A 57,160-nucleotide genomic window follows, 5' to 3' on the forward strand; every position below is an offset into this window, starting at 1 on the left:
GCCCGGCACCGCGTGCGCGGTGCCGGGCCGCCTTGTGCCCTGGTCCGTGCGGGCCGCCTTCCGGGGCGGCCGCCGGGGGAATGAAACGTCCCGCACCGCTGTCCTACCGAAGGGTTCGGGTTCTACTGGGAGGTACCCGGTACGCCCGACGATGTCCGCGATGGAAGGAATTCCGGCCATGCCCGAGCAGGACGCAGGGGACGAGCGCGAGTACCGCGTCGAGCACGACTCGATGGGCGAGGTGGGCGTCCCGGCCCACGCCAAGTGGCGCGCGCAGACCCAGCGCGCGGTGGAGAACTTCCCCGTCAGCGGACGCGGGCTGGAGCGGTCCCACATCGAGGCGCTCGCCCGGATCAAGGCGGCCGCGGCCAAGGTCAACGCGGAGCTGGGCGTCCTGGACAAGGACGTGTCGGAGGCGATCCAGGAGGCCGCCGCCGAGGTGGCCGGGGGGCGCTGGGACGGGCACTTCCCGATCGACGTCTTCCAGACCGGTTCGGGCACCTCGTCCAACATGAACGCCAACGAGGTCATCGCGACCCTGGCGAGCGAGCGGCTCGGCCGCGACGTGCACCCCAACGACCACGTCAACGCCAGCCAGTCCTCCAACGACGTCTTCCCCTCCTCCCTGCACATCGCCGCGACCGCCGCGGTGACCGGCGACCTGATCCCGGCGCTGGAGCACCTGGCGGCGTCGCTGGAGCGCAAGGCCGCGGAGTTCGCGGACGTCGTGAAGTCCGGCCGTACGCATCTGATGGACGCCACGCCGGTGACCCTGGGCCAGGAGTTCGGCGGCTACGCGGCCCAGGTCCGCTACGGGGTGGAGCGGCTGCGGGCCTCGCTGCCCCGGCTGGCGGAGCTGCCGCTGGGCGGCACCGCGGTCGGCACGGGGATCAACACCCCGCCCGGCTTCTCGGCGGCGGTGATCGCCGAGGTGGCGCGGACGACCGGGCTGCCGCTGACGGAGGCGCGGGACCACTTCGAGGCGCAGGGCGCCCGCGACGGGGTCGTGGAGACCTCCGGGCAGCTGCGCACGATCGCCGTGGGCCTGACCAAGATCGCGAACGACCTGCGCTGGATGGGCTCCGGCCCGCGCACCGGTCTCGCCGAGATCGCCCTGCCGGACCTGCAGCCCGGTTCGTCGATCATGCCGGGCAAGGTGAACCCGGTGATCCCCGAGGCGGTGCTGATGGTGGCCGCGCAGGTCATCGGCAACGACGTGACGATCACCACGGCCGGCGCCGCGGGCAACTTCGAGCTGAACGTGATGCTCCCGGTGATCGCCAGGAACGTCCTGGAGTCGGTGCGGCTGCTCGCCAACGTCTCCCGGCTGCTGGCCGACCGCACGGTCGACGGGATCACGGCGAACGTGGAGCGCGCCCGTGAGTACGCGGAGTCCTCGCCGTCGGTCGTGACCCCGCTCAACAAGTACATCGGCTACGAGGAGGCGGCCAAGGTCGCCAAGCGGTCGCTGGCCGAGCGGAAGACCATCCGCGAGGTGGTCCTGGAGTCCGGCTACGTCGAGCGCGGGCTGCTCACCCTGGAGCAGCTGGACGAGGCGCTGGACGTGCTGCGGATGACCCGGCCCTGACGGCGCGCCGCGCCGTCGTCCCGGCCGTCCCCGGTGCCCGGCGTGACGAACGCTCGGCTCAAGGGTGACGCCCCCGTAACACGGGGTCCGTAAGATCCGTTCATGACAGCGGACATCCTTCTTCCCCGTGGAGCGGGCCAGGACGGCGGCGCGGGCCACTGGGCCCCCGGCGAGCAGGTGCTGTGGCGCTACCGCGGCAACGGCAGCGACGCGGTGCACATCTGCCGTCCGGTGACCGTGGTGCGCGACGACCCGGAGCTGCTGGCGGTGTGGATGGCGCCGGGCACCGAGTGCGTCAAGCCGGTCCTGGCGGACGGCTCGCCGATCCACCACGAGCCGCTGGAGACCCGCTACCTCAAGCCGCGCACGACGTGCGTGGACCGCTGGTGGGGCGCGGGCGTGCTGAAGCTGGCGCGCCCGGACGAGCCCTGGTCGGTGTGGCTGTTCTGGGAACAGGGCTGGCGCTTCAAGAACTGGTACGTGAACCTCGAGGAGCCGCGGCACCGCTGGCCGGGCGGGGTCGACTCCGAGGACCACTTCCTGGACATCCACGTCACCCCGGACCGGGGCTGGCAGTGGCGGGACGAGGACGAGTTCGCGCAGGCCCAGGCCGCCGGCCTGATGACGGCGGTCACGGCGGAGCGGGTACGGGAGGCCGGCCACCGGGCGGTCGAGGTGATCGGCGCCTGGGGGCACCCCTTCCGGGACGGCTGGGAGCACTGGCGTCCGAATCCGGCGTGGCCGGTACCGGCCCTTCCGGTTGACTGGGATCGTCCGGCAAGGTGACCGCGTGAGCGGCTTGCCGGGGACCCCTGCCCCAATCGTAAGATCGTGGCCCATAGTGCTGCACAAAACACAGGCTCACACTAGAGTTTGACGCTATGTCACCAAGGTCATACGGGAGGCCCGGGCTGTGGGAGTCGGCGGCTACGAGGACATACAGCTGGACCGCACCGGCCAGGCCGAGGGGTTCGACGCCATAGGTGACCGCTACGACGAGGCCTTCCCGCACAAGGAGGGCCAGGTCGCCGCGGGCGAGTGGCTCCTGGCGCAGCTCCCGGCGGGCTCCCGCGTCCTGGACCTCGGCTCCGGCACGGGGCTGCCGACCTGCCGTCAGCTGGTCGAGGCCGGACACGAGGTGACGGGTGTGGACCTCTCCGCGGGGATGCTCTCGCTCGCCCGCCGGCACGTGCCCCGGGCGACCTTCCTCCAGGCCGACATCGCCGACCTGCGGGCCGGTGGCCGCCACGGACCCGACGGCCCGGGGGACCCGGGCCGCTTCGACGCCGCCGTGGCCTTCTTCTCGCTGCTGATGCTGCCTCGGGCGGAGATCCCGCTGGCCCTGCGCAGCGTCCACGACCTCCTCCTCCCGGGCGGGATGTTCACCCTTTCGATGGTGGAAGCCGACGTGGATGACTTCGCGATTCCGTTCCTTGGTAACACCATCCGGGTATCGGGTTATCTACGGGATGAATTGCGCCAGGTGGTGGCCGACGCGGGATTCACGGTCCTTAAGGAGGATTCGTACGCGTACGCGCCGCACACGACCGAAGTGCCGCCGGAGGAGCAGCTCTTCCTGCACTGCCGACGACCCGCCTGACGCGGCCGCCCCGCCACGTGCCCGGCACGTGACGCACCCGACCGGATGGAACGACCAGCGTGAGCACGGAGCGCATTTCTGAGCAGGCCGCCGTCCAGGGGACGACGGCCGGCCCGGCACGTCCGGGTGACACCGAACCGGTACCGGATCCACGGGCCGGCTTCCGGCTGCCCGCGGACCCCGCGCCGGGCGGCGAGTCGGGCGCGTCCACGGCCGGGGCACCGGCCCCCGGGCGGTCCCCGGACCCGTCCGCGGCGGGCGACCGCCCGCGCCGGGGCCGCCGGAGCGGCGGCGCCAAGCGCGGCGCGGCCGCCGGCGGGGCCGGCGATCCCGGCGGCACGGCCATGCCGCCGGCGGAACGTCAGACCCCCTCCGATCCCCCCGCGTCGGCCCCCGCCAAGCCCGGCCGTGGCGGCCGGCGTGCGCGCGGCGGACGCACCGCGCGGCAGTCCTCCGAGGTGCGGGACCGTCAGGCCGCCCGGGTGGTCGCGGGCGAGGGGCTGGCCACCGTCCAGCACATGGCCGCCGCCCCCGCGGACGGCGCCCGCGGACGGCAGACCGTACGGCTGCGCTCCGCCGACGCCCCCGGCGGCGCCCCGGCCACCGGTCCGTCCTTCGACGGCTCCGCGGGCCGGGACCGGCGGGCCGCCACCGCCATGGCCGCTCCCGTGGAGCCCGGCCGCCGGGCCACGGCGGGCGGCGGGACCCCGGGCGTCCCGGGTGTCCCCGGTCCGACGCAGCCGGAGGGCGGCGAGCCGCGCACCCGGCAGCGAACCCCCGACACGACGCTGCCCACGTCCCGTACGACGGGCCGGCAGGGCGGCCGCGGGGGCCACGCGGGCGGGCACCCCGTCGACGAGGACTCCACCGGCGGCCAGCCGCTGAAGAAGATCGGCCCGCAGAACCGCGGCCGGGCGGGGCAGGCGGAGACCGAGCGGCTGCGCTACGTCGGCGCGGCCACCCGCCGCATCGCCCGCGGCCTGGACCTGGACGAGATCGTGCTGGGCCTGTGCCGCTCCGCGGTGCCCGCCTTCGCCGACGCGATCCTGGTCTACCTGCGCGACCCGCTGCCGGTGGGCGACGAGCGCCCCTCCGGCCCGCTGGTCCTGCGGCTGCGGCGCACCGACCGCGTGCCGGACGAGAACGCCCCGGAGCCCGTGGAGGGCCTGCTCATGCCGGTCGTCCCCTCCACGGAGGGCGCGTACGGCGCTGCCGCCGAGGTCGTGACCGTCCCCATGGACGGCGCCCTGGCCGAGGTGCTGCGCGGGGTGCGCCCGGTGTTCTCCGACAGCGCGCAGGCCACGGCGGCCCTCCACGAGCTGGTCGGGGGCTGCCGGCAGGCGGAGTTCGGCGAGACGTTAGACCTGCCGACCGGACGCCGGGCCGTCCTGGCACCGCTGCGCGGCCGCCGCCGGGTGATCGGCGCGACCGTGCTGCTGCGCCGTCCCGAGCGGGCCCCGTTCGATCCGGACGACCTGCTGATCGCGGCCCAGCTGGCCACCCACACGGCGCTCGGCGTGGACAAGGCGGTGCTCTACGACCGCGAGGCGTCCATCGCCGACTCCCTGCAGCGCGAGATGCTGCCGGACTCCCTGCCGGAGCCCACCGGGGTCCGGCTGGCCAGCCGCTACCTGCCCGCCGCCGAGTCGGCGCGGGTCGGCGGCGACTGGTACGACGCGATCCCGCTGCCCGGCAGCCGGGTGGCGCTGGTGGTCGGCGACGTCATGGGCCACTCCATGACCTCGGCGGCGATCATGGGCCAGCTGCGGACGACCGTGCAGACCCTGGCGGGCCTGGACCTGTCGCCGCAGGAGGTGCTCTACCACCTGGACGAGCAGGCCCAGCGGCTCGGCCAGGACCGCATGGCCACCTGCATCTACGCGGTCTACGACCCGATAGCGCACCGGGTGACGATCGCCAACGCCGGCCACCCGCCGCCGGTGCTGCTGCACGCCAGCGGCCTGGCCGAGGTGCTGCGCGTGCCGCCGGGCGCGCCGATCGGCGTGGGCGGCGTGCCCTTCGAGGCGGTCGAGCTGCCCGCCCCGGCCGGGGCGACGCTGCTGCTGTACACCGACGGCCTGGTGGAGTCCCGCACCCGTGACGTGTGGGGCGGCATCGAGATGCTGCGCGAGCGGCTGCACACGGCGTCCGCGGTGCTGTGCCCGCCGCCGCTGGAGCCGCTGTGCGACGAGGTGCTGGAGATCGTCGGCCCGGGCGACCGGGACGACGACATCGCGCTGCTGGCCGCCCGCTTCGACGGCATCGCGCCGCGCGACGTCGCCTACTGGTTCCTGGAGCCGCGGCCGCAGACGGCCGGCCGGGCCCGGCGGCTGGTGCGGCAGGCGCTCAGCCGCTGGAACCTGGAGCCGCTGGCCGAGGCGACCGAGCTGCTGGTCAGCGAGGTGGTCACCAATGCGGTGCGGTACGCGGAGCGGCCGATCACGCTGCGGCTGCTCCGTACCGACGTGCTGCGCTGCGAGGTGGGCGACGACGCCCCGACGCTGCCGCGGATGCGCCACGCGCAGCCGCAGGACGAGGGCGGGCGCGGGCTGTACCTCGTCAACCGGATGGCGCAGCGCTGGGGAGCGACCCGGCTGAGCGCCGGGAAGGTGGTCTGGTTCGAAATGGGCATTCCGGGCGGTGCCGACCGGTAGACACTCCGTATCGGTACACGTTTTATTTTTGGACATTGTCCAGATCCATGACGTGAAGTCATTGCCCGGCGTGCCGAGCCGGTGATTCAGTGTTTGTGTGGTCGTTAGCGACCAGGAGCCCCCGACGGACTCTTCCGAAGATCGACGGGAGGACACACTCACATGAGCACCCCCTACACCACCAACAACGCCGGGATCCCGGTGGAGAGCGACGCGCACTCGCTCACGGTGGGCTCGGACGGCCCCATCCTCCTCCAGGACCACTACCTGATCGAGAAGATGGCGCAGTTCAACCGCGAACGGGTACCGGAGCGTGTGGTGCACGCCAAGGGCTCGGGCGCGTACGGCGTCTTCGAGGTGACGAACGACGTCAGCCAGTTCACCAAGGCCGACCTCTTCCAGCCGGGACGCCGCACGGAGATGCTGGCCCGCTTCTCGACGGTCGCCGGCGAGCTGGGCAGCCCCGACACCTGGCGCGACCCACGCGGTTTCGCCCTGAAGTTCTACACCGAGTACGGCAACTACGACATGGTCGGCAACAACACGCCGGTCTTCTTCGTGCGCGACCCGATGAAGTTCCAGGACTTCATCCGCAGCCAGAAGCGCCGCCGCGACAGCTCACTGCGCGACAACAACATGCAGTGGGACTTCTGGACGCTGTCCCCGGAGTCGGCGCACATGGTCACCTGGCTGATGGGCGACCGCGGCGTGCCCAAGTCGTACCGCCACATGAACGGCTACAGCTCCCACACCTACATGTGGGTCAACGGCGGCGGCGAGCGGTTCTGGGTCAAGTACCACTTCAAGACCGACCAGGGGATCGACTTCCTCACCCAGGAGGAGGCCGACCACTACGCGGGCGCCGACGGCGATCTGCACCGCCGTGACCTGTACCAGGCCATCGAACGCGGCGAGCATCCCTCGTGGACGCTGTACATGCAGATCATGCCGTTCGACGACGCGGCGGACTACCGGTTCAACCCCTTCGACCTCACCAAGGTGTGGCCGCACGGCGACTACCCGCTGGTCGAGGTCGGCCGGATGACCCTGAACAAGAACCCCGAGGACTACTTCATCCACATCGAGCAGGCCGCCTTCGAGCCCAGCAACATGGTGCCCGGCATCGGCCCCTCGCCGGACAAGATGCTCCTCGGCCGGCTCTTCTCGTACGCCGACACCCACCGCTACCGGATCGGCCCCAACTACGCGCAGCTGCCGCCGAACCGGGCCCACACCGAGGTGCGCTCGTACGCCAAGGACGGGCCGATGCGCTACGAGCCGTCGCGCACCGCCGCGCCGTACGCGCCGAACTCCTTCGGCGGGCCCGAGGCCGACATCCGGCGCTTCGGCGACCCGGCCGGCTGGGAGGTGGCGGGCAACATGGTGCACGAGCCGTACAAGCTGCACCGCGAGGACGACGACTTCGGCCAGCCCGGGACGATGATCCGCCAGGTCCTGGACGACGCCGCCCGCGACCGGCTGGTCTCCAACGTGTCGGGCCACCTGAAGAACGGGGTCAGCGCCCCCGTCCTGGCCCGCGCGGTCGAGTACTGGCGCAACATCGACAAGGAGGTCGGCGACCGCATCGCCGCCAACGTCAACGGCCTGTGAGCCGGACCTCCCCACGGCCGCAGCCCCGGTGCACGTGATGTCCGTCCGTGCCCCGGGGCTGCATCGCGTCCGGCCGGAACGGAACCGGGCGGGCCCCGCGCGCATCCCATCGGCATGAGGACGAGACGGTGGGCGAGGGCGGGGGCCGTCATACCCCTGGTGACGGCGGTGGGCTGCGGGGTCCTGGGGGCGGACGGCCCCGACTGCACCGACATCGGGGCGGAGTCGGGGGTGCGGCTCGTGTTCGACACGGAGCCCGGCACGACCTACCGGCTGTGCGCCGGCGCGGTGTGCTCGCGGAGCGGAACGGGCGACGGACAGGAGATGCTGCTCGCCCTGGACCTGCCCGAAGCGACCGGGCCGAAGCGGGTCGCGGTGCGCTTCACCGGCACCCCGCAGAATGCCCCGGGGACCGCGACCAAGCCCGCGGTGGACGAGCGCATCGACGTCACGCTCAAGAAGTGGCAGCCGAACGGCCCGCGCTGCGAGCCCACCGCCTATCAGGCCCATCTCGGGTACGAACCGGGAAAGGGCCTGTTCAGGAAGGGTTAGGTCACCGGCTCGCCACTATGCATGAGGTCTATACACCGTAGGTATACGCGTCGTGTAGAGTCCTCGGTCATGAGCATCGGCCACACCCTGCTCGGACTCCTGGAGTCCGGCCCGCGCCACGGATACGACCTGAAGCGGGCATTCGACAACAAGTTCGGCCACGACCGCCCGCTGCACTACGGCCAGGTCTACTCGACGATGGCGCGGCTGCTGAAGAACGGGCTGGTCGAGGTCGACGGCATCGAGCCCGGCGGCGGCCCGGAACGCAAGCGGTACGCGATCACCGAGGCCGGGATCACCGACGTCGAGAAGTGGCTCGGGCAGCCGGAGAAGCCCGAGCCCTACCTGCAGAACACCCTCTACACCAAGGTCGTCCTCGCGCTGCTCACCGGGCGCAGCGCCGCCGACCTCCTCGACACCCAGAGGTCCGAGCATCTGCGGCTGATGCGGGAACTGACCGGACGCAAGCGGCACGGCGACTTCGCGGACCAGCTCATCTGCGACCACGCCCTGTTCCACCTGGAGGCGGACCTGCGGTGGCTGGAGCTCACCGCCGCCCGCCTCGACCTACTCGCGGCGGAGGTAGCCGAGTGAGCACCACGGAGAACCTGATGGAGGCCGTCGACCTGCACAAGGCGTACGGCCCGACCCCGGCCCTGGACGGCGCGGAGTTCGCGATACGCGCCGGGGAGGTCGTCGCCGTCATGGGGCCGTCCGGCTCCGGCAAGTCGACGCTGCTGCACTGCCTGGCCGGCATCGTCCGGCCGGACTCGGGCAGCGTGCTGTACCGGGGACGGGACCTGACCGCCATGAGCGACGCCGAGCGCAGCGCGCTGCGCCGCGGCGAGTTCGGCTTCGTCTTCCAGTTCGGCCAGCTCGTCCCGGAGCTGACCTGCGTGGAGAACGTGGCCCTGCCGCTGCGGCTGAACGGCACCCGGCGCAAGGAGGCCGAGGCGCGCGCCAAGGAGTGGCTGGCCCGGCTGGAGGTCGACGACCTGGCGGGCAAGCGCCCCGGCGAGATCTCCGGCGGCCAGGGCCAGCGGGTCGCCGTGGCGCGGGCTCTGGTCACCGGCCCGCGGGTGGTCTTCGCCGACGAGCCGACCGGCGCCCTGGACTCCCTCAACGGCGAGCGGGTGATGCGCATGCTGACCGACGCCGCCCGTGACACCGACGCCGCCGTCGTCCTCGTCACGCACGAGGCGCGGGTGGCCGCCTACTCCGACCGCGAGGTCGTCGTCCGTGACGGCAAGTCGCGCGACATGGAGAGGGTGGCATGAGCACCGCCCACCCGCCCCCGAACGGCGGCGCCCTCGCCACCTGGGTCCGCGACCTGGGCCTGGGCGTCCGCTTCGCGGCGACCGGCGGCCGCGAGGGCTGGACCCGCACCCTGCTCACCGCGGTCGGCGTCGGCCTCGGTGTGGCGCTGCTGCTGGTGGCGGCCGCGGTGCCCGCCATGCTGAGCGCCCGCAACGACCGCGGCTACGACCGCGACTACTCCTGGTTCAAGGACCCGCCCCCGCGGACCGCCGCCACGGTGCTGTACGAGTCGGCCGACACCAGCTTCCACGACGACGCCATCCGGGGTCTGCTGCTCAAGGCCGACGGCGACCGGCCGGTGCTGCCGCCGGGCGTCGACGCCATGCCCGCGCCCGGCGACATGGTGGTCTCCCCCGCGCTGAAGAAGCTGCTCGACCAGCCCGGCAGCAAGCTGCTGCGGGAACGGCTGGACTACCGCGTCTCCGGCGTCATCGGCGACCAGGGCCTGCTCGGACCCGCCGAGCTGACGTACTACGCGGGCAGCGACAAGCTCGTCGCGCGGAGCCAGGACGGGTCCACCGGGAACGCCACCCGCATCACGCACTTCGGGCGCGGCGAGGCGAAGCCCGAGCCGCTGGGCGGGGTGCTGAGCCTGCTGGTCGTCATCATCGTCGTCGTCCTGCTGATGCCGGTGGCCGTCTTCATCGGCACCGCCGTCCGCTTCGGCGGCGAGCGCCGGGACCGGCGGCTGGCCGCACTGCGGCTGGTCGGCGCGGACAGCAGGACGACCCGGCGGATCGCGGCCGGCGAGGCGCTGTTCGGCTCCCTGCTCGGACTCGTCGTGGGCACCGGGATCTTCCTGTGGGCCCGGCAGTTCTCGCCCGATGTGACGCTGTACGACATCAGCCTCTTTCCGTCCGACATCACGCCCGGTCCCGGGCTGGCCGCGCTGGTGGCGGTGGCGGTTCCGGGGGCGGCGGTCGCGGTCACCCTGCTGGCGATGCGCGGCATCGCCATCGAGCCGCTCGGAGTGGTGCGCAACGCCACCCCGCACAAGCGCCGGCTGTGGTGGCGGCTGCTGATCCCGCTGGCCGGCCTCGCACTGCTGGCCCCGCTGTTCGGGAGCATCTCCCAGGACAGCGAGATCAACCCCTACCAGGTGACGGCCGGCACCGTCCTGCTGCTGGTCGGTCTCACCGCCGTGCTGCCCTGGCTGGTCGAGTCGGTCGTCGGCCGCTTCCGCGGCGGGTCGCTGCCCTGGCAGCTGGCCACGCGCCGCATCCAGCTCGACAGCAGCGCCGCCGCCCGCATGGTCAGCGGCGTCACCGTCGCCGTGGCGGGGGCGATCGCCCTCCAGTCGCTCTTCACCGGGGTGCAGAGCGACTTCGTCAAGGAGACCGGCGAGGACCCGGAGCGCGCCCAGCTCAGCATCGCGCAGACCGTCGGCAGCGGGACGGAGGCACAGCGCGTGGAGAAGGCCTTCGCCGACACCCCGGGCATCCGCGCGGTGCTCGGCGTCGTCCAGGGCGACGCCGTCCAGGGGAACGCCTCGACGCTGAAGTCCGACGACATCCGGTACGCGACCCTGGTCGTCGGCGACTGCGCGACGCTGCGCGAGCTCGCCGAGGTCGGGGCCGGCTGCGCCGACGGCAACGTGTTCCTGGTGTCCGATCCCGGTGGCTACGGCGACATGAGCTTCGCCAGGCCCGGCAGCACGCTCGATCTGAACACGCCGGTCACGGACAAGTACACCGGCACGCCGCAGCCGTGGCGGATCCCCGCCGACGCCCGCCCGGCGAAGTCCCGTGTGGCGCCGGACGGGAACCAGGAGTGGGGCGTGCTGGCCACCCCCGGCGCCCTGGACGTGGCGGCCCTGCGCACGCCCGTCGTCCGGCTCATGCTGAGGACCGACCCGGGCTCGCCGGACGCCGTCGAGCACGCCCGCAACACCGCCGCGCGCATCGATCCCGGGCTCTCCGTCTACGAGTTGCAGACGACCCGGGAGGAACGCAAGTTCGCGACCATCCGGCGCGGGCTGTTCATCGGCGCCACGGCCACCCTTGCCCTGATCGGCGCGAGCCTGCTGGTCTCCATGCTGGAGCAACTGCGCGAGCGCAGGAAGCTGCTGGCCGTCCTGGTCGCCTTCGGCACCCGGCGGTCCGTGCTCGGTCTGTCGGTGCTCTGGCAGACCGCGCTGCCGGTCGCCCTGGGGCTGGCCCTCGCCGTCGTCGGTGGTGCGGGACTCGCCGCGGCCCTGCGGAAGATGGTGGGCCTGAGTCCCCACGTCGACTGGGCGAGCGTGGGCGCCATGACCGGCGCCGGTGCGGGAGTGGTCATCCTGGTCACGGCGCTGAGCCTGCCGCCGTTGTGGCGGATGATGCGTCCGGACGGTCTGCGGACGGAGTGACGCCGGCGGCCCGCGGCCGTCAGCGGGCGAACCGTACCGGCAGCGGCGCCAGGGCACCGCGCAGCGCGGAGGCGAAGGCCTCGAACTCCTCCGCGCGCGCGGTGCCCGCGCGCATCGCCAGCGCGATGCGCCGTGACGGCGCCGGGTCGGCGAAGTACCCCGTGGCCAGCTCCGCGCTGCGTCCGGTCTCCACCGGGACCGCCGTCCTCGGCAGCAGGGTCACCCCGAGCCCGCCGGCCACCAGCTGCACCAGCGTGGACAGCCCCGCCGCGGTCGTGGTGGCGGTCGCCCCCTCGGTGCGGCCCGCCTCCCGGCAGACGTCCAGCGCCTGGTCGCGCAGGCAGTGCCCCTCCTCCAGCAGCAGCAGGTCCAGCTGCCGCAGGGCCGTGCGGGGGATGTCCATCCGTCCGGCCAGCCAGTGGTCGCGCGGGGTGACCAGGACGAAGTCCTCGTCGAAGAGCGGCAGTTCGGCGACGGCGGGGACACCGAGCGGTACGGCGAGCAGCAGCAGGTCCAGCCGGCCCGCCGTGAGACCCTCCAGCAGCGAGGACGTCTGCTCCTCGTGCACCTGCAGGTCGAGCTCCGGGTACGTGTCATGCGCCAGCCGCAGCACGGTCGGCAGCAGATAGGGCGCCACCGTCGGGATCACCCCGAGCCGCAGCACCCCCGTGAAGGGCGCGCGCGCCGCCTCCGCCTCGTCGAGCAGGTCGCCGACCGCTCCCAGCACCGCCCGGGCCCGGACCGCGACGCGCTCCCCCGCCGAGGTCAGCAGCACCTTGCGGGTCGTGCGCTCCACGAGCACCACCCCGAGCGCCTCCTCCAGCGCGGCGACCGCCCCGGACAGCGCCGGCTGGCTCGTGCCGATCGCCGCGGCCGCGTCCCTGAAGTGCAGGTGCTCGGCGACGGCCGCGAAGGCCCGCAACTGGGACAGGCTCGGCTGGCGCTGGCTGCCGCGCTGACTACTGATAACCGCCTCCGATCAACGACCTCCAGTCTAGTTGCGTACGCGATCAATGACCGCCGGGCCCGGACGGCTGCCCGCCCCCTGTGGCGCCGGTCACTCTGCGCAGCGGCTCGTCAGAGCCTCACTCGTCGATAAGGGGTTCCGATCAATGCGACCCGCCGGGGCGATTTCACTGATCAATGGGCTCATGACAGGGTGAGCGGGACCCATCGAGGGACCGTGCGGCCACCCCGCGCCCGGGTCCCGACCCTCCCTAGGAGTACGTGTGCTCACCGTCGGTGACAAGTTCCCCCTGTTCGAACTGACCGCCTGTGTGGACCTCGACCCCGAGAAGGCCTTCGCCCAGATCGACCACAAGTCGTACGAGGGCAAGTGGAAGGTCTACTTCGCGTGGCCGAAGGACTTCACCTTCGTCTGCCCGACGGAGATCGCGGCGTTCGGCAAGCTGAACGACGAGTTCGCCGACCGTGACGCGCAGATCCTCGGCTTCTCCGTCGACTCCGAGTTCGTGCACCACGCCTGGCGCAAGGACCACGATGACCTGCGCGACCTGCCCTTCCCGATGCTGTCGGACATCAAGCGCGAGCTGTGCACCGACCTCGGCATCCTCGGCGAGGACGGCGTCGCCCAGCGCGCCACCTTCATCGTCGACCCGAACAACGAGATCCAGTTCGTCATGGTGACCGCCGGTTCCGTGGGCCGTAACCCCAAGGAGGTCCTGCGGGTCCTCGACGCGCTGCAGACGGACGAGCTGTGCCCCTGCAACTGGAAGAAGGGCGACGAGACCCTCGACGTCGTCAAGCTGCTGGCCGGTGAGTGACCGTGGCGCTCGATGAGCTGAAGTCCGCGCTGCCGGACTACGCCAAGGACCTCAAGCTCAACCTGGGCTCCGTGATCGGCAACTCCGAGCTCCCCCAGCAGCAGCTGTGGGGCACGGTGCTGGCCACCGCCATCGCCTCGCGCTCGGCCGTCGTGCTGCGCGCGCTGGAGCCCGAGGCCCGCGAGAACCTCTCGCCGGAGGCGTACCAGGCCGCCAAGGCCGCCGCCGCCATCATGGCGATGAACAACGTCTACTACCGGACCCGGCACCTGCTGTCGGACCCGGAGTACGGCAACCTGCGGGCCGGTCTGCGGATGAACGTCATCGGCAACCCGGGCGTCGACAAGACCGACTTCGAGCTCTGGTCGCTGGCGGTCTCGGCGATCAACGGCTGCGGGATGTGCCTCGACTCGCACGAGCAGGTGCTGCGCAAGGCGGGCGTCGAGCGCGAGACGGTCCAGGAGGCCTTCAAGATCGCCGCCGTCGTGCAGGCGGTCGCGGCGACGCTGGACGCCGAGGCGGTCCTCGCCGGCGCGTGACGCGTGTTCCTGCGGGCCCGGCCACCCTTCGGGGGGCCGGGCCCTTCGGCCGTCCCGAGGGGCGGCCGCGGCACCGGGTGGTCACACCGTCAGACGGTCTCCCCCGGCGTGGCGTCGGGGAGTCCCCGCGCGCCGACCGGCGCCACCTCTGCGGCCGTCGCGCCGTGCGGTGCGGGCTCGTCGGCCATCGCCGCCTCCCGGGAGTGGGCCCGCAGGTAGCCGACCACGGTGTTGGTCACCGCCACCAGCGGTACGGCCACGACCGCCCCGCCGATGCCCGCGATGAGCGAACCGGCCGCCACCGACAGGATCACGCCGAGCGGATGCACCCGCACCGCCCGGCCCAGGATGAACGGCTGCAGGATGTGGCCCTCGATCTGCTGCACCAGCAGGACCACCACCAGCACCATCAGCGCCGTGAACGGACCTTCCGTCACCAGCGCCACCACCATCGCGATGACGCCCGAGGCGACCGCGCCGACCAGTGGGACGAACGCGGCGAGGAAGATGATGACGGCCAGCGGCACCGCCATCGGCACCCCGAGAATGCCGATGCCGATGCCGATGAAGATGGCGTCGATCAGGGCCACTATCACCGTGCCGCGCACGTAGAGGGTGAGCGTGCGCCAGGCGCGCGGCCCCGCGCCGCCGAGCCCGTCGCGGGCGTCCACGGGGAAGAGCTTGAGGAACCAGTTCCAGATGTTCCGGCCGTCGTAGAGCAGGAAGAGCGTGCTGAACATCGCCAGGAGGATGCCGGTGAGCATCTCCACGACGACGGTGACGCCCTGCAGCCCGGCGTCGGTCAGCGCCTTGGAGTTGGTGCCGATCGCCTCCTGGAGGTTCTTGGCGATCTGGTTGATCTGGTCCTCGGTCACGTGGAACGGGCTGTTGAGCAGCCAGCGCTTCAGTTCGGTGATGCCGTCCTGGAGGCTGTTGGAGAGGTTGTCGATGTTCTCCATGACCTGCCAGACCACGAACCAGCCGACCAGGCCCATCATCACGAAGCCGCCGATGAAGACGATGGCCGTGGCGAACCCGCGCGGCACCCCCAACCGCTTCAGCCGGCCCACGAAGGGCTGCAGCAGCGCGGTGATCAGCAGCGCGGCGACGAAGGAGAGGACGACCAGCTGTATGGTGCCGATCACCCGCATCAGCACCCAGACGGTGCCGGCCAGCACCAGCAGCCGCCAGCCGAGTTCGGCCGCGACCCGCATGCTCCACGGCACCCGGGCGACCGGGTCGCCGGGGCCGGAGGCGCGCGGCGGGTACCGGCGCGCGGTCTGCTCCTCCTGACGGCGGGACTCCTCGCGGGCGCCCTCGGCCGCGGCCCGGCGCTGTTCCTCCAGCCTCCCGGCGAGCTTGGCGAGCTCCGCCGCCAGCCCGGAGCCCCATTGGCGCTTCTCCGACATCGCTTCCCCTGTCCCCCGCCCCCCGGTCTGTCCGTCCGCACCACCGTAACGCGCAACGAGCCCCCGATCCCTCAAGGGGTCGGGGGCTCGTCGGCGATTTGTGGATGTACGGCCTAGTACCAGTGGTTGGCCTGCCAGAACGACCAGGCACCGCAGGGGCTGCCGTACCGGCTGTTCATGTAGTTGAGGCCCCACTTGAGCTGGGTACCGGGGTTGGTGCGCCAGTCGGCGCCCGCGGAGGCCATCTTGGAGCCGGGCAGGGCCTGGACGAGGCCGTAGGCGCCGGAAGAGGCGTTCGTCGCGGTGTAGTTCCAGCCGCTCTCACGGGTGACGATGTTGGAGAAGCACTGGTACTGCGCGGTGTCACCGATGAGCCCTTGGGCCATGGCCTGGACTTCGGCGACCGTGTACGAGGCCTTCACGACCAGCGCGGCGCGCTCCGCGGCGCGGGAGGCCTCCTTGGCCTTGCGGTCGGCCTCGGCCTTCTCCTCCGCCTTCTTGCGGGCGGAGGCGTCCTTGGCGGCCTGCTTGCGCGCTGCCTCCTCGGCGGCCTTCTTCGCACCGGCGTCGGCGGCGTCGGACTGCGCCTGCACCTGCTGCGTGAGGGAAGCCTGCTGAACCTGCTGCCCAGCGGGTATGTCCGCGAGGACGGTGGTCGCATCGGCGGCGGCGACGGGCTGTACGACACCCTCGCTGCCGGAGGCGACACCGACGACGGCGCCCACAGTGGTGACCGCAGTGGCCGAAGCCACCGCGAATCCCCGGACCGAGATCCGGCTCACACGGTTTCCTTCCAGCGTCGCCCGCTTGGTGACCTCGCGGACGCGATCGTGCCCCTCCGCACTGGCTTCCTGCTGCACCGGTCACAGAAGCACTGGCCCGGTGCGGCTCCCCCGACGGGGCGGGAGTGCGCTGATTCAGTTCGGGCGGCCCACGGCGAACGCTGTTCAGTTCTGAGGTTCCGTACGTTTGCGGGTACGGGTGTGCCGAGGGCGGGGGCCTGACAGAACCGACAGCCTGCCGTAGGCGGACGCGTCCACGCAATTCCCCGTTGCGTGTCAAAGCTCACACGCCACGTGGGCCACGGAAATTTCCGTTACGCATCCGTAGCCTCCGCACACAGCGCTAGGCTGCTGCGCCCTCGCGGCGCAGCAGCCTAGCGGACCGTCAACTCGCCTGTTACGCCCGCCCGTCCTCCAGCATCTCCGTCACGAGCGCGGCGATCGGCGAGCGCTCGGAGCGGGTCAGGGTGATGTGCGCGAACAGCGGGTGGCCCTTGAGCTTCTCGACGACGGCGACCACTCCGTCGTACCGACCCACCCTCAGGTTGTCGCGCTGGGCGACGTCATGAGTCAGGACAACCCGGGAATTTTGCCCGATACGGGACAACACGGTCAGCAGGACGTTGCGCTCCAGGGACTGCGCCTCGTCGACGATCACGAAGGCGTCGTGCAGGGAGCGGCCCCGGATGTGCGTAAGGGGCAGGACCTCCAGCATGCCGCGCGCCACGACCTCCTCGATGACCTCCTTCGACGTCACCGCGCCCAGGGTGTCGAAGACCGCCTGGGCCCACGGGCTCATCTTCTCCGCCTCGGAGCCCGGCAGGTAGCCGAGCTCCTGACCGCCCACGGCGTACAGCGGCCGGAAGACCATGACCTTCTGGTGCTGCTGACGCTCCAGCACCGCCTCCAGCCCCGCGCACAGCGCCAGCGCCGACTTGCCGGTGCCGGCCCGGCCGCCCATCGACACGATGCCGACGTCCGGGTCGAGCAGCAGGTCCAGCGCGATCCGCTGCTCGGCGCTGCGGCCGTGGATGCCGAAGGCCTCCCGGTCGCCGCGCACCAGCCGGACCCGGCCGTCGGCCGTGACCCTGCCGAGCGCCTTGCCGCGGTCCGACTGCAGCACCAGACCGGTGTGCACCGGAAGCCCGGCCGCGTCGGGCACGTCGACCGTCTCCTCCTGGAAGAGGTCGTCCACCTCCTGGGCCGAGACCTGCAGCTCGTGCATCCCCGTCCACCCGGAGGTGATCGCCAGCTCGGCCCGGTACTCCTCGGCCAGCAGGCCGACGGAGGAGGCCTTGACGCGCAGCGGCAGGTCCTTGGAGACGACGGTGACGTCGTACCCCTCGGCCTGGAGGTTCCGGGCCACCGCGAGGATCCGCGAGTCGTTGTCGCCCAGGCGGAACCCCGCGGGCAGCACGCCCGGGTCCGAGTGGTTCAGCTCGACGCGCAGGGTGCCGCCCAGCTCGCCGATGGGGATGGGTGCGTCCAGCCGCCCGTACCGGATCCGGTACTCGTCGAGCAGCCGCAACGCCTGGCGGGCGAAGTAGCCGAGCTCGGGGTGGTGGCGCTTGGCTTCCAACTCGGTCACCACCACGACCGGCAGGACCACCTCGTGCTCGTCGAAGCGGAGGAGGGCATGCGGGTCGGCAAGCAGCACGCTGGTGTCGAGTACGTAAGTGCGCCGGTCGTGCTCACGGCGATTCTTGCTGGTCACCACGTGTGGACGAACCCCCTCGGAAGAGGTCGGGGTGCGACGGCGTCGCGCGGGACAGGGCCGGGACCGACCAGGAGGGCCGGACCGCGGCCCTTCGAGTCGACGCGGTCAATGCCGTCCGAGTCAAGGGTTGACAACGGCACATCCGTGAGCAAGGGGCCTCCCGGGCGGACGGGCCAGGTGCCGTCCGCTTCTGTCCGACATCCATGGGCCGGATGTCGGTCTGACGGGTCTATTCCCTCGAAAGTGGAGGCCTATGCGACTGCATATGACAGGTGTTGGCCCGGGCCCTACCCTTGGCGCCCCGCCGCCCGATGTTCGCGCCCCCGTCGCCGGGACGTAATCCGGCCACCGCCCCTTCGGCCGTTCGCCGCAACCCCGGTGTGGCGCATCTCTCCCCGGCAGGGCCGTTCGGGTGACCCCGGGAGCCGGGGTCCGCCCTCAGGTTCCGTAGCGCCGGTGCCGCGCCGCGTAATCACGCAACGCCCGCAGGAAGTCCACCCTGCGGAACGCCGGCCAGAACACCTCGCAGAAGTAGTACTCCGAATGCGCGCTCTGCCAGAGCATGAAGCCCGACAGGCGCTGCTCGCCGGAGGTGCGGATGACGAGGTCGGGGTCGGGCTGGCCGCGGGTGTAGAGGTGCTCCGCGATGTGGTCGATGTCGAGGATCTCCGCGAGGTCCTCGATGGAGGTGCCGCGGCCGGCGTGCTCGTGGAGGAGGGAGCGGACCGCGTCGGCGATCTCCTGGCGGCCGCCGTAGCCCACGGCGACGTTGACGAGTATGCCCTCGACGCCCTCCGTGGCCTGCTCGGCCTCCTTGAGGACGGACTGGGTGCGGGCGGGCAGCAGGTCCTTCGCGCCGACGTGGTGGACGCGCCAGCGGCCGGTCGCGGCGAGCCCGCGGACCGCGTCCTCGATGATGCCGAGCAGCGGGACGAGTTCCTCCGCCGGGCGATCCAGGTTGTCCGTGGAGAGCAGCCAGAGCGTGACGACCTCGACGCCGGTCTCCTCGGACCAGCCGAGGACCTCGGTGATCTTGTCCGCGCCGGCCCGGTGGCCCTGCTCGGTCGTCCGCGCGGCGGCCTTGGCCCAGCGGCGGTTGCCGTCGAGGATGACGCCGATGTGCTTGGGGCCCTGCGACAGGTCGAGCCGGCGCTCCACACGGTGGGCGTACAGGTCGGTCAACCTGAGACGTACCAGGTCGCGCAGATTCATTGGCGGGCCCCTCCTGCGGTCGTCACCCCTTCGCCACCCTACTGCGCCTCCCCTCGGGCCGCCGAACCGGGTGCGGGGCTGTGGACCGCCGTCGTGATAGGACCGCTTCTGTGGATATTCGTTCTCTCTACCGCGCCGCCGACGAGCGCTACGACGCGATGGCGTACCGCCGTACCGGCCGCAGCGGTCTCAAGCTCCCCGAGATCTCCCTCGGGCTCTGGCACAACTTCGGCGACGACCGCACGCTCGACTCGCAGCGCGCCATCCTGCGCCGCGCCTTCGACCTCGGCGTCACGCACTTCGACCTGGCCAACAACTACGGCCCGCCCTACGGCTCCGCCGAGAGCAACTTCGGGACCCTCCTCGCCCAGGACTTCCGGCCCTACCGCGACGAACTGGTCATCTCGACCAAGGCGGGGTACGACATGTGGCCCGGCCCGTACGGCGAGTGGGGCAGCCGGAAGTACCTGCTCTCCTCGCTGGACCAGTCCCTGGAGCGGATGGGCCTGGACTACGTCGACATCTTCTACTCGCACCGCTTCGACCCCGACACGCCGCTGGAGGAGACGATGGGCGCCCTCGCGTCCGCCGTCCAGCAGGGCAAGGCGCTCTACGTCGGCATCTCCTCCTACAGCGCGCAGCGCACCCGCGAGGCCGCCGCGCTGCTGCGCCAGATGGGCGTCCCGGCGCTGATCCACCAGCCCTCGTACTCCATGATCAACCGCTGGGTCGAGGACGACGGTCTCCTGGACGTCCTGGACGAGGAGGGCATGGGCTGCATCCCCTTCGTCCCCCTGGCCCAGGGCCTGCTGACGGACAAGTACCTGAACGGCATCCCCGAGGGTTCCCGGGCCGCCCAGGGCAAGTCCCTCGACCCCACGCTGATCACCGACGAGGTCGTGCGGAGGCTGCGCGGCCTCAACGGCATCGCCGCCCGGCGCGGTCAGTCCCTGGCGCAGCTCGCGCTGAGCTGGGTGCTGCGCGACAAGCGGATCACCTCGGCGCTCATCGGGGCGTCGAGCGTCGCCCAGCTGGAGGCCAACGTCGCGGCGGTGGGCGCCGCCCCGCTGGCGGCCGAGGATCTCGCCGAGATCGACGCGTTCGCCCTCGAGTCGGGCGTCAACCTCTGGTCCCGCAGCAGCGACGCGTGACGTCGGCGGGCGCCCTGGTCAGGACGGCAGCAGCGGTCCGGCCAGGGCGCCGGCCAGGATGAACGGCCCGAAGGGCAGCGGCGTACGGCGCTCGGCGCGGCGGGCCCCCAGCAGCACGAGGCCGGTGACCGCGCCCAGCGTGAAGGCCGCGAAGGTGCCGGCGGCGAGCGCCCCCCACCCGTACCAGCCGAGGACCATGCCCGCGGTGGGGGCGAGTTTGACGTCGCCGAAGCCCATGCCGTCCGGATTGACCAGGTGCAGCACGAGGTAGAACAGCCCCAGCACGGCCGCCCCCAGCAGCGCCCGGGGCCACGATCCCTCATGGCCCGGGAGCAGCGCGGCCGCCCCCAGCAGAGCCGCCGTCCCCGGGGCGGCGGGCAGCGTCAGCACGTCCGGGAGCCGCAGCACCGTCAGGTCGACGCGGGCCAGCAGCACTCCGAGCGGGACGAGCAGCAGCCACACCGTCAGTTCGGGCCGCCGCCCGGTGCCCGCCGCGACGGCCGCGCAGACCACGGCGGTCACCAGGGCGTAGCGCCATCCGGCGGCCGGCTTCCCGGCGTTGCGCACCGGCCCCCACCAGCCGCGCCGGCCGGCCGGGTAGGGCACGTCCGCCGGGCACCGGGTCCGCCAGGGCTGCTCGGGCGCGACGGACAGCCGGTACGCCGGACGCGGCAGGGCGAGCCCCGCGACGGTTCCCCACACGACGGCCGCGGCGATCGGATAGACATGCATCGGGCCCGACCGTACACGGGCGCAACACGCGAAGGGACGTGAGCCGCATGGGTGACCGCCGGCGCGACGGGACCGGGCTGCTGCGCCTCACCGGCGGCCGCGACACGGACGGCGAGGGGACGCCGGACGGCACGGGGATACCGCTGGAGATCGCGGCCTCCCACCGGGCCCGCACCCGGGGGCTGCTGGGCCGAACCGGGATCACCGGGGCGCTGCTGCTCACGCCCGCCGCGAGCGTGCACACCCTGGGCATGCGCTTCGCCATCGACGTCGCCTACCTCGACCGCCGCCTGCGGGTCCTCGCCGTCCGCACCATGCCGCCCGGCCGGCTGGGCCGCCCGCGGCTGCGGGCCCGTCACGTGCTGGAGGCGGAGGCCGGTGCGATGGCGGCCTGGGGCCTGGTGCCGGGGGCGGCGGTGACGGTGGAGGCGGGGACGGTGGAGGCGCAGGCGTGACCCCTTCCGCGTCCCGTCCGCTGCGGGCGGCCCTGGCGGCCTTCTAGAACCCGCCGCCGCCGAAGTCCGCGGAGTCGGAGAAGCCGGGGAAGGCGGGGGACTGTGCACCGATGACGAGGAGCAGGATCCCCGCGGCCAGGAAGATCCCCAGGAAGACCAGCGTCAGCGCCAGTTGCCCGTACGGCACCCGGTAGCCGGCCGGGACGACCAGCGCGCGCTCGGGTGCCTCGGGGACGTAGGCGACCGTCAGGTGGTCGCCCTCGATCGTCGTGCCCGGCGCCCCCGGGTCCTCGAAGCGCACGTCGCGCCCGTCGGCGGTCCGGAACTCGAAGACGAAGTGCTGCCGCGAGTGGGCCGGGCCCTCGCCCGTCGAGCCCACGGTCGTGTAGACCCGCACACAGCGCCCCTCGGCGCGGAGCCCGCCGTGCAGGGCCCGCCGTATCCACAGCACACGACGGCCCGCGCGTACCGCGACCACCAGCGGTACGAGCGTGATCAGAGCGGCCATCGCGACAAAGAGCACCGGTATCGCGGCTTCCATCGACATCCCCCGTCATCGCGCCGGGGGCGACCGCCCCCGTTGTCGTACGGAGACACGCGGCGCGCCCGGACGGTTCCTGCCGGGGCGAGTGCCGAAGCTCACCCAACCGGGGGCGTGGGAGGGAGCGTTGGCGGTGCCTCGCCGGCACTACGCTCCCGCCATGGGCCACACCGTGCTCGCCACCCCGCTGGGCGACGTCGCCCTGCACCGCCTCGGCACCCCGGCCACCGGCACCCCGCGCACGCCCGTGCTGCTGCTGCACGCCAACCCAGGCGACAGCCGGGACTACGGAGCCGTCGCGGCCGGACTCGCCGCGGAGCGCGAGGTCTTCGCCCTCGACTGGCCCGGCTACGGCCGCTCCACCGCCGCCGTCCCGCACTCCGTCACCCCCGATGGACTCGCGGACGTGGCGGAGCGCGCCCTCGACGCCATCGCTCGGGACGGCGCGCCGCGCGTCTACGTCGTCGGCAACAGCGTGGGCGGCTGGGCCGCCGTGCGGCTGGCCGAGCGCCGCCCGGCGCAGGTGGCCGGGCTCGTCCTGGTCGACCCGGCCGGTTTCACCCGGCTCACCCCGGTGACCCGCTGGTTCTGCCGTGCCGTGATGGGACGTCCGTCCCGCGCCGGGCGCCTCATCGCCCCGCTGGCCCGTGCCTACCTGGGCCGGCTCCGTACGAGCAGCGCCCGCGCGACGTACGAACGCGCCCGTGGCGTCCGTGCCGACGCCGGCCGGCTCGCGGTGCACTGCGCCCTGTGGCGCGCCCTCGCCGCGCCCGGATTCGGGCTGACCGACGTCCTGCCGGGGATCGTCCCGCCCGTCCTGCTGCTCTGGGGCCGCCGCGATCCGCTGCTCCCCGTGCTCACCGACGGTCGCCGGGCCCGCCGTTCGCTGCCGCCCGGCGCCACGTACGCGACCCTGCCCGCGGCGCACGAGGCGTACAACGAGCGGCCGGACCTGTTCCTGGCGTGCGTGCGGCCCTTCCTGACGGGGTGAGCGCGGGGAAAAGAAGACGGGCCGGTCCGCAGGGGGGGAGAGCGGACCGGCCCGAGGGGGGGGGATTCCAAGGTACCGCGCCGGAACCGCTCTCCAGGTCCAAGGTCATGAGGGAGATGTGAAGGTTCCCTCGAAGAAGTGGCTCGATCGCCGGGCGATTAGACCGAATGGCCGCGAATGCACGGACTCGTCCACCCACGCCACATCCGCACCGCATACGCTCCGTCACGGAACGCACCAGACCTTTGGCCCGGAATTTATGGGCCCTGTTGCCGCGCCTTGCCCCCGTGGGTGAGCCGTTCGGTTGACCGGGCGGCCCGCGACGCTACGACGGACGGAACGTGATCTCCACGCGGCGGTTCTGCTTGCGGCCCGTCTCGGTGGAGTTGTCGGCGATGGGGTAGTCCTCGCTGTACCCGCGCACCTGGAACGAGTGGACCGAGTTGCCGAGCGAACCGAGCTCCTGCGCCAGGATCTTGTAGACCGCGTCGGCCCGCTTCTTGGACAGCACCTTGCCGTGCTCGTACGAGCCCAGGTCGTCCGTGAAGCCGAACACGCGGATCGGCTGCGTGACGTCCTTGGCATCGATGTCGGACGCGATGGCCTTGATCCGGGCGGTGGCCGTCGCGTTCAGCTTGGCGCTGTCCCTGCCGAACAGGACGTCCGCCTGAAGGGCGTAGGTGACCGAGGAGTTCGACTCCTCGTGCCGCTCCTCGCCGTCGTCTGCCGAGGCGTCCTCGGAGGACGACGCGTCCGACACGGAGACGATGTCCAGCACCTTGGGCGGGGCCAGCGTCGCCCCCTCCGGCAGTTGCAGGTCCGGGTCGGCCGCGTCCACCTTCGTGGGCGCGGACGGCGTGGGCTGCGCCGTCGGGTCGTCGTCCGCCCGCGCGCTCGCGGCGGTGAGCGGGGTGAGTACGAGCGCGAGGCCGAGCACGGCCGCGACACCGGGACGGGGATGCGGACGGGGCACGGCTCACCCCTCCGCGATCGTGATCTTGGCCGGGGGCATCGTCGGCAGCTGGAACTCCACCTCGGTGGTGCCTTCCGGCGGCGCCGGGAACTGCGCGAAGAACGGCCTCGTCTCCTCGGGCCGGATGCCGATCAGCTTGGTCGTGCAGAGGCAGATGCCGTCGGTGTCGCGGAGCACGTAGTAGCGCTTCTTGCCGACCGGGTCGACCAGCACGGCACCGGCCACGGACGCCCCGGACTTGGCGACCGCGAGCTCCTGGCCGATCCAATTCGAGGCGTTGAACGAATCCGTCCCATTGTTGGTGATCGTGCCCTTCACCGTCACGAAGCCTCCCGAGTCCCGGGTGGCCTCGTTGACCGTGACCGTGATGCCCTTCTCACCCTTCATCTGGGCCAGGATCTGTTCAGGCGTGTCGGTCGGCGTTGCGCTCGCCTTGGCCGAGCCTTTCGGCGCACTCGTCTTTGAGGACGGAGTGGCCCCACCCTTGCCTTCGTCACCACCACCGCCGCAACCTGCCAGGGCCGCGGCAAGAACTACGGCGACGATTGCAGCCAGGCCCTGCTTCTGGATACGCATCGGTCCCCCGTTCGTCACTCGCTGAGATGGACGGAGTAGAACTCCGCCAGATTCAGTTGGAAGTCGTCGCTCGTCGGGTCCACGGTCAGCCGGTCACCGTCGCAGATGAACGTGATCTCGTCGCCGTCCCTGTCGTCGACGCCACAGCGGCTCTCGACGACGGCGGTCGCTGTCGCGCGCGCATGCATCGATTCAGTACCCGACACGACGGACTTGCCCACGGTGCCCGAGGTGTGGAGTGCGACCGAGGCGCCGCCCGGACCGCCCACGTCACATTCGTCGACGACCGCATCGTTCTGACCCGCGTAATCCATGGCCGCACCACAGGCGTTGCCGACGGTCATCCCGTTCAGGGCCAGCAGTTCTCGGAGTTGGTCCAGGTCACCGGACTCCAGGGCCTCGAGGAACCGCTCCCGGACGCTGTCGCGAACCTCCCGCGCCGCCGCTAGGGCCGAGGCATCGGCCGCCGTTTGTGCCGTGTTGCGGATGGAGGACGCCTGCCCTACGGCGAAGTAGGCGAAGGCGAGGAAGAACAGCGCCGCGACGGCCACGATGTAGATGCCGAGGGTCTGACCGCCGTCGCCGCGCCCACGCCTGCTCAGCCGGCGTCGACGATGTCCTGGATCTTGTCGAGGATCCCGTTCAGAACTGCGGTGCCGATGTCCGTCGTCCCGGCCAGCACACCGATGATGACCGCGATCACCACCGCGATGCCCAGGTACTCGAACGACGTCTGCCCCGAGTCGCCGCGGACGCGCGTGCGCGTGCGCAGCGCGGTCAGTCGTTTCACAACCCACCTGCTCATCTTCCGTGCCCCAAACCGTAGTCACGTGACGTGCGCCGGCCGCGCCCCTTGCGTCGGCCGGGGTCTGGCTATCGTCGCAGGCGGCTGCGGTGCCGGTGAGGTCCACGGCGCACCGCCTCCCATCGGGTCAACCCGCCGCGATCCGTGCCTGATTGCAGATGCAAATGTGGTTGCGGCTGCAAATCTACACCGCGACCGTGGGCTCCGCACCCAATATGGCGGCTCCGGTCACTACCCATCACCCGAACCGAACATGCGTTCACAGCCCTGTCACCCCCATCACCCCAGCAGGTCACCGAAGTTGATGCGCGACCCGAGGATCGTGCCCGTCATCAGCAGGATCATCGTCGCGGGGACGAGGAGCGTGGTGATCACACCCGTCGCGCGCGGCACGGTGCGGGCCGCACGGCGGCGGGCGTTCTGGGCCTCGGTGCGCCGCATGTCCGTGGCGATCTGGAGCAGCGTGCGGGCGATGGGCGCGCCCAGTTCCTCGCCCTGCTGCAGGGCCGTGACGAACTGCCCGACCTGCTCGCTGCCGTTGCGCCTGCGCAGCTGGTCGAAGGCGTCACGGCGGCTGACGCCGACGTCCATCTGGCGCAGGGCGATCCGGATCTCGTCGCTCCAGGGGCCCTTGTAGACGGAGGCGACGCGTTCGAGGGCCTGGCGGAAGCCGAGGCCGGCGCTCACCACCACCGCGAGGACGTCGAGGAAGTCAGGGAGGGTGCGCTCGATCTCGTCGCGGCGTCTGCGGATGGCGAGCCGGATGCCGAGGTCGGTCCAGCCCAGGCCGTAGGCGACCATCAGGAGGGCGGCGAACCAGTGGCCCGCCCGGAGGAGCACCAGGGCCGCGAGGCCGCCGAGGGCGCCGTAGACGGCGCGGCGGGCGGCGTAGCGGTCGACGGTGAGGCCGTAGGGGTGGCCCGCGTGGTCGATGCGGGTGCGGATCCGGTTGACCCGGGCGGGGCCCATGAGGCGCAGCACCAGGGGCGCCCAGCGCATCCCGAGGCGGTCCACGGCGTTTCCGACCTTGGTGGTGCGGGTCTGCCCCACCTCCAGGGCCAGTTGGAGGTCGCTGGGCAGCTTGACCTCGGAACGGTAGAGGCCGATGCCGTAGCAGACGCCCACCACTCCCAGGGCGGTGACGGCGGCCAGCGCGACGGTGATCACAGCTCCCCCGCCCCCCTCACACGTCGATCCGCGACATGCGGCGGATGAGCGCGAAGCCGACGACGTACAGGCCCAGCGCCACGAGCACGGCGATCCGTCCGGCCCCGGAGCCGGTCATCGCGCTCAGCGAGCCCGGCATGATCCGGTCGAGCAGCAGCAGCGAGCCGACGCCGATGACGGGAACGGCGTACGCGGTGACCGTGACCTGCGACATCTGGGTGCGGATCTCGCGCCGGGTCTCCTTGCGCTCCTCCAGGGTCACCGTCAGGTTCCGCAGCGACTCCACCACCGAGCCGCCGGCCCGGGCCGACAGGACGAGCGTGGAGACCAGCACCACCAGTTCCCGACTGGGCAGCCGCTCCTGCAGTTCGGCCATGGCGTCCTCGATGGAGTGCCCGAGCGTCATGGCGTCGGCGACCTTCCGCAGTTCCTCACCGGCCGGGGCCTCCAGTTCCTCCGCCGCCATGCCGACGGCGGTGCGCAGGGCGAGCCCGGCCTGGGTGGCGTTGGCCAGGACGCGGGCGAGTTCGGGCAGCTGGGCGATGAAGCGCTCGGTGCGCACCCGTCGTCGCCAGCCGAGGAAGGAGCTGACCGCCCAGGCCGCCAGGAACGCGGCGATCGGTCCGAAGAAGGGGGCCAGCACGATGTCGGCGACCAGCCAGGCGCCGCCGACGACCGCGAGGGCGGCCGCGGTGAACTGTCCGGGCGTCAGGTCGGTGCCGGTGGCGGCGAGCCGCGCGGCCAGCCGGCGGCCCCAGGCGGTGCGCCGGACCCGCAGGTCCAGCCCGGCGAAGGGCACGGCGCGCCGTTCCGCAGCCGGGACGTCGGCCAGCCGGTCCACGAGCGCGGCGCGGTCGGCGCGCCCGCCGCTCCAGGCGTGCAGGCCCCAGACGCCCAGCACCAGCGCGAGGCCGCTCACGCCGAGCACGGCCAGGGCCATCGTCGGCGTGTTCACTTCGCCTCCCTGCTCGACAGCTCCAGCTCGGTCTCGCCGACCCCGAAGGCCGCCGGCACGGACTCGCCCGCCAGGTGGAAGCGTTCGGCCAGTTGACGCGGTACCGGCTGATGGTGGAACCAGCCCCGCACGATCCGGTCGGGCCCCATCGGCTCGGCGCGGAAGCGGGTCGCGGTGGTCAGCCGGAAGGTGTCGCGTCCCCGTGAGGACAGCACGGCGATCTCGGCGATCCGGCGGGTGCCGTCGACGTCCCGGCGCAGCTGGACGATGACATCGACGGCGCTGTTGATCTGGTCGCGCAGCGCCTCGAAGGGGATCTTCACCTCCGACATCGAGGCCAGCGTCTGCAGCCTGAGCACCGCGTCCTCGGCCGAGTTGGCGTGCACCGTGGCCAGCGAGCCGTCGTGGCCGGTCGACATGGCCTGCAGCATGTCGAGGGTCTCGCCGCCGCGGACCTCACCGACGATGATCCGGTCGGGGCGCATGCGCAGCGAGTTCCGCACGAGGTCGCGGATGGTGATCCGGCCCTGGCCCTCGACGTTGGGCGGCCGGCTCTCCAGGCGTACGACGTGCTCCTGCTGGAGCTGGAGTTCGGCGGCGTCCTCGACGGTGATGATGCGCTCCCCGTCCGGGATGAGCCCCGACAGCGAGTTGAGCAGGGTGGTCTTGCCCGAGCCGGTGCCGCCGCTGACGATGATGTTGAACTTGGCCCGCACGAGGGCGGAGAGCAGCATCAGCATGTGCTCGTCGAGGGTGCCGAGGCCGATCAGCTCGTGCAGGGCGTACGCGCGGGGGAAGCGGCGGATGGTGAGGACCGGGCCGGTCAGCGACAGCGGCGGGATGATGACGTTGACGCGCTCGCCGGAGGGCAGGCGGGCGTCCACCATCGGATTCGACTCGTCCACCCGGCGGTTGACGGTCGACACGATCCGCTCGATGGTCTGCAGGAGTTGCTCGGGGCTGCTGAACCGGGCGGCGACGGGCTCCACCCGGCCGGCCCGCTCGATGTAGATGCGGTCCGGGCCGTTGACCATGATCTCGGTGATGGAGGCGTCCTCCAGCAGCGGTTCGAGGATGCCCAGGCCCAGGGCCTCGTCCACGACCCGGCGGATGATGCCGGTGCGCTCCTTGGTGGAGAGCACCGGTCCCTCGCGGCTGATGATGTGGCCGAGGACGCGTTCCAGGCGCACCCGGCGCTCCGCGGCGGCGAGCGCCGACATCTCGGCGAGGTCGATCTCCTGGAGGAGCTTGGCCCGGTAGACGGCGACGAGGTGGCCCTCCTGCGTCTGCGGGGCGGTGTCCTCGTTCGCGGCGATGCGGTCGCGCAGGCTCATTCGTCGGCCCCTTCGTCGTCCTCCCTGGGCATCGTGGCGGTCCGGGTGACGGAGCCCGGGCTGAGGCCCGGGAGCACCGACGGGATCTCCACGGTCGCCGTCGCCTGCACGGAGTCCCCCGTGTCGCCGGTGGTGCCGACCTGCGTACCGTCCTGCAGCCAGGAGCTCACCGCCTCCGTGCCGGCGACGGGGCCGCTCACGGGAGGGTCGTGCAGGGCGGCCATGCGCGCGGCGGCGCGGGCGGCCGTGCCGGCCTGGGCCGCGGTGTAGGCGGCGAGGCCCAGCTGCACACCCGCGAGGGCGATCAGCAGCAGGATCGGCAGCATCCCCAGGAACTCCAGGGAGGCGCTGCCCCGGTCGCGCCGGCGGCGGGTGCGGGCCGTCACGGCGTGCCCGCCTCTTCGTCGACGGCCGAGGCGTGGCCGTGGACCGTCAGCGGGAAGTCGATCGCGCCCGGGAAGAGGACCGGGACCCGCAGGCCCACGGTGACCCCGACCATGCCGTCGGCGTGCGTGGTGCCGAAGTCCTCGATCTGCCACGCGCCGGGCAGGTCGTCGGCCGCCGCCGCCTGCGCGTCCTTCCCCACCGCCGCCGCGCGGGCGGCCTGGTCGGCGGCGTGGCCGGCGAGGGTGAAGGTGTACCCGGTCAGCACCGCCTGCCAGACCAGGACGAGCACCAGCAGGATCAGCGGTGTCATGCCCAGCGTCTCCAGGGTGACCTGGCCCTGTTCGCCGCGGCCGCGCCGGCTCCTGCGGGGCGGCACCGCGTGCCCGGGCCCGCAGACGCCGATCTCCGCGGCGAGCGTCCACACTCCCTGCTTGACGGTGGAGCGGTTGTCGAGGTCCTGGAGCCGTCCGGCGTCCACGACCGCCTGCAGTTCCCGGAAGGCGGCGGGGACCACGGCGGAGGCGATCCGGGTGCCGGTGATGCGGGCGATCAGCGAGGGCTGGATCTCGCTGCCCCGGGTGTACCGGTTGACGGTGGCGACGACGTCCTGGGGCTTGCGGATCTGCAGCCGGTCCCACATGCGCACCATGCGCTTGGCGGCGCGCACGGCGACCACGTCGGGGGTGGTCACCAGCAGGGCGGTGTCCGCGGTCTCGACGGCGACCGCGTTGGCACCGGTCATCTGGGTGCCGCAGTCGACGACCACGACCTCGTAGCGCTGCCGGAGGGCGTGCAGCACGTGCCGGGCGGCACGGTCGGTGACCTCCTCACCGCGTTCGCCCTCGCCGGGGGCGAGCAGCAGCGCGGGCCCGGACTCGTGGACGTACATGGCGTCCTGCAGTACGCGGGTGGTCACGTCGGCGATGTCCGCGAGGTCGGCGACGGAGCGGCGGAACTGGACGTCGAGGTAGGAGGCGATGTCGCCGCCCTGGAGGTCGAGGTCGACCAGGGCGGTGGACTTGCCGGCGGCCTGCGCGGCGAGGGCGAGCTGGACGGCGACGACGGTGGTGCCGACCCCGCCCTTGGCTCCGGCCACGGCGACCAGCCTGCCCCCGGGGACGGCGGGCAGCGCGGGCTGCTGGGGGCTGAGGTGGCGCCGTACGCCGGCCGCCCAGGCGGCCGCCGCCTCGACGCGGGCGCCGAGTTCGTCGTACGACAGGGGCACCCCGGCGACACCGCGCGCGCCGGCGTCCATGGCGCCGGACAGGACGGCCGGGCTCGGGTCGGCGGTGAGCAGGATGACGCCGACCGCGGGGAAGCGCAGCGCGATCTCGCGGATGACCTCCAGCGCGGGCACCGGGGTGATGCGGTCGTGGACGACGACGACCTCGGGCAGTTCGTCGACCCCGGTCCCGGCGGCGCGGGCGAGGACGTCCAGCAGCGTGGTGGAGTCCGGCAGCGCGGGCCCGGGTTCGGCTCCCGGCAGCTGGTGGAGGACCCCGGTCAGGGCGCGGGCGGTGTCGGGGTCGGGGGTGCCCGACAGGATGCGGACGCCGGTCACGAGGCGGCTCCGTCACCGGCGAGGGTGTAGGTGCGGTCCCGTTCGGAGGGGGCGGTCGCGTCCCCCGGGGCGACCAGCGCGAGGCGCACGTGCCGGGCGAAGGACTCGGCGAAGGCGACCCGCTGGGCGTCGGCGGCGCCGAGGGCGAAGGTGATGGGGACTCCCTGGCTGCTGACCCGGCGGTTGTCGCCGCCGGTGTCGAAGGCCTTGATCCGGCCGACGTCGATGACCCGGGCGCCCGCGACGATGATCTTCGAGACCTCGGGGTCGGTGTCCCTGCGCGGGGCGAAGGTGGCGAAGATGTTGACCCTCGCCCCCGGGGTGATCTTCCCGGCGACGCCGGTCTCCGCGTCGATCATGATCGCGATCTCCATCTGCCCGGCCCGCAGCGCGGGCCGCTCGGCGACCATGTCCGTCTGCAGCAGGGAGCCGCGGTGCAGGGGGACGGCGGCTATCTTGCCGTCCAGCCGGCCGAGATCGCGGACGGCGGTGACGGGCAGCCAGCGCTCGGGTATCCGGACCTCCCGCAGTTGGGCGCGGCCGACCGTCTCGTACGCGGGCACGTCCGCGGCCAGCCGGTACGCGGTCACCTTCGGCCCGACCTGGGAGCGGGCGTCCCCGATGACGGTGACGACGCCGGCGAAGGCGGCGAGCGCGCACAGCGCGGAGACCACGAGGAGGACGACGCCGCGACGCTGACGTGAGTTCATAGAGGTGGGGCCCTATCGCTCAAGTGCCGACTGCTGGTGGGGGGAGACCTGGGGGGTGGGCGACGCCCTGGGCGCCAGGGAGGGCGCGCGGGGTCCCGAGTGCACGACCTGGCGCGGCCGCTCCGGGGGTCGGACGCGCTGCTGCCCGTCCACGGTGGCCGAGCAGAACAGGCAGCGGTCGCCGATGACCGCCAGGCCGCACCAGCCGCAGGTGTCCCGGCGGACCGAGGTGACCAGCTGGTAGAGCACGCCGACGTCGCCGATGTAGGCGGTGAACTCGACCAGCCTGCCGGTCCCCCACCAGCGCGCGGAGTCCGCCGGCAGCGGAACCTCCCGTACGTGCAGGCTCCGCCAGGCGCGGGCCAGCGGCCCGGTGACCCAGCCGGGATCGACGCCGTGGCCGTGCGCGACGGCGAGCTGGGTGAGGAACGCGGGCCCCGCCGGCACGGCGTCGGGGCGCGCCTCGGACAGGTGCGGTTCGGGGTGGGCGAGGACGGCGAAGTGGCGCCCGGGCACCAGGGACTTCAGATGGGCGCCGACGGGCACGTCCACCCGGTCGAGCCGGGAGACCGAACCGAGCAGGGCGCCGGAGTGGAGGTAGTGCGACAGCAGCCGGGCGGCACCGGCGAGCACACCGGGCCCGAGGTCGGTGGCGGCGAGCTGGCGCAGTTGCTCGGCCAGGAGCAGGGCGGCCAGCGGTGGCAGGTCGACCGGGACGATCGCCACCCGGTCCGCCTCCAGGGCCGCGCGCACGGTGTGGACGCGGCGGCGCAACGGGTCGGTGGGCTCCGGCGGGACGAGCACGACGAGGTGGCCGTGGGCCTCCAGGGCGGCGGCGGTGCGCATCACGTGCTGCTCCAGCGGGAGCGCGAGGTCGTCCGCCGTGACCGCTATGACGCTCGACACCCGCGACCTCCCGGAACTCCCGCCCAGTCCCTGCCCGGAGAGCTTATCCCTGCGTAGCCGGAGCAGTGCGGAAAGTCGCCGAACAGTTGATGAAGTCGGTGGTACCCGCGGGACGCCGGTCTACGCACGGCGGCGGGGGTATTGACCCCCGCATTGGTCTGGACCAAACTGCGTCCACAGCAGAGTGGCCACTCGCGTAACCGCCCAACTCCTCGCCCCCAGGAGGCAGTAGTGGAACACGCACGCCCACGGCGCACCGCCCTCAGAGCCGCGGCGGCCGTCGGCGCCGCCGCCCTCGTGGTGGCGGGACTCGTCGCCACGTCCGGCAGCGCGAACGCCGCCGACACCAACATCGTGACCAACGGCGGGTTCGAGAGCGGCCTGTCCGGATGGTCCTGCACCGCCTCCAGCGGCGCGGCCGTCGGCTCCCCCGTGCACGGCGGCACCAAGGCGCTCCAGGGCTCGCCCTCCTCCTCGGACAACTCCCGCTGCTCGCAGACCATCAGCGTCCGGCCCAACTCCACGTACACGCTGAGCGCGTTCGTCCAGGGCAGCTACGTCTACCTCGGCGCCACCGGCACCGGGATGACGGAGGCCTCGGTCTGGACCCCGTCCGCGTCCTCGTACCAGCAGCTGTCCACGAGCTTCACCACGGGCGCGAGCACCACCTCGGTCACCGTCTACCTGCACGGCTGGTACGCGCAGCCCGCGTACCTGGCCGACGACGTGAGCCTGCTGGGCGCGCCCGGCACGGGGACGCCGACCCCGACCCCCACGCCGACCGACCCGACGCCCACCCCCACGCCGACCCCCACCCCCACACCGACGCCGACGCCCACCGGCGGCGGCTCGCTGCCCAAGCACGTGCTCACCGGCTACTGGCAGAACTTCAACAACGGCGCGACCGTCCAGACCATCGCCCAGGTCCCGAGCCAGTACGACATCATCGCGGTGTCGTTCGCCGACGCCACGACCACGCCCGGCGCGGTCTCCTTCACCCTCGACCCGGCGCTGAACTACCCGGTCGGCCAGTTCAAGACCGACATCGCGGCGAAGAAGGCGGCCGGCAAGAAGGTCATCGTCTCGGTCGGCGGCCAGAACGGCACGATCGGCGTCACCGACTCCGCCTCGGCGAACAACTTCGCGAACAGCGTCTTCTCGCTGATGCAGACGTACGGGTTCGACGGCGTCGACATCGACCTGGAGAACGGGATCAACGCGACCTACATGACGCAGGCGCTGCGCTCCCTGTCGGCCAAGGCCGGCTCCGGGCTGGTCATCACGATGGCCCCGCAGACCATCGACATGCAGTCGACGTCCTTCGGCTACTTCCAGACCGCGCTGAACATCAAGGACATCCTGACCGTCGTCAACACCCAGTACTACAACAGCGGTTCCATGAACGGCTGCGACGGCAAGGTGTACTCGCAGGGCACGGTCGACTTCATCACCGCCCTGGCCTGCATCCAGCTGCAGAGCGGTCTGGCCCCCTCGCAGGTGGGTCTCGGCCTGCCGGCGTCGACCCGGGCGGCGGGCAGCGGCTACGTCTCGCCGACCGTGGTGAACAACGCCCTGGACTGCCTGACCAAGGGCACCAACTGCGGTTCCTTCAAGCCCTCCACCACCTGGCCGGGGCTGCGCGGCGCGATGACCTGGTCCACCAACTGGGACGCGGCCAACGGCAACGCCTTCTCGGGCACCGTCGGCCCGCACGTGCACGGGCTGCCGTAGCCGGCGGGACCGTCACCGACGCACCGCGCCCCCGGGAGAGGTCCCGTCCCCCGGGGGCGCGGTGTCACGTCGGACCACCGGGCTCACCGCGCCGCAGACGCCGCCCGGTCAGTCCAGGACGGCGAGGGCGTCGATCTCGACGAGCAGTCCCGCGGGCAGGCCGACGTAGACCGTCGTACGGGCGGCGGGGGCGCCCTTCAGGCCCGCGAAGAACTCGTCGAAGAGGGCGTTGAACTCGGGGAAGTGCGCGGTGTCGGTGAGGTAGACCCGGATCATGACGACGTCCTCCCAGGACGAGCCGCCCTCCTCCAGCACCGCCTGCACGTTGGCGAGGGTCTGCAGGGTCTGCTCCCGCAGCCCCGGGCCCACGGGCGCGGGCGCCTGACCCGGCACGGCGGGGCCGAAACCGACCTGACCGGCGACCTGCAGGATGTTGCCCTTGCGGACACCGTGGGAGAACCTGGCCGGCGGGGCGGTGTGGCCGGCCGGGGTGATCGCGGTCTTCTCGCTCATCTGGTTCCTTCGCTCGGTCTTCCGGAGTACTCGCGGCCGATCGCCTCCGCGGTGCGCCGGACCTGCGGGCGCAGCTTCAGCAGCTCCTCCGCGCTGACGACCACATTGGGGGCGGAGAGGGAGCAGGCGGCCACGACGCGCCCGTCGGCGCCGCGGATCGGCGCGGCCACGCAGTTGATGGACTCCTCGTGGCCGCCGAGGTCGCTCGCCCAGCCCTGCTCGCGGACCCGGGCGAGTTCGGCGAGGTAGGCGGCGGCGTCCGTGGTGGAACGCGCGGTGTAGCGCGGGTACTCCAGGCCCCGCGCGACCGCGCGCCGCTCAGCCTCGGGCAGGTCGGCCAGGAGCAGCTTCGCCACGGCGGCCACGGTGATGGCGACGGGCTTGCCGATCCGCGAGTACATGCGGACCGGGTAGCGGCTCTCCACCTTGTCGATGTAGACGACCTCGCCCTCCTCGTACACCGCGAGGTGGACGGTGTGCCCGGTCAGTTCGCCCAGGGCGGCGAGGTGGGGGTGGGCGATGCCGCGGACGTCCAGGTGCTCCATCGCCTCCTGGGCGAGGGCGAACAGCCGGGCGCCGAGGCGGTAGCGCTGGTCGTCCTGGCGGTAGACCATGCCGTGCTCGTGCAGGGTGCGCAGCAGCCTCAGTGCGGTGGACTTGTGCACGTCCAGGCGGGTGGCGACCTGTTCCAGGTTGGCGGGCCCCTCCGCGAGCAGGGGCAGGATGCGCAGCGCGCGGTCCACGGTCTGGCTCATGCGCGCAGTCTCCCCCATGCCCCGTCACCGAGGGCGGCGAGGGAGTCGCCCCGCACCCCGATCACCGCGGCGGCCAGGGCGTGGCCCCGGGCGAGCCGCTCCCGCAGCGGGAGCGCGCGCAGCGACGCCGACAGGAACCCCGCGGCGAAGGCGTCCCCGGCCCCGACGAGGTCGATGACGGGCGTGTCCGGCGCGGGCACGAAGACCCCGTCGGCGCCGCCCTCGTACGCGGTGGCACCGTGCGCGCCCTGCTTGACGACGAGGACGGCGGGACCGGGCAGGGCCTCGCGCACGGCGTCGGCGTCCGGCAGGCCCCAGGCGGCCCCGGCCTCGTCCTCGCCGACCAGGACGAGGTCGCAGCGGGCGGCGAGCCGGGCCAGCCGTACCGGGTCGGCCGAACGCCACAGGGCGGGGCGGTGGTTGACGTCGAAGGAGACCAGCGGGCGGCCCGGACCGGGGGCGGTGAGCTCGTGGACGAGGTCCGCGCACCGCTCGGAGAGCGCGGGCGTGATGCCGGACAGGTGCAGGACCCGGCCGGCCCAGGCCTCGCGCCGGGCGACGTTGTCCGGGCCCATGGCCGTGGCGGCCGAACCGGCCCGGTAGTAGGCGACCTCGCCGTCGCCGGTGCGGAAGTAGACCCCGGTGGGGCGGTCCCGGTCGCGGCGCACCCCCGAGACGTCGACGCCGGCCGCGGCGATCGCCGTCACCAGGTGGTCCCCGAACGGGTCGGCACCCACCCGGCTGATCCAGCGCACGGCATGGCCGAGACGGGCCAGCGCGCAGGCCACGTTGGACTCCGCGCCACCCGTCCCACGGTCGAAGGCGGCCGCGTCGGCGAGGCGCTGCCCGGGCACGGAGGGGACGAAGGTGACCATGGATTCGCCCACGCACACGACGTCCACGGCCACGGTCCCGGTCACTTCCGCTCCTCTCCGTGCACCGTTGACCCGGTGCTGGCCGGGATGTTAGACAGCGGGCAACACAGCACACAACGGTCGTTGCACATAGTGCAACGATGGCGGACGGAGGCGGGATGGACCAGGTCACGGGCATCGACGAGCTGCACCGGGAGCGGGTGGACCACCGTTTCAAGGGACTCCCGCCGGACGCCGACGGCCTGACCGTCGGCGAACTCGCCGCCGAGCGCCGCACCGTCTTCGACGGCGGCTTCACGACCCCGCTGCTCACGCTCTCCGAGCCCGCCCTGGAGCACAACCTCGCCCAGCTCGCCGACTGGGCCGGCAAGCACGGCCTCGCCTTCGCGCCGCACGGCAAGACCTCCATGGCCCCGCAGCTCTTCGCCCGCCAGCTCGCCCACGGCGCGTGGGGCATCACCGCCGCCACCCCGCACCAGGTGCGGGTCTACCGAGCCTTCGGCGTGCGGCGCGTCTTCCTCGCCAACGAGCTCGTCGACGCGGCCGCGCTGCGCTGGCTGTCCCGTGAGCTCGCGGGCGACCCGGAGTTCCGCTTCGTCTGCTACGTGGACTCCGTGCGCGGGGTGGAGCTGATGGACGCGGCCCTCACGGCGGTCGTGGACGTCGTCGTGGAGCTCGGCGCGGAGGGAGGACGCACCGGCGTGCGCGGCCCGGAGGAGGCGGCACGCGTCGCCGACGCCGTCGCCGCGGCCCGGCACCTGCGGCTCGTCGGCGTCGCGGGCTACGAGGCGCCGGCCCCGGACCCGCACGGGTGGCTCGGCGAACTGGCCGCGCTGGCACGGGACTTCGACGCGGCCGGGCGGTTCGCCGGGGCCTCGCAGATCGTGGTGAGCGCGGGCGGCAGCGAGTGGTTCGACGCCGTGGCGGACGCGTTCGGCACACTCGGGGACCTGTCCCTGCCGGTGCTCGGGCTCCTGCGGTCCGGGGCGTACGTCACGCACGACGACGTCCACTACCGCGATCTGACGCCGTTCCACGACCGCATCCCCGCGGAGGGGTCGCTCGAGCCCGCCTTCCGCCTCTGGACGCAGGTGCTCTCCCGGCCCGAGCCCGGCCTCGCCCTCCTCAACGCGGGCAAGCGCGACGCGCCGTACGACCTCGGCCTCCCGGTGCCGCAGCTCGTGCGCCGCGCCGACGGTTCCGCCGTCCCGGCGGCCGGGCTCACGGTCACGAAGCTCGCCGACCAGCACGCGTTCGTGGACGTCGCCATCGGGGGGCGGGACCTGGCGGTCGGCGACTGGGTGGGGCTGGGGGTGTCGCATCCGTGCACGGCGTTCGACAAGTGGCAGCTCATTCCTGTCGTGGACGCGGGTGGGGTCGTCACGGATTTCGTCCGCACGTTCTTTTGACGGGCCGGTTGTCGTCTGCGGCGCCGCGTTTGTTGCTGTTGCGGTTTCTCCCCCGCCCGCCCGCCCGATTGCCCGGCGCGGTCAGTGCGGGCCCGCGCTCTGCTTGGTTGGGGTCGGTGGCGCGCCGGCGCACGTCCTCAGCGCTCGCGGTTTACGTCCACATCGTTCGGCGCCCGGGTCCGCCGCTCGTCGCTTCCGGGCGCACCCCGCCACACCCCCTCCCGTGGTCGGAGCGCACGACGGCCGGTGGAGGGTGAGTAAGGCACCTGCGGCCACCCAGCACCGCTCTCGAACCCCCACCGGCCGTCAGCCGCCCCCACCGGCAAGAGGGGGTGTGGCGGGGTGCCCCCATGGGGGTCCCCCCGGCCGAAGGCTGGGGGAGACGAGCGGTGCGCGCGGCGCCGAATGACGTGGGGCAGCGCCGCGAGCGCCGAGGTGGGGGTCCCCCCGGCCGAAGGCTGGGGGCGTACCCCGGCGCGGCACCGACCCCACACGTACGCAACGAGGCGGTCACTGACCGCGCCGGGCAATCGGGAGGGCGGGCGGGTGGACGCCCGCCGCAGGCGCGAACAACCCGCACACGACAACCGGCCGCAACACAGACCCAACCCGCACAAAGGAGACGCACGGATGGAGTTGGCGATTCGCGGCGCGACCGTCGTGGACGGGAGCGGGGGGACCCCGGCGTACCGGGCGGACGTGCGCGTCGTGGACGGCCGCGTCACGGAGATCGGGACGGTGCGCGGCGCACGCCACACGCTCGACGCCCGCGGGCTCGTGCTCGCCCCCGGGTTCATCGACATGCACGCGCACAGCGACCTGGCCCTGCTCACCGACCCCGCGCACGAGGCGAAGGCGGCGCAGGGCGTGACCCTGGAGGTGCTGGGCCAGGACGGCCTGTCGTACGCCCCCGTGGACGACCGCACCCTGGCCGGGCTGCGCCGCCAGATCGCGGGGTGGAACGGCGACCCCGAGGGCCTGGAGTACGACTGGCGCAGCGTCGGCGAGTACCTGGACCGCCTGGACCGGGGCATCGCCGTGAACGCCGCGTACCTGGTCCCGCAGGGCACCGTGCGGATGCTGGCCGTCGGGTGGGAGGACCGTCCGGCGACCCCGGCGGAGCTGGACCGGATGAAGGAACTGGTCGCCGAGGGACTGACGCAGGGGGCCGTGGGGATGTCGTCCGGGCTGACGTACACCCCGGGGATGTACGCCTCGGACGCCGAACTGACCGAGCTGTGCCGGGTCGTGGCCGCCCACGGCGGCTACTACTGCCCGCACCAGCGCAGTTACGGCGCCGGCGCGCTCGAGGCGTACGCCGAGATGATCGCCGTGACCCGGGAGGCGGGCTGCGCCCTGCACCTGGCGCACGCCACGATGAACTTCGGCGTGAACGCGGGCCGTGCGCCGGAGCTGCTCGCGCTGCTGGACGAGGCGCTCGCCGCGGGGGCGGACATCACCCTCGACACGTATCCCTACCTCCCGGGCTGCACGACGCTCGCGGCGACCCTGCCGAGCTGGGCGACGGAGGGCGGCCCGGAGGCGACCCTCGCCCGGCTCCGGGACGAGGCGCAGGCGGAACGCATCCGGCACGCGATGGAGGTGGAGGGGTCGGACGGCTGCCACGGCGTGCCCGTGGAGTGGCGGACGCTCGAGGTCTCCGGGGTGCGCGAGCCCTCGCTGGCCGGTCATGTGGGGCGCCGGCTGCCGGACTTCGCGACGGCGCGACGGCTGCTGCTGGAGGACCGGCTGGGCACGACGATCCTCCAGCACGTGGGCCACGAGGAGAACGTCCGGGCGATCATGCGCCACCGCGTCCACACCGGCGGCAGCGACGGCCTGCTCGTCGGCGACAAGCCGCATCCCCGCGCGTACGGCACGTTCCCGCACTACCTCGGCCACTACGTGCGCGAGCTCGGCGTGCTCGGCCTGGAGGAGTGCGTCGCGCACCTCACCGGACGCCCCGCGGCCCGGCTGGGGCTGCCGGACCGCGGCCTGGTCCGCGAGGGCCACCGCGCGGACCTGGTGCTGTTCGACCCGCGGACGGTCGCCGCGGGCGCGACCTACGAGGCACCGCGCACGCTGCCCACCGGCATCCCGTACGTGCTCGTCGACGGGCGGTTCGTCATCGAGGACGGCCGCCGTACGGACGTCCTGGCGGGGCGTTCCGTGCGCAACGAGAACGGGCCCGGAAGGTAGCGCCACTTCACCATTCGGCGCATACGTGGCCAAGAACACGGGGCGGTCCCCGGTACGTGCCCGTAAGCTCACGGACATGCAGGTGATCCAGTCCACGAAGCTCTCCAACGTCTGCTACGACATCCGCGGCCCGGTGCTGGAGGAGGCCATGCGGCTGGAGGCGGCGGGTCATCGCATCCTGAAGCTGAACACCGGCAATCCCGCCGCCTTCGGTTTCGAGTGCCCCCCGGAGATCCTGGAGGACATGCTGCGCAGCCTCGGCGGCGCGCACGGCTACGGCGACTCCAAGGGCATCCTGCCGGCGCGGCGGGCGGTCATGCAGCACTACCAGACCAAGGGCGTCGAGCTGGACGTCGAGGACATCTACCTCGGCAACGGCGTCTCCGAGCTGATCCAGATGTCGATGCAGGCGCTGCTGGACGACGGCGACGAGGTGCTGATCCCCGCGCCGGACTACCCGCTGTGGACGGCCGCGGTCTCGCTGTCGGGCGGCACCCCGGTGCACTACCGCTGTGACGAGCAGGCGGACTGGTTCCCCGACCTCGCCGACATCGAGCGCAAGATCACCGACCGCACCAAGGCGCTGGTGATCATCAACCCGAACAACCCGACGGGCGCGGTCTACGACGACGAGCTGCTGCGGCAGCTCACCGACATCGCCCGCCGCCACAACCTGATCGTCTGCTCGGACGAGATCTACGACAAGATCCTCTACGACGGGGTGACCCACACCCCGACCGCGGTGGTCGCCCCCGACCTGCTGACGTTGACCTTCAACGGCCTGTCGAAGGCCTACCGGGTGGCCGGCTACCGCAGCGGCTGGCTCGCGGTGTGCGGCCCGAAGGAGCACGCGACCAGCTACCTCGAGGGCCTGACCATCCTGGCGAACATGCGCCTGTGCGCGAACGTCCCCGCCCAGCACGCGGTGGCCACCGCCCTCGGCGGCCGCCAGTCGATCAAGGACCTGGTGCTGCCGGGCGGCCGGCTGGCCGAGCAGCGGGACGTGGCGTACGAGCTGCTGACGCAGATCCCCGGGGTCACCTGCGTGCGGCCGAAGGGCGCGCTCTACGCGTTCCCGCGGCTCGACCCGAAGGTCTACAAGGTCAAGGACGACCAGCAGATGGTGCTGGACCTGCTGCGGGCCGAGCGGATCCTGGTGGTGCAGGGCACCGGCTTCAACTGGCCGGAGCCGGACCACTTCCGCCTGGTCACGCTGCCGGCGAAGGAGGACCTGGCGGACGCGGTGGGCCGGATCGCGCGCTTCCTGGACGGCTACGGACAGCCGTAGCCCGGGCCAATACCTCGAAAAGCGCCCTCCTTAGACTGAGTCCAAGGTAGGATGTACTCCTGATTGCAGGAGGAGTGCACCCATGTACGAGCCGATCCGCACCAAATCGGTCCATACGACGGCGGCGCCCACCTCTCCGCGACGCAGTCGTGACGAGGAGCTGGACCTCCAGCTCGCCGGACACCTCGCCGCCCTGCTGACCGTCACCGACGAGCTGCGGGCGCTGGAGTGCAGCCCGGACCTCGACCGTGCCGCGGAGCAGCTCGCCGAGGCCGTGGCGGGCCTGCACCACGGGCGTCCGCCGCTGCGGCTCTCCCCGGCTCCGGCCGGACGGGGGCGGGCGGAAGCGGCCCGTGTGGCGGCCCTGCACCGACGGGCGCGCGCGCTCGCCGGCCGGGCCCTGGTGGTCGCCGAGTCACGCCAGAACGCGGAGGCCGCGGCGCTCGCCGAGCGCCACATCGCGGTCCACACCGCAGCCGCCTAGGAACCGCCCGAGGGCCGGGACCGGAGTTCGTGCCTCCGGTCCCGGCCCTCGGGGTGAGGGTCGGCGCGGCCCGCCCGCGGGGCCGTGGTCAGGGTCGGGGATCCCACGACCGGGCCATGCCCACCACCGGGCCGCCCGCCCGCGCCGCACGCACGGGGAGGGTCGGGCCGCCCGGATTCCGGTGGGGCCTAGTCCAGGCGCTTGACCAGGGCCCGGTACTCGTCCCACAGCTCCTTGGGCGTGTGGTCGCCGAAGGTCTCCAGGTGGGACGGGATGAGGGAGGCCTCGTGCCGCCAGGTGTCGACGTCGACCGAGAGCAGCAGGTCGAGGTCCGCCTGGGAGATGTCCAGTCCGCTGGTGTCGAGGGAGCCCTCGGCCGGCAGGACGCCGATCGGGGTCTCGACGCCCTCGGCCTGGCCGTTGAGGCGCTCGACGATCCACTTGAGCACGCGGCTGTTCTCGCCGAAGCCCGGCCACACGAACCGGCCGTCCGCGTCCTTGCGGAACCAGTTCACGTAGTAGATCTTCGGGAGCTTGTCGGCGTCGTGCTTCTGGCCGAGCTTGACCCAGTGGCCGAAGTAATCGCCCATGTTGTAGCCGCAGAACGGGAGCATCGCGAACGGGTCGCGGCGCAGCTCGCCGACCTTGCCCTCGGCGGCGGCGGTCTTCTCGGAGGCGACGTTTGCACCGAGGAAGACACCGTGCTGCCAGTCGAAGGACTCGGTGACCAGCGGCACGGCCGAGGCGCGGCGGCCGCCGAACAGGATGGCCGAGATCGGCACGCCCTTGGGGTCCTCCCACTCGGGCGCGATCGTCGGGCACTGGGCGGCGGGCACGGTGAAGCGGGCGTTGGGGTGGGCGGCCGGGGTCCCGGACTCCGGCGTCCAGGAGTTGCCCTTCCAGTCCGTGAGGTGGGCCGGGAGCTCCTCGGTCATGCCCTCCCACCAGACGTCGTTGTCGTCGGTGAGGGCGACGTTGGTGAAGACCGAGTTGCCCCACAGGGTCTTCATCGCGTTGGCGTTGGTGTGCTCGCCGGTGCCCGGCGCGACGCCGAAGAAGCCCGCCTCGGGGTTGATGGCGTAGAGGCGGCCGTCCTCGCCGAAGCGCATCCAGGCGATGTCGTCGCCGATGGTCTCCACGGTCCAGCCGGGGATCGTCGGCTCCAGCATGGCGAGGTTGGTCTTGCCGCACGCGCTCGGGAAGGCGGCGGCCACGTACTTGGCCTCGCCCCGCGGCGGCGTGAGCTTGAGGACGAGCATGTGCTCGGCCAGCCAGCCCTCGTCACGGGCCATGACCGAGGCTATGCGCAGGGCGTAGCACTTCTTGCCGAGCAGGGCGTTGCCGCCGTAGCCGGAGCCGTAGGACCAGATCTCACGGCTCTCGGGGAAGTGCGAGATGTACTTGGTGGAGTTGCACGGCCACGGGACGTCCTCCTGGCCGGGCTCCAGCGGGGCGCCGACGGAGTGCACGGCCTTGACGAAGAAGCCGTCCTCGCCGAGCTCGTCCAGCACGTCCTGGCCCATGCGCGTCATGGTCCGCATGGCGGTGGCGACGTACGCGGAGTCGGTGATCTCCACGCCGGTCGCGGACAGCTCGGAGCCGAGCGGGCCCATGCAGAACGGGACGACGTACATGGTGCGGCCGCGCATGGCGCCGCGGAAAAGACCCTGCTCCCCTGTGAAGATCTCCCGCATCTCGGCGGGAGCCTTCCAGTGGTTGGTCGGGCCGGCGTCCTGCTCCCGCTCGGAGCAGATGAAGGTGCGGTCCTCCACACGAGCGACGTCGGTCGGGTCGGAGGCGGCGTAGTACGAGTTGGGGCGCTTGATCGGGTCGAGCTTCTTGAAGGTGCCCTTCGAGACGAGCTCGTCCGCGAGGCGCTGGTACTCCTCCTCGGAGCCGTCGCACCACACGATCTCGTCCGGCTGGGTCAGCTCGGCGATCTCGCCGACCCATGCGATCAGGTCCTGGTGATTGGTGGGAGCCGCATTGACGCGCGCCACGATCGCTCCGTTCCGCCCGGTGTGCACTCACCTGGCGTCAGATTCCGAGGGTGTGTTGTCGGCCCCTTGGGGGCTGCGACCCGGATGCTGCTGTCGTGGGATGCTCATCCGGTGCCGTCCGCACTCATATGAGTATCAGGACAGGAAACGCGATCTGTCCAGGGCACGTGGGGTGAGCATCGCCACTCCCAACGTCCGGCGACACCCCGTACTACGGATCGGTAACCTACGCAACCGTAGGTAGCATTGATTTCATGAGCTCCGTGGACGAGACTCCCGTTGTGCCCGCCGCCCTTGAAGAACTCGCATCCGCTGCCGCCCCCTTGAAGCCCAAGCTGAGGGGGTGGCTCCACGCCGGGATGTTCCCCGCCGCCCTTGTCGCCGGGGTCGCCCTGACCGCCTTCGCCGAGAGCACCCGCGGACGGATCGCCTGCGCCGTCTTCACGCTCACCGCCTGCGCGCTGTTCGGCGTGAGCGCGCTCTACCACCGCGGCGACTGGGGCCCCCGGGCCTCGGCGGTGCTGCGCCGGCTGGACCACGCGAACATCTTCCTGATCATCGCGGGGACCTACACGCCCTTCACGCTCCTGCTGCTGCCCGACGGCAAGCAGGAGGTCCTGCTCTGGCTGGTCTGGGCCGGGGCCCTGGCGGGCATCGCGTTCCGGGTCTTCTGGGTGGGTGCGCCGCGCTGGCTCTACACGCCCTGCTACATCGCCCTCGGCTGGGCGGCGGTCTTCTTCCTGCCCGACTTCCTGCGGCAGGGCGGCATCGCGGTGCTCGTCCTGATCGTCGTGGGCGGCCTGCTGTACAGCGTCGGAGCGGTGATCTACGGGACCAAGCGGCCCAACCCCTCGCCCCGCTTCTTCGGCTTCCACGAGGTCTTCCACTCGTTCACGCTGGCCGCGTTCATCGTGCACTACGTCGGCATCTCGCTGGTGGCCTACAACCACGCGTAGCCCTTCCGCGACGGCCCTGGAGCCCCGCGGACCGCGACGGCGGTCCGCGGGGCTTTCGCATGTCCGGAGTGACAGCTACTCTTTTTTGAGAGTCACTGTCATTTGACGGCGACTTTCGGATGTCGCCCTGGTACCCGGTCAGCCGGTGCCCCGGGCCCGCAGGAGGAGACCCTCATGACGACGACGGCCGATCCACGGCGCTGGTGGGCCCTCGGGGCCCTGGTGGCGAGCATGCTCGTGCTCGGCTTCGACATGACGATCCTCAACGTCGCACTGCCGACCATGGCCGCGGAGCTGGGTGCGGACACCGGCGACCAGCAGTGGATCGTCGACGGCTACACGGTGGTCTTCGCCGCCGCGATGCTCCCCGCGGGCCTGCTGGGCGACCGCTGGGGACGGCGGCGGATGCTCGTCGCCGGGCTCGGGATCTTCCTCGTCGGCTCGGTGCTCGGCGCCCTGGTGGGCAGCCCGGGACCGGTCGTCGCCGCCCGCACGGTGATGGGCCTGGGCGCGGCACTCGTCATGCCGCTGGCCCTGTCCGTCCTGCCCTCGCTGTTCGAGCCCGAGGAGCGCTCCAAGGCGGTCGGCGCGGTCACCGCCGCCATGGCGCTGGGGATGCCGCTCGGGCCGATCATCGGCGGCACCCTGCTCGACCACTTCTGGTGGGGCTCGATCTTCGTGGTCAACATCCCGCTCGTCGTCCTCGGCATCGCCGCCTGCCTGTTCCTGCTGCCCGAGACCAGCGACCCCGCCACGCCCCGCGTCGACCCGCCCAGCACCGTCCTCGCGGTGGCCGGGCTCGGCGCGCTGGTCTTCGGCATCATCGAGGGGCCGCGCCGGGGATGGGGCGACCCGCTGGTGCTGCTGACGCTGTTCTCGTCCGTCGCGCTGCTGACCGGGCTGGTGCTCCGCGGACGCCGGCTGGAGCGGCCCATGCTCGACCTCGGTCTGCTGCGGCAGCGGGGCTTCCTGTGGAACGCGGTCGCCGCGACGCTGGTGACCTTCATCCTCACCGGCCTGCTCTTCGTCCTGCCGCAGTACCTGCAGGCCGTGCTCGGCAACGACGCCCTCGGCACCGGCGTACGGCTGCTGCCGATGATGGGCGGCCTGCTCGTCGCCGCCCGGGGCAGCGCGCCGCTGGTCGCGCGGTTCGGGCCGCGGCCGGTCGTCACGGCGGGGCTGCTCCTGCTCACCGCGGCCGCGGCGCTCGGCAGCCGCACCGACGTCCACGACGGCTACGGGGCGACCGCGCTGTGGCTGTCCGTCACCGGTTTCGCCTTCGGCTTCGCGATGATCCCCGCCATGGACGCGGCGCTGGGCGCGCTGCCCCGGGACCGCGCGGGCAGCGGCTCCGGACTGCTGATGACCCTGCGCCAGACCGGCGGCGCGATCGGTGTCGCCCTCCTGGGCAGCCTGCTGGCGGGCGCCTACACCGACCGTCTCGCCACCACGGGCCTGCCCGCGGCGGCCGCCGACGCCGCCTCGGGTTCCGTGGGGGCCGCGCACGCGGTCGCGGCCGCCCTCGGCGACCCGGCGCTCGCCGCCTCGGCGGACGCGGCGTACGTGCACGGGATGGACCTCGCCCTGCTGGCCTGCGCCGCCGCCTCGCTCGTGGCGGCCGTGCTGACCGCGCTCTTCCTCCCCGACGCCCGCACCGGCCAGGAGGTGCCCGGCACCGCGCGGATGGCCCCGCCCGCCGTCGATGCACGACAATGACGAGCGTGACCGTACCGACCAGACCGAGCCTGCGCGAACGCAAGAAGATCCGGACCCGGCGGGCCATCCGCCGCGCGGCCTACCGGCTCTTCGAGGCGCAGGGGTACGACGGCACCACCGTCGAGCAGATCGCGGCCACGGCCGAGGTCTCGGCCAGCACGGTCTTCCGGTACTTCCCCACCAAGGAGGACATCGTCCTCTCCGACGAGTACGACCCCGTCATGGTGGCCGAACTGCGCGCCCGCCCGGCGCAGGAGCCCATCGTCGCCTCGCTGCGGCACGCCCTGCTGGGCCCGCTGCGCGAGATGCTCGCCGACGAGGGCGAGTTCGAGGAGATGCGGCAGCGGCTGCGGCTGGTGCGCTCGGTGCCCGCCATCCGCGCCCGCATGGGCGAGAACATCCAGGAGTCCAGCCGCCTGCTGGCCTCCGTCACCGCCGAGCGCCTCGGGCGCCCAGAGGACGACTTCGAGATCCGGGTCGTCGTCGGGGCGCTGATCGGGGCCTGGTCCGAGGCCATCTTCCACTGGCTCGACTCGGACGGCACCGCCGACCTCGCCGCCGTCCTCGACCGCTCGCTGGACCTCCTCGCGGCCAACCTCTGCCGCTAGGCGATCACGCGGAGGGGTTCCGGACGCCATCGCACGCAACGACGGTCCGCGCAAAGCCGGTTCACCGACCGGCCTTGCGCGCGAGGGAGATGCCGGCGAACGCCGCGCGGCTGCACGACGCGGCGCGCCTCAGCGCGCGCCCAGTTGCTCCGCCAGGGCCTGCGGGTCCGCGGTCGGCGCCGCGCACACGAAGTGCCGGCAGACGTAGGCCGCGGGACGGCCGTCGAGCAGCGGGCGGTCGGCCAGGAGGGCGTACTCGTCCGTGGCGGGCTCCCCCACCGCGACCACCGCGCCCGGGGCGGTGCCCAGCAGCGCGGTGCGGTGCAGCGCCGCCGTGCCGGCGTCGCCCGCCGGGCCGACCACGGCGACCTCCCGCGGGCCGTCGAGCGCCGCCTCGGCGACCGCCAGCCCCCAGCCGATGAACCGCGGCACCCGTCCGGCGAGGGCGCCCACGACGCCCAGCGCCCCTTCGGCGGCCTCGCGGTGGCGGGAGGAGCCGGTGTACGCGGCGTACGACAGCAGCGCGCCGGCCGCGGCCGTCCAGCCCGAGGGGGCGGCGTTGTCGGTCGGGTCCTGCGGGCGGCGGATCAGCGCCTCGGCGTCGTCTGCGGTGTCGTAGAGCGTGCCGTCCTCCCCGGTGAAGTGCCGCAGCACGGAGTCGAGCAGGAGCCCGGCGAGGTCCAGCCACACGCCCTCGCCGGTCACCGCGGCGAGCGCGAGGAAGCCCTCCGCGACGTCGGCGTAGTCCTCCAGCACGCCGGCGTTGCCGCCCACCGTGCCGTCCCGCGAGGTCCGGGCGAGCCGGCCGCGGGCGTCCATGTGGACCCGCACCAGCAGGTCCGAGGCCTCGACGGCGGCCGCGACCAGGTCCGGGCGCTCGAAGTACGCGCCGGTCTCGGCGAGCGCGGCGACCGCCAGCCCGTTCCAGGCGGCGACGACCTTGTCGTCGCGGCCGGGGCGGGGCCGTCCCTCCCGCGCGGTGAACAGCCGCCGGCGCACCGAGGCGATCCGCCCGGCGTCCACGAAGCCACCGTCGGCGGGGAGTTGGAGCACGGACGCGCCCTCCTCGAAGGTGCCGTCCTCCGTCACGCCGAAGTACTCGGCGGCCAGCGCCGCGTCCTCCTTGCCGAGGACCTCCTCCAGTTCCGCCGGCGTCCAGACGTAGAAGGCGCCCTCGCCGTGGCCGCCGCCCGGCTTGTCGCTGTCGGCGTCGAGCGCGGAGGCGAAGCCGCCCTCGTGGGTGCGCAGCTCGCGCACGAGGAAGTCCGCGGTCTCCAGGGCGACCCGGCGGGCCAGGTCGGAGCCGGTGGCGCGCCACAGGTGCGCGTAGAGCCGGCAGAGCAGGGCGTTGTCGTAGAGCATCTTCTCGAAGTGCGGCACGACCCACTTGCGGTCCACGGAGTAGCGCGCGAAGCCGCCGCCGAGCTGGTCGTAGATGCCGCCGCGGGCCATCGCCTCGCAGGTGTCCCGCGCCATCTGCAGGGCGCCCTCGGAACCGGTGCGGGCGTGGTGCCGCAGCAGGAACTCCAGGGCCATCGACGGCGGGAACTTCGGCGCGCCGCCGAACCCGCCGTACGAGGGGTCGTAGTCCCGGGTGAGCCCCAGCAGTGCCGCCGCGAGCTGTTCCTCCCCCGGGACGGCCGCACCGCCGAGGGTCAGCGAACGTCCGCCCAGGTCCTTCACGATGCTCGCCGCGACCGCCCCGACCTCGTCGCGGCGCTCGCGCCAGGCGGCCTCGACGCCCTCCAGCACCTGCCGGAAGGAGGGCATGCCGTGCCGCGGGGCGGGCGGGAAGTAGGTGCCGAAGTAGAACGGCTCGCCCCCGGGCGTCAGGAAGACCGTCATCGGCCAGCCGCCCTGCCCGGTCGCCGCCTGCACGGCCTCCATGTAGACGGCGTCGACGTCGGGGCGTTCCTCGCGGTCGACCTTCACCGACACGAAGTGCTCGTTGAGGTACGCGGCGGTCGCCTCGTCCTCGAAGGACTCCCTGGCCATGACGTGGCACCAGTGGCAGCTGCTGTACCCCACGCTGAGCAGCACCGGCACCCCGCGGTCCCGGGCCTCCGTGAAGGCCCCCTCGCCCCACGGCCACCAGTGCACCGGGTTGTCGGCGTGCTGCAGCAGGTACGGGGACGTGGAACCGCTCAGTCGATTGACCATGCCCCCAGCCTCACACATCGCGCCGTCCGGCGTCCCGTCCCCGCGCGGCGAGCCCGGTTGCCCGCGGCAACGGACGTTGTCCGCAGCCGTTCGTGCTGATGGAATCGACCGGCGGACGGTGCTGCGAGAGGGGCCGACATGCTGGAGACGGTGGGTCTCACGGCCGCCGAGGCCGAGGTGTACCGGCTGCTGCTCGTCACCGAGTCGGCGTCCGCCGAGGAGATCTGCGGACGTACCGACCTCGGCCCCCCGGCGGTCGGGCGGCTGCTGTTGGCGCTGGAGGCCAAGGGACTGGCGTACGCGCTGGAGGAGAGTCCCGGCGCGTTCGCGGTCATCCCGCCGGAGGTCGCGCTCGTACCCCGGCTGCAGCGCCACGCGGAGGCACTGGAGCAGGACCGGGCGGTCGTGCTCGGGCTGGTGGAGACCTACCGCCGCAGCGCGCGCTCCTGGGGAGCGGGGGAGGCGATCGAGGTCATCAGCGGCGCGGCGGCGCTGCGGCAGCGTCTGCGGCAGCTCCAGGACGGCGTCCGCCACGAGATGCTGTGGTTCTGCAAGGCCCGCCACGTGGCGATGCCCGCGGGCAGCAACCGGGAGGAGTACGACGCGCTGGGCCGGGGCGTGCTGTACCGGGTCCTGTACGAGCAGGCCTACTTCGACGACCCCGGTGCGGTGGACAACGTCGTCAAGGGGGTGCGCGCCGGCGAGGTCGCCCGGGCGGTGCCCAGGCTGCCTCTGCGGATGGCCGTGGCCGACCGGTCGCTGGCCGTCCTCCCGCTGTCCTCCGCCGGTGCGCCGGGCGGTCCGCGGGAGCTCAAGACGGCGCTGGTGCGGGAGAGCAGCCTGCTGGAGGCGCTGATCGACCTGTTCCAGCACTACTGGGAGGTCGGCGCGCCGCTGCGGGTGACCGAGGAGGGGCAGATCGGCGGTGCGGGGCCGGAGGATCCGGCGGCGCCGGTCGCGGAGGACCGGCACCTGCTCTCCCTGATGGTCGCCGGCATGACCGACGAGGCGATCGCCGGGCAGCTGCGCGTGAGCAAGCGCACCGTCCAGCGGCGCATCCAGGGGCTGATGAGCCTCGCGGGCGTCGCCACCCGCATGCAGCTGGGCTGGCACGCGGCGCGCCGCAACTGGCTCTGAGCGGACGGCGGTGCGGGCCCGCCGGACGGATCCGGCGGGCCCTGCCGTGCCGTTCGGCGGCTACTTGAGCAGGTAGGCCTCGATCACGGTCTGCTTGAAGGAGTTGCCCGCCGCGTCCTCGACGTAGGTGCGCAGGCTGACCGAACCGGCCGAGGAGCGGCGCGGGTGGTCCACGGTCACGGTGCGCTTCGTCCCGGTGCCCTTGACCTTGGCCGTGTGCCAGGTCCTGCCCTCGTCGTAGGAGACCTCGGCGGTGAAGGTGCGGACGGGCGACTCGGCTGCGCCGACCGGACGCTGGACCAGGGCCGGGATGTCGAACCGGAAACCGGCCTCGGCCCGGTTCCACTCGTCAAGCCGGGGCGACATGAGCACGGCCATCATCGGCAGTGCCTGCCGGGTCGCCGTCGTCTGCGACCGGAACCGCCACTCGGACTTCAGACGCGTGGAGATGGTGCTGGGGACGAGGTCGCGCTCCTGCTCGAACGTCGCGACGTAGTCGGCGGGGGTGACGTCGGCCGGCACGGTGGCGAACCCCCGGTTCGTCGAGACGACCTCACCGTTGCGTCGCAGCTCCCACTTCGGCCGGCTGCTGGACGTCGTCCCGGCCACCAGGTCGAGGTTCCCGTTGGCGGCGTCCTGGATCGCGAACGTCATGGCGTCGCCCTCGCGGGAGGTGATCACCCACTCGGGCGAGAAGCCCGAGCCCTGGACGCCCTGGTTCCAGCGCTCCTCGAAGGTTCCGGCCCGGTAGCTGTGCAGGCGGCTGAGGAAGCTCTGCCCGTGGGCGTCCGGCCTGGTGAAGAAGTTCTGCTCGAAGACGCTCTGCCAGCGCAGGTCCTCGCTCGGCGAGAAGTAGTCGACCCGCCGGTTCGGGAGCGGGAGTCCGTCCATCCCGTGGACCCAGCGGAGCTTGCCGAGGGACAGCCACACGCTGCGGTACGCGGTGGTGTCCGGCGCGGTGGCGGCGAGCGTGCTGTTGACCGTGGCCAGCTGCGACGTACGGGGGCGGTAGCCGGGATCGGCCGGGATCTGCCCGCGCACCGGCCGGGTGAGGTAGTAGACCGAGGAGGGGTTCCCGTCGGCGCCCGCGGGATCGACCCAGATGGTGCTGACCAGGTAGGTGAACGCCGAGTCCTTGGACGTCGCCGTCGGGACGGCGTACACGTTCGTGATGCGGTCGCCGCCGACCGCGTCGTTCACGGGGACGGAGAACAGGTTGCCGTCCAGGGCGATGGTGCCGACCTCGGCGTACTTGATGCGGGCCGAGCGGTTCGGGGCCGAGACCGTGACGGGCTTCGCCTTCCGGGCGTCGATGGCGACGTCCCGGTCGGCGCTCATCACGACCTTCGGCGCGCCCACCACGGTGGCCTCGGTGTACTCCGCGTCGAAGAGGAAGCCGTTCACGGAGTAGGTCCTGCCGTCGCGCGGCACCCTCAGCTCGGTGCCGGACGTGCCGTGCAGCTCCACCTCGCGGACCTCGCCGTCGGCCGCGGTGACGAGCAGGTAGGCGTGGGCGGGGGCCTTGCCGGAGCGGTCCTTCACGGTGAGGCGGAGGCTGTGCGAGGGCTGCTCGACGTCCATGCCGACCGGGACGCGCACCGAGACGGCCTGGTCGGCGGTGGCCGCGATGACCACGCCGCTGTACGCCGCGTAGGTCGTGGCGGTCTCCGGGCTCGCGGTGACGGCGACGTCGGCGGTGCCGTGGGCGGGCACGGTGACCTGGTCGGCGCCGAGCCGGAACAGGCCCTGCGGCGCGGGCTTGCCCGCGTCGTGGGAGACGTTGAGCGACAGGCCGAGCGTGACGGGCGCGCTGCCCGGGTTGCTGTAGGTGATCGTCTTCTGCACCGGCGGCCGCGGGCCGTCGGACCAGCGGATCTGCCCGAAGTCCACTGCGGTGGTCGCGGCGGTGACCTGCTGGCCGACCGCGCGGGCGACGTCGACCCGGCCCGCGCCCTGGAAGTAGGCGCCGCGCTCCTTGCCGGCCGCCGTCGACTGCATCAGCTGGCGCTTGACCTGCTCGGGCGTCCAGTCGGGGTGCTGCTGGAAGAGGATGGCGGCGGCACCGGCGACGTGCGGGGTCGCCATCGAGGTGCCGTCCATCGCGGTGTAGCCGTCCTCGGCGGTCGTACCGCCCGCCCGTGCGGCGACGACGCCGACGCCGGGTGCGACGAGGTCGGGCTTGAGGCCGAAGTCGCCCACCCGCGGGCCGATCGAGCTGAAGTGGGCGAGCTCGTCGTCGAGGTCGGTGGCGCCGACGGCGAGCGCGCGGTCGGCGGAGGCGGGGGAACCGACCTTGCCGGGACCGCTGTTGCCGGCCGCGGCCACGACCAGGACGCCGTGGTCACGGGTGACGCTCTCGACCATAGCCTCGAGGGCGTCGGTCTCCGGGGTGTCGGTGTCGCCCAGGCTGAGGCTGATCACCTTGGCGCCGCGCTCGGCGGCCCAGGCCATGCCTTCGAGGACGTCGGAGTCGTCGCAGGAGCCGGCCGCGTTGCAGACCTTGCCCGACAGGATCCGCGCACCGGGCGCGACACCCTTGAACCGGCCGTCGGAGGCCGCGCCGGAACCGGCGACGGTCGAGGTGACGTGGGTGCCGTGGCCGTTCAGGTCGTCCGTGTCCGCCTCGGCGGTGAAGTTGGCGGACTCCTCGATGAGGCCCCCCAGGTCCGGGTGGTTCGGGTCGTACCCGGTGTCGAGCACCGCGACCTTGACGCCGTCGCCCCGGTAGCCCTTCGCCCAGGCCTGCGGTGCCCCGATGTGCGGCACCGTCCGGTCGAGCCGGACCTTGGAGCGGCCGTCGAGCCAGACCCGGCGGATGCCCGCGCCGAAGGACGTGGCGCCCGCCTCGGCGGGGGCGATGTCCTTCCAGAACTCCGCGGCGCCCGCGCGGTCCTGGCCGAGGGTCGCGAAGGAGGTCCCGGCGATGGTGCGGACCCCGTCGGCACCGGCCGCGGTGAGCCGGCGCCCGGCGGTGCCCGCGTCACCCGTGTACTCGACGATGAGCGGCAGCCTCGACCGCTCGGCGTACTTCCCCCTGGCCAGGGCCGAGACGTTGAACAGCGCCTTGTCGAGGCGGTCCGCCGCGAGCAGGGGCAGCGCGTCGACGGGTATGACCGACCAGTCGCCGCCGTTCTGGCGCTTGACGAAGGTGATGTGCTCCCGGCCCGCGGCCGGTTGGACCGAGACGCTCTGCCCGCCCGACGGGGCCGTCTCCAGCGTGACGCGGTCGCCGGTGATCAGGGTGACGTGGTGCCGGGCGGATCCGGTGGACCCGGCCGCCTCGCCCCGCACGGCCGCGTCGGCCCGCTCGGTGCCCTGGGCGGCGCCGGGGGTGGCGGTCAGACCCGCCAGCAGCGCGGCGAGGGCAGCGGCCGCCACATACTGCGGCCGAGGGGTTCCGACCCTCGGCCGCCACCTGTAGTTCATCTGTCTCATGGGGCGACAGCGTGGCCCCGTCACCGGGCGGCGGTCAGCACTTCCACCTGTCGGTCAGAGGACAAGTCACCTTTCCGCCACGACGCATGAGCCGCAAAGGTGCTCAAAAGGCGTTCCAGCCGCCGCCCGGGGCGGGCCGCCCGGGCACGTCCGGACGTGTCCGCCCGCGCACGCGGTGTCGCGATGTGACGTGTTCGGCAGGACACTTGGGGACGGGCGGCTACCGAGGGGGCCATGGGTGACGAAGCAGACGCCGCGACGGCGGACGCAACTGAGCACGTCCGACAAGGCCGAGGTGTTACGGCTGCTGGAACGCGCCGTCGCCGGTGAGCCGCAGGGCGGGCGCTCCGGCGAGGCGGAGGAGGCGCTGCGGCAGGCCCGGGCGGCGGTCGACGAGATAGCGGCCGCGGCGGCGGCCGAGTACGGGGTGTACACCGACGCGCTGGCGGCGGAACGCTCGGGCCGCCGGTCGTCGCTGGTCACCCCCGCGCTGGTGACCGCCGTCGCCGCCGTCGCGGCATGCGTGGCGGACCTCGGCTGGGGCACGCCGACCTCCACCGCGCTGGGCGTCGGCGGCGTGGTGGCGGTCGCCGGTGCGGCCGTGACGGCCGCGCTGGCGACGGGCGGTGGCGGCACCCGGCCGCAGGACCTGCGGCAGGTCTGGCTGGAAGCCGTGGAACAGCGCGGTGTACGGCCGTTCCTGGAGCGCCGGCGCGCCGCGCCGGCCCCCGCGAAGGTGCCGGCGCAACGCCGCACCGACCGCAGCGCCGCCGCGCGGGGGCGCAGCGTCCTGGAGCAGTCCTTCGCCCAGCTTCCCGCCACCGAGGGGCCGTTCGCCGGCCGCAGGGACCCTCTGCGGCAGATCGCCCAGTGGGTGCACCAGGCGCGGGTCTCCCCGGCCTCGGAGCCCGTCGTGGTCGTCCTGCACGGCCAGGCCGGTTCCGGGCGCACCACGCTCGCCGTGCGCGCCGCCCAGCAGCTCAAGGACCAGTTCCGCGGCGCCTGCGTCGTCGACCTGCGCGGCGCCGCTCCCGGGGAGCGCCCGCTGCCCGTACGGGACGCGCTGCTGCACCTGCTCAACCGGCTCGGGGCGCCCCGCGAACAACTCCTGTTCCGCGAGCGCACCTCCCAGGAGCAGCATCTGCGACGGCTGGCCGACCAGTACCAGAAGCACCTCACCGACGTGCCCGTCGTCATCGTCCTCGACGACGCCGCCGGACCCGAGCAGATCCGCGCCCTGGTCCCGGAGCGCTCCGACAGCCTCGTCCTGGTCACGTCGGCGGAACCGCTCTCCCTCGACGTGCCTGCGGCCCGCGTCTACGCCCTGCCGGTCGACCCGCTCGGGGCGGAGGCGTCACGGGAGCTGCTGGCCGGCCTGTCGTCCGGCGCCCTCACGGCGGCGGACGGCGCCGGTGCCGCCGACGCCGTACGGCGGCTGTGCGGCGGGCTGCCGCTGGCGCTGCGCATCGCGGGCAGTTCGCTGCCCGACCGGGGCGCGGAGCGGCTGGCGGCCGACCTGGCGGCGTACGGCCCGGTGGGCCCGGTCGACCGGGCGCTGGCGCTGCGCTACCACGACCAGCCCGAGCCCGCCCGCCGGCTGCTGCGGCGGCTGGCGCTCGCCGGGCGGACGAGCCTCGGCGCGGCGGCCGCCGCGGCCCTGCTGGGGGCGGAGGAGCAGGAGGCTGCCCGGCGGCTGGGGGAACTGGCCTCGGCCGGTCTCATCGAGCACGTGCGCGGCAGCCGCTACCGGCTGCACGACCTCGTACGGCGCTTCGCGCACGCGCGCCTGCTGGACGAGGAGGACCCGGCCGAGCGGGCGGCCGCCCAGGAGCGCCTGATCCGCAGCTACGCCGAGCTGGCGGACGCGGTCATCCGGCTCGTCGACGGCCGGACCTCGACCCGCGCCGACCGCTTCGGGCCGCAGGGCTTCCCGTCGCTGGACCAGGCGCTGCGCTGGCTGGACGAGGAGTCGAGCTTCATCACCGCGGCGCTGCGGCACTCCGACGGCGTCGACCAGCGGGTGGTGCAGCACCTGCTCGGCGCGCTGTGCGACTACTGCCTGCTCCGCGGCGACCTGTACCGGCTGGGCGAGATCAGCGAGCTGGCCCAGGCGCACCAGCGGGAGGCCGACCAGTCGGTGCTGGTCCGCTCGGTGCAGTGGCGGACCGGCATCGCCGCGCGGCAGCTCGGCGAGCTGGACAAGGCCCGCTCGACGCTGTCGTCGGTGGTCGACCTGTACTTCGAGGCGCACCACCCGGCGGGCGCCGCCCGCGCCCTGTGCAGCCTGGGCATCACGCTGCACCAGCAGGGCGGCCTGCGGGAGGCGGAGGCCAAGTTGCGGGAGGCCCTGGAACTGCAGGCCGGCGACGAGCTGCGGGCCGACCGGGCCTGGACGCAGCACGCACTGGCGGCGGTGCTGCGCGACGCCGGCCGGCTGGCGGAGGCGCACGGGCTGCTGGCCGAGTCACTGGCCCTGCACCGGGAGAGCGAGAGCGTGCACGGCGAGGCCTGGGCCCACCTGCAACTGGGGCAGTTGCTGCTGCGGCTCGGCGACGCCGGGCGCGGCGAGACCGAGCTGCGTACCGCGGGCGAGTGCTACGCCGCGACCCGCGACCCCCGCGGTGAGGCCTGGACCGTCACCCAGCTCGGCCGCGCCCGCCTGCTGCGCGGGGACGCCGGCGCCGCCCAGCACCTGCTGGGCGACGCCCTGGCCCGCCACCGCGCGAACGAGGACGCCCGCGGCGAGGCGTGGTCGCTGTACTACCTCGGCCAGGCGCTGGAGGAGGGCGGCGAACTGGACGCGGCCCTGCGGGCCCTGGAGCGCTCCCGCACCATGTTCAGCCGGATGCGGGACGTCTACGGGCTGGCCTGCGCCCGCCACCACTCCGGCCGGGTCACCCGCGACCAGCGGGCGGCGCTCACCGGCAACCTGCGCAACAGCGGTTTCGCCCGCCAGCTCCTGCAGGACGCCCGCGCCGACTTCCACCGCGTCGGGGTGCCGCACGGCGAGGGCTGGTCCTGTGTGGAGCTCGCCGTCGTCGACGCCGGCAACGGGCGGGTCCCGGCGGCCCTGGAGCTGGTGCGGGAGGCGGAGCGGCTCTTCGCCGGCATGGACGACCGGCGCGGCCTGGCGTGGGCGCGCTTCCTGCAGTGCACGCTGCTGCCGCTGCTCTCCCGCGAGGGCGCCGCCGAGGCCCGCGGGCGGCTCGCCCGGCTGACGGACGACCCGTACGAGGGCCGCGACCTGGACCTGCAGGAGTACGCGGAGGCCTACGCCCTTCTGCTGGAGCGCGGCGTGGAGCCGGGCACCCCGTGGGAGGCCTGGCGGCTGGGCATGGTGCCGTCGCGGGGCGCCCGCATGGTGATGGCCGTGCCGGTGGACCGGGCGGTGGAGGGCTGAGGGCCCGGCCCAGCGTGTCACCCGCTCCGGGACGTCCCACGGGCGACAATCGCGACGGGGACCGACCGCGAGAGGACGAACCATGGACCGGCTGCCCGCTGCGCTCCAGCCCATCCGCGACCGGGAGCAGGCGCTGCC

The 57,160-nt window shown here is 72.9% G+C and carries 49 protein-coding genes (1 of these 49 cut by a window edge); 25 read left to right on the plus strand and 24 right to left on the minus strand.

The window, feature by feature from the left end; translation table 11 throughout:
- Nucleotides 1-178 precede the first annotated feature (178 nt).
- The 9 genes from ACFV3E_RS32870 (at nt 179) to ACFV3E_RS32910 (ending at nt 11,669) form a co-directional block, all read left to right on the plus strand.
- On the plus strand, nt 179-1,588 hold the full coding sequence (locus tag ACFV3E_RS32870; RefSeq protein ID WP_500538013.1) for a class II fumarate hydratase: 1,410 nt from the start codon (nt 179-181) through the stop codon (nt 1,586-1,588).
- 102 nt (nt 1,589-1,690) lie between these two features.
- On the plus strand, nt 1,691-2,374 hold the full coding sequence (fomD, locus tag ACFV3E_RS32875) for a cytidylyl-2-hydroxypropylphosphonate hydrolase (protein ID WP_500538015.1): 684 nt from the start codon (nt 1,691-1,693) through the stop codon (nt 2,372-2,374).
- 127 nt (nt 2,375-2,501) lie between these two features.
- Entirely contained in the window at nt 2,502-3,188 is a 687-nt protein-coding gene (locus ACFV3E_RS32880; protein WP_500538017.1) for a class I SAM-dependent DNA methyltransferase, read from the plus strand.
- A 59-nt stretch (nt 3,189-3,247) separates the two neighbouring features.
- Complete coding sequence (locus ACFV3E_RS32885) at nt 3,248-5,842, plus strand: ATP-binding SpoIIE family protein phosphatase (protein WP_500538019.1); 2,595 nt, start codon at nt 3,248-3,250, stop codon at nt 5,840-5,842.
- Between the two features lie 162 nt (nt 5,843-6,004).
- Nucleotides 6,005-7,453, plus strand: coding sequence for a catalase (locus tag ACFV3E_RS32890; RefSeq protein ID WP_500538027.1), 1,449 nt, complete (start codon nt 6,005-6,007; stop codon nt 7,451-7,453).
- A gap of 114 nt (nt 7,454-7,567) precedes the next feature.
- Nucleotides 7,568-8,005: a hypothetical protein gene (locus tag ACFV3E_RS32895; RefSeq protein ID WP_500538029.1), complete on the plus strand. Its 438-nt coding sequence runs from the start codon at nt 7,568-7,570 to the stop codon at nt 8,003-8,005.
- A gap of 69 nt (nt 8,006-8,074) precedes the next feature.
- Nucleotides 8,075-8,599, plus strand: coding sequence for a PadR family transcriptional regulator (locus tag ACFV3E_RS32900; RefSeq protein WP_500538031.1), 525 nt, complete (start codon nt 8,075-8,077; stop codon nt 8,597-8,599).
- A gap of 17 nt (nt 8,600-8,616) precedes the next feature.
- Nucleotides 8,617-9,282 (plus strand): ABC transporter ATP-binding protein, encoded by a 666-nt coding sequence (locus ACFV3E_RS32905; protein WP_500372668.1) that lies wholly within the window; start codon nt 8,617-8,619, stop codon nt 9,280-9,282.
- Nucleotides 9,279-11,669, plus strand: coding sequence for an FtsX-like permease family protein (locus tag ACFV3E_RS32910; RefSeq protein ID WP_500538033.1), 2,391 nt, complete (start codon nt 9,279-9,281; stop codon nt 11,667-11,669). Before ACFV3E_RS32905 ends, ACFV3E_RS32910 begins: the two co-directional genes overlap by 4 nt.
- Before the next feature lie 19 nt (nt 11,670-11,688).
- On the opposite strand, the gene ACFV3E_RS32915 is transcribed toward ACFV3E_RS32910, so the two are convergent.
- Nucleotides 11,689-12,591, minus strand: coding sequence for a LysR substrate-binding domain-containing protein (locus ACFV3E_RS32915; RefSeq protein WP_500538035.1), 903 nt, complete (start codon nt 12,589-12,591; stop codon nt 11,689-11,691).
- A gap of 307 nt (nt 12,592-12,898) precedes the next feature.
- Between ACFV3E_RS32915 and ACFV3E_RS32920 the strand changes: the two genes are divergently transcribed.
- Both ACFV3E_RS32920 and ACFV3E_RS32925 read left to right on the plus strand, forming a co-directional pair.
- Entirely contained in the window at nt 12,899-13,453 is a 555-nt protein-coding gene (locus tag ACFV3E_RS32920; protein ID WP_500366726.1) for a peroxiredoxin, read from the plus strand.
- Between the two features lie 2 nt (nt 13,454-13,455).
- Complete coding sequence (locus tag ACFV3E_RS32925; RefSeq protein WP_089224448.1) at nt 13,456-13,992, plus strand: alkyl hydroperoxide reductase; 537 nt, start codon at nt 13,456-13,458, stop codon at nt 13,990-13,992.
- Nucleotides 13,993-14,081: 89 nt separating this feature from the next.
- Here the strand turns inward: ACFV3E_RS32925 and ACFV3E_RS32930 are convergent, their stop codons facing one another.
- The 4 genes from ACFV3E_RS32930 to ACFV3E_RS32945 form a co-directional block, all read right to left on the minus strand.
- On the minus strand, nt 14,082-15,401 hold the full coding sequence (locus ACFV3E_RS32930; protein ID WP_500538037.1) for an AI-2E family transporter: 1,320 nt from the start codon (nt 15,399-15,401) through the stop codon (nt 14,082-14,084).
- Nucleotides 15,402-15,514: 113 nt separating this feature from the next.
- Nucleotides 15,515-16,183 carry an aggregation-promoting factor C-terminal-like domain-containing protein gene (locus ACFV3E_RS32935; RefSeq protein ID WP_500538039.1) on the minus strand — a complete coding sequence of 223 codons (669 nt, stop codon included), beginning with the start codon at nt 16,181-16,183 and terminating at the stop codon, nt 15,515-15,517.
- 397 nt (nt 16,184-16,580) lie between these two features.
- On the minus strand, nt 16,581-17,900 hold the full coding sequence (gene phoH2, locus ACFV3E_RS32940; RefSeq protein ID WP_500538041.1) for an RNA 5'-3' helicase PhoH2: 1,320 nt from the start codon (nt 17,898-17,900) through the stop codon (nt 16,581-16,583).
- Nucleotides 17,901-18,338: 438 nt separating this feature from the next.
- Nucleotides 18,339-19,112 carry an isoprenyl transferase gene (locus tag ACFV3E_RS32945; RefSeq protein ID WP_500538043.1) on the minus strand — a complete coding sequence of 258 codons (774 nt, stop codon included), beginning with the start codon at nt 19,110-19,112 and terminating at the stop codon, nt 18,339-18,341.
- 110 nt (nt 19,113-19,222) lie between these two features.
- Between ACFV3E_RS32945 and mgrA the strand changes: the two genes are divergently transcribed.
- Nucleotides 19,223-20,263 (plus strand): L-glyceraldehyde 3-phosphate reductase, encoded by a 1,041-nt coding sequence (mgrA, locus tag ACFV3E_RS32950; RefSeq protein ID WP_500538045.1) that lies wholly within the window; start codon nt 19,223-19,225, stop codon nt 20,261-20,263.
- 18 nt (nt 20,264-20,281) lie between these two features.
- Here mgrA and ACFV3E_RS32955 read toward each other — a convergent pair whose 3' ends face one another.
- Nucleotides 20,282-20,995 carry a prepilin peptidase gene (locus ACFV3E_RS32955; RefSeq protein ID WP_500538047.1) on the minus strand — a complete coding sequence of 238 codons (714 nt, stop codon included), beginning with the start codon at nt 20,993-20,995 and terminating at the stop codon, nt 20,282-20,284.
- A gap of 47 nt (nt 20,996-21,042) precedes the next feature.
- Here ACFV3E_RS32955 and ACFV3E_RS32960 point away from each other — a divergent pair, with 47 nt between their 5' ends.
- Complete coding sequence (locus ACFV3E_RS32960; RefSeq protein WP_500538049.1) at nt 21,043-21,450, plus strand: DUF192 domain-containing protein; 408 nt, start codon at nt 21,043-21,045, stop codon at nt 21,448-21,450.
- Nucleotides 21,451-21,493: 43 nt separating this feature from the next.
- Here the strand turns inward: ACFV3E_RS32960 and ACFV3E_RS32965 are convergent, their stop codons facing one another.
- Nucleotides 21,494-21,991, minus strand: a complete 498-nt coding sequence (locus ACFV3E_RS32965) for a DUF3592 domain-containing protein (RefSeq protein WP_500538051.1) — start codon at nt 21,989-21,991, stop codon at nt 21,494-21,496.
- 160 nt (nt 21,992-22,151) lie between these two features.
- On the opposite strand from ACFV3E_RS32965, the gene ACFV3E_RS32970 reads away from it, so the two are divergent.
- Entirely contained in the window at nt 22,152-22,982 is an 831-nt protein-coding gene (locus tag ACFV3E_RS32970; RefSeq protein ID WP_500538053.1) for an alpha/beta fold hydrolase, read from the plus strand.
- Nucleotides 22,983-23,307: 325 nt separating this feature from the next.
- Here the strand turns inward: ACFV3E_RS32970 and ACFV3E_RS32975 are convergent, their stop codons facing one another.
- The 11 genes from ACFV3E_RS32975 to ACFV3E_RS33025 all read right to left on the minus strand — a co-directional run bounded on the left by ACFV3E_RS32975 (nt 23,308) and on the right by ACFV3E_RS33025 (nt 32,356).
- Nucleotides 23,308-23,955: an OmpA family protein gene (locus ACFV3E_RS32975; protein WP_500538055.1), complete on the minus strand. Its 648-nt coding sequence runs from the start codon at nt 23,953-23,955 to the stop codon at nt 23,308-23,310.
- 3 nt (nt 23,956-23,958) lie between these two features.
- Nucleotides 23,959-24,531 (minus strand): hypothetical protein, encoded by a 573-nt coding sequence (locus tag ACFV3E_RS32980; RefSeq protein ID WP_500538057.1) that lies wholly within the window; start codon nt 24,529-24,531, stop codon nt 23,959-23,961.
- Nucleotides 24,532-24,545: 14 nt separating this feature from the next.
- Complete coding sequence (locus ACFV3E_RS32985; RefSeq protein WP_500538142.1) at nt 24,546-25,133, minus strand: pilus assembly protein TadG-related protein; 588 nt, start codon at nt 25,131-25,133, stop codon at nt 24,546-24,548.
- The gene (locus ACFV3E_RS32990) at nt 25,130-25,336 is read right to left on the minus strand and encodes a hypothetical protein (protein ID WP_500538059.1); all 207 of its coding nucleotides are present in this window, start codon (nt 25,334-25,336) and stop codon (nt 25,130-25,132) included. Before ACFV3E_RS32990 ends, ACFV3E_RS32985 begins: the two co-directional genes overlap by 4 nt.
- A 279-nt stretch (nt 25,337-25,615) precedes the next feature.
- Nucleotides 25,616-26,503: a DUF5936 domain-containing protein gene (locus tag ACFV3E_RS32995; protein WP_500366745.1), complete on the minus strand. Its 888-nt coding sequence runs from the start codon at nt 26,501-26,503 to the stop codon at nt 25,616-25,618.
- 16 nt (nt 26,504-26,519) lie between these two features.
- A complete protein-coding gene (locus tag ACFV3E_RS33000) occupies nt 26,520-27,458 on the minus strand; it encodes a type II secretion system F family protein (protein ID WP_500538061.1) in 939 nt (312 codons plus the stop codon).
- Entirely contained in the window at nt 27,455-28,792 is a 1,338-nt protein-coding gene (locus ACFV3E_RS33005) for a TadA family conjugal transfer-associated ATPase (RefSeq protein WP_500366749.1), read from the minus strand. The genes ACFV3E_RS33000 and ACFV3E_RS33005 overlap by 4 nt, the downstream gene beginning before the upstream one ends.
- A complete protein-coding gene (locus ACFV3E_RS33010) occupies nt 28,789-29,178 on the minus strand; it encodes a TadE/TadG family type IV pilus assembly protein (protein ID WP_500538063.1) in 390 nt (129 codons plus the stop codon). Before ACFV3E_RS33010 ends, ACFV3E_RS33005 begins: the two co-directional genes overlap by 4 nt.
- The gene (locus tag ACFV3E_RS33015) at nt 29,175-30,740 is read right to left on the minus strand and encodes a CpaE/TadZ family protein (RefSeq protein WP_500366753.1); all 1,566 of its coding nucleotides are present in this window, start codon (nt 30,738-30,740) and stop codon (nt 29,175-29,177) included. Before ACFV3E_RS33015 ends, ACFV3E_RS33010 begins: the two co-directional genes overlap by 4 nt.
- Nucleotides 30,737-31,450, minus strand: a complete 714-nt coding sequence (cpaB, locus tag ACFV3E_RS33020; protein WP_500538065.1) for a Flp pilus assembly protein CpaB — start codon at nt 31,448-31,450, stop codon at nt 30,737-30,739. The genes ACFV3E_RS33015 and cpaB overlap by 4 nt, the downstream gene beginning before the upstream one ends.
- 12 nt (nt 31,451-31,462) lie before the next feature.
- A complete protein-coding gene (locus ACFV3E_RS33025) occupies nt 31,463-32,356 on the minus strand; it encodes a hypothetical protein (RefSeq protein WP_500538067.1) in 894 nt (297 codons plus the stop codon).
- Nucleotides 32,357-32,587: 231 nt separating this feature from the next.
- Between ACFV3E_RS33025 and ACFV3E_RS33030 the strand changes: the two genes are divergently transcribed.
- Entirely contained in the window at nt 32,588-34,087 is a 1,500-nt protein-coding gene (locus tag ACFV3E_RS33030; protein ID WP_500538069.1) for a chitinase, read from the plus strand.
- A 108-nt stretch (nt 34,088-34,195) separates the two neighbouring features.
- Here ACFV3E_RS33030 and ACFV3E_RS33035 read toward each other — a convergent pair whose 3' ends face one another.
- From ACFV3E_RS33035 to ACFV3E_RS33045, 3 genes are read right to left on the minus strand one after another with little or no spacing between them, the layout of a single operon-like run.
- Nucleotides 34,196-34,600 carry a RidA family protein gene (locus tag ACFV3E_RS33035; protein ID WP_500538071.1) on the minus strand — a complete coding sequence of 135 codons (405 nt, stop codon included), beginning with the start codon at nt 34,598-34,600 and terminating at the stop codon, nt 34,196-34,198.
- Nucleotides 34,597-35,355 carry an IclR family transcriptional regulator gene (locus ACFV3E_RS33040; RefSeq protein WP_500538073.1) on the minus strand — a complete coding sequence of 253 codons (759 nt, stop codon included), beginning with the start codon at nt 35,353-35,355 and terminating at the stop codon, nt 34,597-34,599. Before ACFV3E_RS33040 ends, ACFV3E_RS33035 begins: the two co-directional genes overlap by 4 nt.
- Entirely contained in the window at nt 35,352-36,275 is a 924-nt protein-coding gene (locus ACFV3E_RS33045) for a sugar kinase (protein ID WP_500538075.1), read from the minus strand. The genes ACFV3E_RS33040 and ACFV3E_RS33045 overlap by 4 nt, the downstream gene beginning before the upstream one ends.
- 113 nt (nt 36,276-36,388) lie before the next feature.
- On the opposite strand from ACFV3E_RS33045, the gene ACFV3E_RS33050 reads away from it, so the two are divergent.
- From ACFV3E_RS33050 to ACFV3E_RS33065, 4 genes are all read left to right on the plus strand, one after another.
- Nucleotides 36,389-37,639 (plus strand): alanine racemase, encoded by a 1,251-nt coding sequence (locus ACFV3E_RS33050; protein WP_500538077.1) that lies wholly within the window; start codon nt 36,389-36,391, stop codon nt 37,637-37,639.
- A gap of 630 nt (nt 37,640-38,269) precedes the next feature.
- Nucleotides 38,270-39,838, plus strand: a complete 1,569-nt coding sequence (locus ACFV3E_RS33055; protein ID WP_500538079.1) for an N-acyl-D-amino-acid deacylase family protein — start codon at nt 38,270-38,272, stop codon at nt 39,836-39,838.
- 76 nt (nt 39,839-39,914) lie between these two features.
- Complete coding sequence (locus ACFV3E_RS33060) at nt 39,915-41,126, plus strand: pyridoxal phosphate-dependent aminotransferase (RefSeq protein ID WP_499513681.1); 1,212 nt, start codon at nt 39,915-39,917, stop codon at nt 41,124-41,126.
- A gap of 82 nt (nt 41,127-41,208) precedes the next feature.
- The gene (locus ACFV3E_RS33065; protein ID WP_499513680.1) at nt 41,209-41,610 is read left to right on the plus strand and encodes an SCO4983 family protein; all 402 of its coding nucleotides are present in this window, start codon (nt 41,209-41,211) and stop codon (nt 41,608-41,610) included.
- Nucleotides 41,611-41,798: 188 nt separating this feature from the next.
- On the opposite strand, the gene ACFV3E_RS33070 is transcribed toward ACFV3E_RS33065, so the two are convergent.
- Nucleotides 41,799-43,610 carry a phosphoenolpyruvate carboxykinase (GTP) gene (locus tag ACFV3E_RS33070; protein WP_500538081.1) on the minus strand — a complete coding sequence of 604 codons (1,812 nt, stop codon included), beginning with the start codon at nt 43,608-43,610 and terminating at the stop codon, nt 41,799-41,801.
- 254 nt (nt 43,611-43,864) lie between these two features.
- Here ACFV3E_RS33070 and trhA point away from each other — a divergent pair, with 254 nt between their 5' ends.
- From trhA to ACFV3E_RS33085, 3 genes are all read left to right on the plus strand, one after another.
- Nucleotides 43,865-44,566, plus strand: a complete 702-nt coding sequence (gene trhA / locus ACFV3E_RS33075; protein ID WP_500538083.1) for a PAQR family membrane homeostasis protein TrhA — start codon at nt 43,865-43,867, stop codon at nt 44,564-44,566.
- A 174-nt stretch (nt 44,567-44,740) separates the two neighbouring features.
- Entirely contained in the window at nt 44,741-46,282 is a 1,542-nt protein-coding gene (locus ACFV3E_RS33080) for an MFS transporter (RefSeq protein WP_500538085.1), read from the plus strand.
- Complete coding sequence (locus tag ACFV3E_RS33085) at nt 46,279-46,890, plus strand: acyl-CoA-like ligand-binding transcription factor (RefSeq protein ID WP_500538087.1); 612 nt, start codon at nt 46,279-46,281, stop codon at nt 46,888-46,890. The genes ACFV3E_RS33080 and ACFV3E_RS33085 overlap by 4 nt, the downstream gene beginning before the upstream one ends.
- Nucleotides 46,891-47,019: 129 nt before the next feature.
- Here the strand turns inward: ACFV3E_RS33085 and ACFV3E_RS33090 are convergent, their stop codons facing one another.
- A complete protein-coding gene (locus tag ACFV3E_RS33090) occupies nt 47,020-49,050 on the minus strand; it encodes a thioredoxin domain-containing protein (RefSeq protein WP_500538089.1) in 2,031 nt (676 codons plus the stop codon).
- 138 nt (nt 49,051-49,188) lie between these two features.
- Between ACFV3E_RS33090 and ACFV3E_RS33095 the strand changes: the two genes are divergently transcribed.
- Nucleotides 49,189-50,187 carry a helix-turn-helix domain-containing protein gene (locus tag ACFV3E_RS33095; RefSeq protein ID WP_500538090.1) on the plus strand — a complete coding sequence of 333 codons (999 nt, stop codon included), beginning with the start codon at nt 49,189-49,191 and terminating at the stop codon, nt 50,185-50,187.
- Nucleotides 50,188-50,247: 60 nt separating this feature from the next.
- Here the strand turns inward: ACFV3E_RS33095 and ACFV3E_RS33100 are convergent, their stop codons facing one another.
- Entirely contained in the window at nt 50,248-53,565 is a 3,318-nt protein-coding gene (locus tag ACFV3E_RS33100; RefSeq protein WP_500538092.1) for a S8 family serine peptidase, read from the minus strand.
- A gap of 328 nt (nt 53,566-53,893) precedes the next feature.
- Here ACFV3E_RS33100 and ACFV3E_RS33105 point away from each other — a divergent pair, with 328 nt between their 5' ends.
- Together ACFV3E_RS33105 and ACFV3E_RS33110 are read left to right on the plus strand one after the other, a co-directional pair.
- Entirely contained in the window at nt 53,894-57,022 is a 3,129-nt protein-coding gene (locus ACFV3E_RS33105) for an AAA family ATPase (protein WP_500538144.1), read from the plus strand.
- Nucleotides 57,023-57,104: 82 nt separating this feature from the next.
- Nucleotides 57,105-57,160, plus strand: the 5' portion of a protein-coding gene (locus tag ACFV3E_RS33110; RefSeq protein ID WP_500538094.1) for a hypothetical protein. The gene runs 256 nt beyond the window's last position; only the first 56 of its 312 coding nucleotides appear in the window; it begins with the start codon at nt 57,105-57,107; its stop codon lies beyond the right edge, outside the window.

This window comes from Streptomyces sp. NPDC059718, assembly GCF_042733315.1.
Taxonomy (GTDB): Bacteria; Actinomycetota; Actinomycetes; order Streptomycetales; family Streptomycetaceae; genus Actinacidiphila.

What these genes read in the sequence shown, in the direction of transcription:
- ACFV3E_RS32870 (WP_500538013.1), top strand. Translation starts at nt 179, where the DNA reads ATGCCCGAGCAGGACGCAGGGGACGAGCGCGAGTACCGCGTCGAGCAC.
- ACFV3E_RS32970 (WP_500538053.1), top strand. Translation starts at nt 22,152, where the DNA reads ATGGGCCACACCGTGCTCGCCACCCCGCTGGGCGACGTCGCCCTGCAC.
- ACFV3E_RS32945 (WP_500538043.1), bottom strand. Translation starts at nt 19,112, where the DNA reads ATGAATCTGCGCGACCTGGTACGTCTCAGGTTGACCGACCTGTACGCC.
- ACFV3E_RS33055 (WP_500538079.1), top strand. Translation starts at nt 38,270, where the DNA reads ATGGAGTTGGCGATTCGCGGCGCGACCGTCGTGGACGGGAGCGGGGGG.
- ACFV3E_RS33060 (WP_499513681.1), top strand. Translation starts at nt 39,915, where the DNA reads ATGCAGGTGATCCAGTCCACGAAGCTCTCCAACGTCTGCTACGACATC.
- ACFV3E_RS32890 (WP_500538027.1), top strand. Translation starts at nt 6,005, where the DNA reads ATGAGCACCCCCTACACCACCAACAACGCCGGGATCCCGGTGGAGAGC.
- ACFV3E_RS32905 (WP_500372668.1), top strand. Translation starts at nt 8,617, where the DNA reads ATGGAGGCCGTCGACCTGCACAAGGCGTACGGCCCGACCCCGGCCCTG.
- ACFV3E_RS33040 (WP_500538073.1), bottom strand. Translation starts at nt 35,355, where the DNA reads ATGAGCCAGACCGTGGACCGCGCGCTGCGCATCCTGCCCCTGCTCGCG.
- ACFV3E_RS32960 (WP_500538049.1), top strand. Translation starts at nt 21,043, where the DNA reads ATGGGTGACCGCCGGCGCGACGGGACCGGGCTGCTGCGCCTCACCGGC.
- ACFV3E_RS33090 (WP_500538089.1), bottom strand. Translation starts at nt 49,050, where the DNA reads ATGGTCAATCGACTGAGCGGTTCCACGTCCCCGTACCTGCTGCAGCAC.
- trhA (WP_500538083.1), top strand. Translation starts at nt 43,865, where the DNA reads ATGAGCTCCGTGGACGAGACTCCCGTTGTGCCCGCCGCCCTTGAAGAA.
- ACFV3E_RS32930 (WP_500538037.1), bottom strand. Translation starts at nt 15,401, where the DNA reads ATGTCGGAGAAGCGCCAATGGGGCTCCGGGCTGGCGGCGGAGCTCGCC.
- ACFV3E_RS32900 (WP_500538031.1), top strand. Translation starts at nt 8,075, where the DNA reads ATGAGCATCGGCCACACCCTGCTCGGACTCCTGGAGTCCGGCCCGCGC.
- ACFV3E_RS32980 (WP_500538057.1), bottom strand. Translation starts at nt 24,531, where the DNA reads ATGCGTATCCAGAAGCAGGGCCTGGCTGCAATCGTCGCCGTAGTTCTT.
- ACFV3E_RS32910 (WP_500538033.1), top strand. Translation starts at nt 9,279, where the DNA reads ATGAGCACCGCCCACCCGCCCCCGAACGGCGGCGCCCTCGCCACCTGG.
- ACFV3E_RS33095 (WP_500538090.1), top strand. Translation starts at nt 49,189, where the DNA reads ATGCTGGAGACGGTGGGTCTCACGGCCGCCGAGGCCGAGGTGTACCGG.
- ACFV3E_RS33080 (WP_500538085.1), top strand. Translation starts at nt 44,741, where the DNA reads ATGACGACGACGGCCGATCCACGGCGCTGGTGGGCCCTCGGGGCCCTG.
- ACFV3E_RS32895 (WP_500538029.1), top strand. Translation starts at nt 7,568, where the DNA reads ATGAGGACGAGACGGTGGGCGAGGGCGGGGGCCGTCATACCCCTGGTG.
- cpaB (WP_500538065.1), bottom strand. Translation starts at nt 31,450, where the DNA reads ATGAACTCACGTCAGCGTCGCGGCGTCGTCCTCCTCGTGGTCTCCGCG.
- ACFV3E_RS32965 (WP_500538051.1), bottom strand. Translation starts at nt 21,991, where the DNA reads ATGGAAGCCGCGATACCGGTGCTCTTTGTCGCGATGGCCGCTCTGATC.
- ACFV3E_RS33035 (WP_500538071.1), bottom strand. Translation starts at nt 34,600, where the DNA reads ATGAGCGAGAAGACCGCGATCACCCCGGCCGGCCACACCGCCCCGCCG.
- ACFV3E_RS33085 (WP_500538087.1), top strand. Translation starts at nt 46,279, where the DNA reads ATGACGAGCGTGACCGTACCGACCAGACCGAGCCTGCGCGAACGCAAG.
- ACFV3E_RS33005 (WP_500366749.1), bottom strand. Translation starts at nt 28,792, where the DNA reads ATGAGCCTGCGCGACCGCATCGCCGCGAACGAGGACACCGCCCCGCAG.
- ACFV3E_RS33065 (WP_499513680.1), top strand. Translation starts at nt 41,209, where the DNA reads ATGTACGAGCCGATCCGCACCAAATCGGTCCATACGACGGCGGCGCCC.
- ACFV3E_RS33050 (WP_500538077.1), top strand. Translation starts at nt 36,389, where the DNA reads ATGGACCAGGTCACGGGCATCGACGAGCTGCACCGGGAGCGGGTGGAC.
- ACFV3E_RS32990 (WP_500538059.1), bottom strand. Translation starts at nt 25,336, where the DNA reads ATGAGCAGGTGGGTTGTGAAACGACTGACCGCGCTGCGCACGCGCACG.
- ACFV3E_RS32955 (WP_500538047.1), bottom strand. Translation starts at nt 20,995, where the DNA reads ATGCATGTCTATCCGATCGCCGCGGCCGTCGTGTGGGGAACCGTCGCG.
- fomD (WP_500538015.1), top strand. Translation starts at nt 1,691, where the DNA reads ATGACAGCGGACATCCTTCTTCCCCGTGGAGCGGGCCAGGACGGCGGC.